Source organism: Pseudomonas sp. NFPP25, from assembly GCF_900116505.1.
Classification (GTDB): Bacteria; Pseudomonadota; Gammaproteobacteria; order Pseudomonadales; family Pseudomonadaceae; genus Aquipseudomonas; species Aquipseudomonas protegens.
Map to the genome: position 1 here is coordinate 100,790 of NZ_FPBG01000009.1, position 56,444 is coordinate 157,233.

General features: G+C 62.6%; 53 protein-coding genes and 1 pseudogene (1 of these 54 cut by a window edge). 24 read left to right on the forward strand and 30 right to left on the reverse strand.

Annotation, left to right across the window (positions count from 1 at the left end; translation table 11 throughout):
- Nucleotides 1-374 precede the first annotated feature (374 nt).
- The 11 genes from BM382_RS29445 to BM382_RS29495 all read right to left on the reverse strand — a co-directional run bounded on the left by BM382_RS29445 (nt 375) and on the right by BM382_RS29495 (nt 12,754).
- The gene (locus BM382_RS29445) at nt 375-764 is read right to left on the reverse strand and encodes a hypothetical protein (RefSeq protein ID WP_139187227.1); all 390 of its coding nucleotides are present in this window, start codon (nt 762-764) and stop codon (nt 375-377) included.
- A gap of 15 nt (nt 765-779) precedes the next feature.
- Nucleotides 780-1,307, reverse strand: a complete 528-nt coding sequence (gene ppa / locus BM382_RS29450) for an inorganic diphosphatase (RefSeq protein ID WP_011063696.1) — start codon at nt 1,305-1,307, stop codon at nt 780-782.
- A gap of 217 nt (nt 1,308-1,524) precedes the next feature.
- Complete coding sequence (locus BM382_RS29455; protein WP_011063695.1) at nt 1,525-2,337, reverse strand: M90 family metallopeptidase; 813 nt, start codon at nt 2,335-2,337, stop codon at nt 1,525-1,527.
- Between the two features lie 5 nt (nt 2,338-2,342).
- Nucleotides 2,343-2,999, reverse strand: a complete 657-nt coding sequence (locus BM382_RS29460) for a DedA family protein (protein WP_011063694.1) — start codon at nt 2,997-2,999, stop codon at nt 2,343-2,345.
- Nucleotides 3,000-3,241: 242 nt separating this feature from the next.
- Nucleotides 3,242-3,700: a GNAT family N-acetyltransferase gene (locus BM382_RS29465; protein WP_011063693.1), complete on the reverse strand. Its 459-nt coding sequence runs from the start codon at nt 3,698-3,700 to the stop codon at nt 3,242-3,244.
- Nucleotides 3,701-3,806: 106 nt separating this feature from the next.
- Entirely contained in the window at nt 3,807-4,631 is an 825-nt protein-coding gene (eutC, locus tag BM382_RS29470; RefSeq protein WP_011063692.1) for an ethanolamine ammonia-lyase subunit EutC, read from the reverse strand.
- Between the two features lie 11 nt (nt 4,632-4,642).
- Nucleotides 4,643-6,037 (reverse strand): ethanolamine ammonia-lyase subunit EutB, encoded by a 1,395-nt coding sequence (locus BM382_RS29475; protein ID WP_011063691.1) that lies wholly within the window; start codon nt 6,035-6,037, stop codon nt 4,643-4,645.
- A gap of 51 nt (nt 6,038-6,088) precedes the next feature.
- The gene (locus BM382_RS29480; protein ID WP_072444917.1) at nt 6,089-8,284 is read right to left on the reverse strand and encodes an ethanolamine ammonia-lyase; all 2,196 of its coding nucleotides are present in this window, start codon (nt 8,282-8,284) and stop codon (nt 6,089-6,091) included.
- A gap of 29 nt (nt 8,285-8,313) precedes the next feature.
- Nucleotides 8,314-9,750: an ethanolamine ammonia-lyase reactivating factor EutA gene (locus BM382_RS29485; protein WP_072444919.1), complete on the reverse strand. Its 1,437-nt coding sequence runs from the start codon at nt 9,748-9,750 to the stop codon at nt 8,314-8,316.
- Nucleotides 9,751-9,775: 25 nt separating this feature from the next.
- Nucleotides 9,776-11,056, reverse strand: a complete 1,281-nt coding sequence (eutH, locus tag BM382_RS29490; RefSeq protein WP_072444921.1) for an ethanolamine utilization protein EutH — start codon at nt 11,054-11,056, stop codon at nt 9,776-9,778.
- A 177-nt stretch (nt 11,057-11,233) separates the two neighbouring features.
- The gene (locus tag BM382_RS29495; RefSeq protein ID WP_011063687.1) at nt 11,234-12,754 is read right to left on the reverse strand and encodes an acetaldehyde dehydrogenase ExaC; all 1,521 of its coding nucleotides are present in this window, start codon (nt 12,752-12,754) and stop codon (nt 11,234-11,236) included.
- Nucleotides 12,755-13,129: 375 nt separating this feature from the next.
- Here BM382_RS29495 and BM382_RS29500 point away from each other — a divergent pair, with 375 nt between their 5' ends.
- The 4 genes from BM382_RS29500 to BM382_RS29515 all read left to right on the forward strand — a co-directional run bounded on the left by BM382_RS29500 (nt 13,130) and on the right by BM382_RS29515 (nt 17,442).
- Nucleotides 13,130-15,052 carry a sigma-54-dependent Fis family transcriptional regulator gene (locus tag BM382_RS29500; protein ID WP_072444923.1) on the forward strand — a complete coding sequence of 641 codons (1,923 nt, stop codon included), beginning with the start codon at nt 13,130-13,132 and terminating at the stop codon, nt 15,050-15,052.
- Nucleotides 15,053-15,183: 131 nt separating this feature from the next.
- Nucleotides 15,184-16,533 carry a UDP-N-acetylmuramate:L-alanyl-gamma-D-glutamyl-meso-diaminopimelate ligase gene (gene mpl / locus BM382_RS29505; RefSeq protein ID WP_011063685.1) on the forward strand — a complete coding sequence of 450 codons (1,350 nt, stop codon included), beginning with the start codon at nt 15,184-15,186 and terminating at the stop codon, nt 16,531-16,533.
- On the forward strand, nt 16,530-17,162 hold the full coding sequence (gene ubiX / locus BM382_RS29510) for a flavin prenyltransferase UbiX (protein ID WP_011063684.1): 633 nt from the start codon (nt 16,530-16,532) through the stop codon (nt 17,160-17,162). Before mpl ends, ubiX begins: the two co-directional genes overlap by 4 nt.
- Nucleotides 17,155-17,442 (forward strand): YceK/YidQ family lipoprotein, encoded by a 288-nt coding sequence (locus tag BM382_RS29515; protein WP_011063683.1) that lies wholly within the window; start codon nt 17,155-17,157, stop codon nt 17,440-17,442. The genes ubiX and BM382_RS29515 overlap by 8 nt, the downstream gene beginning before the upstream one ends.
- A 60-nt stretch (nt 17,443-17,502) precedes the next feature.
- Here BM382_RS29515 and BM382_RS29520 read toward each other — a convergent pair whose 3' ends face one another.
- From BM382_RS29520 to BM382_RS29530, 3 genes are all read right to left on the reverse strand, one after another.
- On the reverse strand, nt 17,503-18,144 hold the full coding sequence (locus tag BM382_RS29520) for an oxidoreductase (RefSeq protein ID WP_011063682.1): 642 nt from the start codon (nt 18,142-18,144) through the stop codon (nt 17,503-17,505).
- Between the two features lie 28 nt (nt 18,145-18,172).
- Nucleotides 18,173-19,891, reverse strand: a complete 1,719-nt coding sequence (locus tag BM382_RS29525) for a C13 family peptidase (protein ID WP_019094182.1) — start codon at nt 19,889-19,891, stop codon at nt 18,173-18,175.
- A 103-nt stretch (nt 19,892-19,994) separates the two neighbouring features.
- On the reverse strand, nt 19,995-20,450 hold the full coding sequence (locus tag BM382_RS29530) for a MaoC family dehydratase (RefSeq protein WP_011063680.1): 456 nt from the start codon (nt 20,448-20,450) through the stop codon (nt 19,995-19,997).
- A 178-nt stretch (nt 20,451-20,628) separates the two neighbouring features.
- Here BM382_RS29530 and BM382_RS29535 point away from each other — a divergent pair, with 178 nt between their 5' ends.
- The 3 genes from BM382_RS29535 to BM382_RS29545 are packed head-to-tail and all read left to right on the forward strand — an operon-like array spanning nt 20,629 to nt 22,305.
- Entirely contained in the window at nt 20,629-20,991 is a 363-nt protein-coding gene (locus BM382_RS29535) for a CidA/LrgA family protein (RefSeq protein WP_011063679.1), read from the forward strand.
- Complete coding sequence (locus BM382_RS29540; protein WP_072444925.1) at nt 20,988-21,704, forward strand: LrgB family protein; 717 nt, start codon at nt 20,988-20,990, stop codon at nt 21,702-21,704. The genes BM382_RS29535 and BM382_RS29540 overlap by 4 nt, the downstream gene beginning before the upstream one ends.
- Nucleotides 21,705-21,714: 10 nt before the next feature.
- Nucleotides 21,715-22,305, forward strand: a complete 591-nt coding sequence (locus tag BM382_RS29545; protein ID WP_015637174.1) for an LON peptidase substrate-binding domain-containing protein — start codon at nt 21,715-21,717, stop codon at nt 22,303-22,305.
- A gap of 40 nt (nt 22,306-22,345) precedes the next feature.
- Here the strand turns inward: BM382_RS29545 and BM382_RS29550 are convergent, their stop codons facing one another.
- Together BM382_RS29550 and BM382_RS29555 are read right to left on the reverse strand one after the other, a co-directional pair.
- A complete protein-coding gene (locus tag BM382_RS29550) occupies nt 22,346-23,662 on the reverse strand; it encodes a bifunctional DedA family/phosphatase PAP2 family protein (protein ID WP_019094180.1) in 1,317 nt (438 codons plus the stop codon).
- Nucleotides 23,663-23,707: 45 nt separating this feature from the next.
- Nucleotides 23,708-24,394, reverse strand: coding sequence for a DNA-3-methyladenine glycosylase (locus tag BM382_RS29555; RefSeq protein WP_072444927.1), 687 nt, complete (start codon nt 24,392-24,394; stop codon nt 23,708-23,710).
- Between the two features lie 176 nt (nt 24,395-24,570).
- On the opposite strand from BM382_RS29555, the gene BM382_RS29560 reads away from it, so the two are divergent.
- From BM382_RS29560 to BM382_RS29620, 13 genes and pseudogenes are all read left to right on the forward strand, one after another.
- The gene (locus tag BM382_RS29560; protein WP_011063674.1) at nt 24,571-25,836 is read left to right on the forward strand and encodes a glutamate-5-semialdehyde dehydrogenase; all 1,266 of its coding nucleotides are present in this window, start codon (nt 24,571-24,573) and stop codon (nt 25,834-25,836) included.
- Entirely contained in the window at nt 25,836-26,480 is a 645-nt protein-coding gene (nadD, locus tag BM382_RS29565; protein WP_011063673.1) for a nicotinate-nucleotide adenylyltransferase, read from the forward strand. Before BM382_RS29560 ends, nadD begins: the two co-directional genes overlap by 1 nt.
- Before the next feature lie 75 nt (nt 26,481-26,555).
- Nucleotides 26,556-26,963, forward strand: a pseudogene (gene rsfS / locus BM382_RS29570) (ribosome silencing factor); the annotation flags it as partial.
- 9 nt (nt 26,964-26,972) lie between these two features.
- Nucleotides 26,973-27,440: a 23S rRNA (pseudouridine(1915)-N(3))-methyltransferase RlmH gene (gene rlmH / locus BM382_RS29575; RefSeq protein ID WP_011063671.1), complete on the forward strand. Its 468-nt coding sequence runs from the start codon at nt 26,973-26,975 to the stop codon at nt 27,438-27,440.
- 12 nt (nt 27,441-27,452) lie between these two features.
- Nucleotides 27,453-29,348, forward strand: coding sequence for a penicillin-binding protein 2 (mrdA, locus tag BM382_RS29580; RefSeq protein WP_011063670.1), 1,896 nt, complete (start codon nt 27,453-27,455; stop codon nt 29,346-29,348).
- 31 nt (nt 29,349-29,379) lie between these two features.
- Nucleotides 29,380-30,483 (forward strand): rod shape-determining protein RodA, encoded by a 1,104-nt coding sequence (gene rodA / locus BM382_RS29585; RefSeq protein WP_015637169.1) that lies wholly within the window; start codon nt 29,380-29,382, stop codon nt 30,481-30,483.
- A 17-nt stretch (nt 30,484-30,500) separates the two neighbouring features.
- Nucleotides 30,501-31,511, forward strand: a complete 1,011-nt coding sequence (gene mltB / locus BM382_RS29590) for a lytic murein transglycosylase B (RefSeq protein WP_072444929.1) — start codon at nt 30,501-30,503, stop codon at nt 31,509-31,511.
- Nucleotides 31,511-32,509, forward strand: coding sequence for a septal ring lytic transglycosylase RlpA family protein (locus BM382_RS29595; RefSeq protein ID WP_011063667.1), 999 nt, complete (start codon nt 31,511-31,513; stop codon nt 32,507-32,509). The genes mltB and BM382_RS29595 overlap by 1 nt, the downstream gene beginning before the upstream one ends.
- 186 nt (nt 32,510-32,695) lie before the next feature.
- The gene (locus BM382_RS29600) at nt 32,696-33,853 is read left to right on the forward strand and encodes a D-alanyl-D-alanine carboxypeptidase family protein (RefSeq protein ID WP_011063666.1); all 1,158 of its coding nucleotides are present in this window, start codon (nt 32,696-32,698) and stop codon (nt 33,851-33,853) included.
- Nucleotides 33,854-33,934: 81 nt separating this feature from the next.
- Entirely contained in the window at nt 33,935-34,210 is a 276-nt protein-coding gene (locus tag BM382_RS29605; protein WP_011063665.1) for a DUF493 domain-containing protein, read from the forward strand.
- Nucleotides 34,210-34,857 carry a lipoyl(octanoyl) transferase LipB gene (gene lipB, locus BM382_RS29610; protein WP_011063664.1) on the forward strand — a complete coding sequence of 216 codons (648 nt, stop codon included), beginning with the start codon at nt 34,210-34,212 and terminating at the stop codon, nt 34,855-34,857. The genes BM382_RS29605 and lipB overlap by 1 nt, the downstream gene beginning before the upstream one ends.
- Before the next feature lies 1 nt (nt 34,858).
- Nucleotides 34,859-35,881: a lipoyl synthase gene (gene lipA, locus BM382_RS29615; protein ID WP_011063663.1), complete on the forward strand. Its 1,023-nt coding sequence runs from the start codon at nt 34,859-34,861 to the stop codon at nt 35,879-35,881.
- Nucleotides 35,882-36,032: 151 nt separating this feature from the next.
- Entirely contained in the window at nt 36,033-36,980 is a 948-nt protein-coding gene (locus BM382_RS29620) for a S66 peptidase family protein (RefSeq protein ID WP_011063662.1), read from the forward strand.
- A gap of 47 nt (nt 36,981-37,027) precedes the next feature.
- Here BM382_RS29620 and BM382_RS29625 read toward each other — a convergent pair whose 3' ends face one another.
- The 5 genes from BM382_RS29625 to leuS form a co-directional block, all read right to left on the reverse strand.
- On the reverse strand, nt 37,028-38,350 hold the full coding sequence (locus tag BM382_RS29625; protein WP_019096029.1) for a lytic murein transglycosylase: 1,323 nt from the start codon (nt 38,348-38,350) through the stop codon (nt 37,028-37,030).
- Nucleotides 38,351-38,413: 63 nt separating this feature from the next.
- On the reverse strand, nt 38,414-38,575 hold the full coding sequence (gene arfA / locus BM382_RS29630) for an alternative ribosome rescue factor ArfA (RefSeq protein ID WP_015637164.1): 162 nt from the start codon (nt 38,573-38,575) through the stop codon (nt 38,414-38,416).
- 112 nt (nt 38,576-38,687) lie between these two features.
- Nucleotides 38,688-39,725: a DNA polymerase III subunit delta gene (gene holA / locus BM382_RS29635; protein ID WP_011063659.1), complete on the reverse strand. Its 1,038-nt coding sequence runs from the start codon at nt 39,723-39,725 to the stop codon at nt 38,688-38,690.
- A 40-nt stretch (nt 39,726-39,765) separates the two neighbouring features.
- On the reverse strand, nt 39,766-40,371 hold the full coding sequence (lptE, locus tag BM382_RS29640; protein WP_011063658.1) for an LPS-assembly lipoprotein LptE: 606 nt from the start codon (nt 40,369-40,371) through the stop codon (nt 39,766-39,768).
- A gap of 89 nt (nt 40,372-40,460) precedes the next feature.
- Nucleotides 40,461-43,067, reverse strand: coding sequence for a leucine--tRNA ligase (leuS, locus tag BM382_RS29645; RefSeq protein ID WP_072444931.1), 2,607 nt, complete (start codon nt 43,065-43,067; stop codon nt 40,461-40,463).
- Nucleotides 43,068-43,327: 260 nt separating this feature from the next.
- Here leuS and BM382_RS29650 point away from each other — a divergent pair, with 260 nt between their 5' ends.
- Nucleotides 43,328-43,648 carry a hypothetical protein gene (locus BM382_RS29650; RefSeq protein WP_011063656.1) on the forward strand — a complete coding sequence of 107 codons (321 nt, stop codon included), beginning with the start codon at nt 43,328-43,330 and terminating at the stop codon, nt 43,646-43,648.
- Nucleotides 43,649-43,775: 127 nt separating this feature from the next.
- Entirely contained in the window at nt 43,776-44,537 is a 762-nt protein-coding gene (locus BM382_RS29655; protein ID WP_072444933.1) for a YdcF family protein, read from the forward strand.
- A gap of 44 nt (nt 44,538-44,581) precedes the next feature.
- Here the strand turns inward: BM382_RS29655 and lnt are convergent, their stop codons facing one another.
- The 5 genes from lnt to miaB form a co-directional block, all read right to left on the reverse strand.
- A complete protein-coding gene (gene lnt / locus BM382_RS29660) occupies nt 44,582-46,105 on the reverse strand; it encodes an apolipoprotein N-acyltransferase (RefSeq protein ID WP_026020052.1) in 1,524 nt (507 codons plus the stop codon).
- A gap of 190 nt (nt 46,106-46,295) precedes the next feature.
- A complete protein-coding gene (locus tag BM382_RS29665) occupies nt 46,296-47,135 on the reverse strand; it encodes an HlyC/CorC family transporter (protein WP_011063653.1) in 840 nt (279 codons plus the stop codon).
- A gap of 42 nt (nt 47,136-47,177) precedes the next feature.
- Nucleotides 47,178-47,636, reverse strand: a complete 459-nt coding sequence (gene ybeY, locus BM382_RS29670; RefSeq protein ID WP_011063652.1) for an rRNA maturation RNase YbeY — start codon at nt 47,634-47,636, stop codon at nt 47,178-47,180.
- Entirely contained in the window at nt 47,629-48,648 is a 1,020-nt protein-coding gene (locus BM382_RS29675) for a PhoH family protein (RefSeq protein ID WP_011063651.1), read from the reverse strand. Before BM382_RS29675 ends, ybeY begins: the two co-directional genes overlap by 8 nt.
- 113 nt (nt 48,649-48,761) lie before the next feature.
- A complete protein-coding gene (gene miaB / locus BM382_RS29680) occupies nt 48,762-50,090 on the reverse strand; it encodes a tRNA (N6-isopentenyl adenosine(37)-C2)-methylthiotransferase MiaB (RefSeq protein WP_011063650.1) in 1,329 nt (442 codons plus the stop codon).
- 134 nt (nt 50,091-50,224) lie between these two features.
- On the opposite strand from miaB, the gene BM382_RS29685 reads away from it, so the two are divergent.
- On the forward strand, nt 50,225-50,551 hold the full coding sequence (locus BM382_RS29685) for a DUF1820 family protein (RefSeq protein WP_007927079.1): 327 nt from the start codon (nt 50,225-50,227) through the stop codon (nt 50,549-50,551).
- Nucleotides 50,552-50,628: 77 nt separating this feature from the next.
- Here the strand turns inward: BM382_RS29685 and BM382_RS29690 are convergent, their stop codons facing one another.
- From BM382_RS29690 to BM382_RS29705, 4 genes are all read right to left on the reverse strand, one after another.
- A complete protein-coding gene (locus BM382_RS29690) occupies nt 50,629-51,183 on the reverse strand; it encodes a tetratricopeptide repeat protein (protein ID WP_011063648.1) in 555 nt (184 codons plus the stop codon).
- A gap of 218 nt (nt 51,184-51,401) precedes the next feature.
- Nucleotides 51,402-52,685, reverse strand: a complete 1,284-nt coding sequence (hemL, locus tag BM382_RS29695) for a glutamate-1-semialdehyde 2,1-aminomutase (protein WP_011063647.1) — start codon at nt 52,683-52,685, stop codon at nt 51,402-51,404.
- A gap of 17 nt (nt 52,686-52,702) precedes the next feature.
- Nucleotides 52,703-53,326 (reverse strand): thiamine phosphate synthase, encoded by a 624-nt coding sequence (gene thiE, locus BM382_RS29700; RefSeq protein ID WP_011063646.1) that lies wholly within the window; start codon nt 53,324-53,326, stop codon nt 52,703-52,705.
- 18 nt (nt 53,327-53,344) lie between these two features.
- Nucleotides 53,345-54,142: a hydroxymethylpyrimidine/phosphomethylpyrimidine kinase gene (locus BM382_RS29705; RefSeq protein ID WP_011063645.1), complete on the reverse strand. Its 798-nt coding sequence runs from the start codon at nt 54,140-54,142 to the stop codon at nt 53,345-53,347.
- A 289-nt stretch (nt 54,143-54,431) separates the two neighbouring features.
- Between BM382_RS29705 and BM382_RS29710 the strand changes: the two genes are divergently transcribed.
- Nucleotides 54,432-56,444: the 5' portion of a hybrid sensor histidine kinase/response regulator gene (locus BM382_RS29710; RefSeq protein WP_053160197.1), read on the forward strand. The gene runs 354 nt beyond the window's last position; 2,013 of the gene's 2,367 nt are visible here — the first part of the coding sequence; it begins with the start codon at nt 54,432-54,434; its stop codon lies beyond the right edge, outside the window.

The window sequence follows — 56,444 nt, forward strand, 5'->3', positions numbered from 1 at the left end:
TATTTCTGATTTCACGAATTGGATCTGTAGCTGCCGACATGCTCGGCAATGAAATGTAGCGAAGGGCCAGTAGTCGCTCATCGCTACTTTTTCTGGCTTCATCGGTAGTACAACAATCTCTGAGTAGTTGACTTGCTTAGAGGTAATCAAGCTTTGGCGGGCTTATGTGCATCAACACAGGACTTTCACGAAAAATCTGATTTGCAAAAAAATACAGTATCTGATCGGTTCCGTTCTCTCGGATTTACTAATCCTACATAGCAAGAGCGAGATCCTGTCAGGCTTTCTGCGCTGGGTTGCGTCAGAGGTGGCGCATGACAAGCTCGTACCTATAGGTGGTGAAGGTATCAATGATCAGGCTTTTATTTCAGGCATTAAAAAGCCGGCTTGTGGCCGGCTTCTCGGGGACTGGCTTGGTTCATTTTTGGTAAACCGCACCAGCCTTCAAAACGTACACCCAGCTCTTGCGGCTGGCTGTGGGACTGGGCGAGAAAGTCATCCGCTTCGTCAGGCGCTCTGACCGCTTCAAGGGTCGATGCGCAAATGTGGGGCGCAGCATACGCATATTCGCCGGGAATTCCCAGTGCGAAGCGCGTTCCAGAGGCCTTGAAGCAGTAAAAAGTGCGAAGAATATGTTGCTGGATGCGTGGTCGGCCGAGGAAGCGGTTCACCGGCAAGCGGGCGCCAGCAGGCAATTGGTGCTGCGTGCAGGCATAAAAAAGCCCCGGATGACCGGGGCTCTTTCTTGAAGCTTGTTGCTCCAAGCGTGCAGTTGCTTCTTAGCCTTTGTAGGCAGCAACCGACTTCAGGATCTCGGCGCGGGCTGCATCGGCATTGCCCCAACCGTCGATCTTCACCCACTTGCCTTTTTCGAGGTCTTTGTAGTTCTCGAAGAAGTGCTTGATCTGTTCCAGCAGCAGGGCTGGCAGGTCGGTGTATTCCTTCACGTCGACATACAGCTGGGACAGCTTGTCGTGTGGTACCGCGATCACTTTGGCATCGCCGCCGCCGTCGTCGGTCATGTTCAGGATGCCTACTGGACGGGCACGGATCACCGAGCCTGGCGCTACTGGATAAGGGGTCACGACCAGTACGTCGAGGGGGTCGCCGTCGTCAGCCAGGGTGTTGGGGATGAAGCCGTAGTTGGCCGGGTAGAACATCGGGGTGGCCATGAAGCGGTCAACGAACAGGCAGTCGCTGTCTTTGTCGATTTCGTACTTGATCGGCGCGTGGTTGGCCGGGATTTCGATAGCGACGTAGATGTCGTTCGGCAGGTCTTTGCCCGCCGGAATCTTGCTGTAGCTCATTGGGCGTTGCCCCCGTTAGTTGACCAAATGACTTGGCCGGATTGACCAAAAAGTGGCGGCGATTATAGACACACTCCGCTACCGATGCCACGTACCAAGGGTCGTAGAACCTTGGTTGTACTGTGTCGCGGGCGTGTTCGGGTTTACCGAGCGACCGGCGGCCTGGTTGTCAGGTAACCGGTCTTCAGATGAACAGCTTAAATAGCGCGACAGGACATTAGTGGTGCGTTTGATAGACCGGATCTTCTGCTTGAAGTTGCTGTAACCGGGCCAGTGGATTCTGCCGATAAAACAGCTGTAGTTGTGCATAGACTTTCGGATAGGCCGCCACCAGCAAGTCCGGGGCGCTGAAGAAGTATTCGCTGGTGACGGCGAAGAATTCCGCCGGGTTTTCCGCGGCGTAGGGGTCGATGGCGGTTTCTGCGTCCGGATTGCGGTCCAACTGGTGGTTGAGGTCGTCGTAGGCGCTTTGCATCACTTGCGCCCACTCGCTGACCCGCATGTCGCTGTGCAGCGGCGGCAGGCCGTTGGCGTCGCCGTTGAGCATGTCCAGCTTGTGGGCCAGTTCGTGGATCACCAGGTTGTAGGCTTCCCAGCCACCGCTGGCCAGGACTCCGGGCCAGGCGAGGATGATCGGCCCCTGCTGCCAGGCTTCGCCACTGTGCTCGCCATCCCATTCGTGCTCGATACCGCTGGCGTCGCGATGGCGTTGCGGGCTGAGGAAGTCGTCGGGGTAAAGGATGATTTCGTGGAAGCCCTGATACCAGTTCAGGTCCCCCAGGTGCAGCAGCGGCAGCTGTGCCTGGGCCGCCAGTAGCAGGCGCTGTTCCTGATGCAGCTCGACCCCGGGCAGGGCGGTGAGGTGCTTGTCGTCGAGAAACAGCACGCTGGCCTCGCGTAGCCACTGGTCCTCGACGGCGCTGATGCCGTCGAGGAAGGGCAGGTGCTGGCGTACCCGCTGCCAGGTTTCATCGCTGACCGGGTGCCTGGCCAGCCGGCGCTTGCGGCGCCAGGCGCTGAGGGACCACATGGTGCTTAGCGGGTTTCGGCTTTTTCGGTACTGCGGCCAAAACGGCTGCGCAGTACGCCAATGATCATCGGCACCAGGGACAGGAGGATGATGGCCACCACCAGCAGCGAGAGGTTTTTCTTGATGAAGGGCACGTTGCCGAAGAAGTAGCCCAGGGTCACCAGGCCGCCGACCCAGAGGATGGTGCCGGCCACGCTGAAGGCGAAGAACCGTGGGTAAGGCATGCGCGCCACGCCGGCGACGAAGGGCGCGAAGGTGCGGATGATCGGCAGGAAGCGCGCCAGGGTCACGGTCTTGCCGCCGTGCTTTTCATAGAAGTCGTGGGTTTTCTGCAGGTAGTCGCGGCGGAAGATCTTCGAGTTGGGGTTGCTGAACAGCCGTTCCCCTGCCGTTCGTCCAATCACATAGTTGGTGCTGTCGCCAAGGATAGCCGCCAGCATCAGCAGGCCGCCCAGCAGCACCGGGTCCATGCCGCCGCCTGCGGCCACCGCGCCGGCGATGAACAGCAAGGAGTCGCCGGGCAGGAAGGGGGTTACCACCAGGCCCGTCTCACAGAAAATCACCAGGAACAGGATAGCGTAGATCCAGGGCCCGTAGTTGGTCACCAGCATGTCGAGATAAACGTCGAGATGAAGGATTAGGTCGATCGGGTTGAAATCCATTGGGGCACCTGTGATGACAGCCTGGCTCGGCAGGCCTGTGCGATGACTCGGAGAAAGGGACTACAGGGGTGTGTAGCTTTTCTTACGATCCGAAAAGGTCGGCATTATAAGGGCTGACAAGTGAAATGCGTGTTCAGATTGTAGCGGGGCGTTTCGGCTTGGCCGGTGCTTGGTAGGTTGCCGGGAGGGCGTGCGTCAGGGGCGGAAATACCAAAGCGGCCCTGGGGCCGCTGTCTGCAGAGTCAGTCGTCGCTGAGGGGCAGGACGTAATTCTTGAACTCGGTATCTTCGCGAAAACCCATGGACTCGTAGGTTTTGCGTGCCACTTCGTTGTTGCTGCTGGTGGACACCCGTAGGCGCACGGCGTTGGTTTCCTTGGCCATCTTCTTCGCGGTGCGCATCAGGTTGTCCGCCACCAGCTGGCGTCGGGCGTCTTCGGCAACGTAGATATCGTTGAGAATCCACACACGCTTGAGGGAGAGGGAGGAAAAGCTCGGGTACAGCTGGCAGAAGCCCAGCAATTTGTTGCTGTCGTCGTCGGCCAGGGCCAGGTAGATCACCGATTCCTTGCGCCGCAGGCGTTTTTCCAGGAAGGCCCTGGACGAATCCGGGTAGGGCAGTGCGCCATAGAATTCGCGGTATTTGACGAATAAGGGGGTCAACAGATCCAGGTGCTCGAGGGTTGCTTGAGTAATCCGCATGGTGGCTCTCAACTTCAAGTGGATGTGACGGCACAGGTTGGATGACTCGGGCAGCCGTGTTGCGATGCTGCCCAAAGCGGCGAAAAAGCGCAATCGTCTTGCAAAATCACGCTTGGGGCGGGCCCAGGAGGAAGTTGCCCTTCATATCTGCCTGCTCGTCGCTGTCCAGGGTCTGCACTTGCGCCTCGTCTTTGAGGTTCACCCCCGACAGTTGGCGGCGGCAGGCTTCACGCATCAGGTAGAGCAGGCGGTGAGCGGCCATGCCGTAGCTCAGGCCCTCCAGGCGCACATTGGAGATGCAGTTGCGATAGGCGTCGGTGAGGCCGATTTTCGGCTGGTAGGTGAAGTAAAGCCCCAGGCTGTCGGGGGAACTGAGCCCCGGGCGTTCGCCGATCAGGATCACCGTCATCTTCGCCCCCAGCAGTTGCCCGACCTCGTCGGCCACCGCCACCCGGCCCTGTTCCACCAGCACCACGGGCGACAGCGACCAGCCTTCGGCGGCGGTCTGTTCCTCCATGCGTGCCAGAAATGGCAGGGTATGGCGATGCACCGCCAGGGCCGACAGGCCGTCGGCTACCACCACTGCCAGATCGAACCCGCCGGGATGGGCGCTGGCGTAGTCGCGCAGGGCCTGGGCCGAGTCGTCACTGAGCCGGCGTCCCAGGTCGGGGCGTTGCAGGTAGCTGTGGCGGTCGGTGGCGGCGCTGTGCAGCAGCAGGCTGTCACGTCCGCGCTCGGCCAATTGAGCGCTCAGGCCGGCGTGGTCGAAGGGCAGGTGCACGGCGTCCCGGGCCTGGGCGTGGGCGTATTGGAAGTCCAGTTGAGCATCGGTGGGCAGGCTGGTGCCGGTACGGCCCAGGGCAATGCGTGCCGGAGTCAGGCGGCGCAGTTCCAGCCAGGGGTTCTGCGAATCGGTCGGGTGTTTTTGCATGAGCCTGTTCCTTATCCCAACTGGGCCAGCGCCTGGCGGAAAGCCGGCGGCAGGTTGTTGCCGAAATGCACCTTGCCGTCGGCCTGGGTGAAGATGCCGGTCCTGGCCAGCCATTGCTCGAATTCGGGAGCGGGTTTCAGGCCAAGGGTCTGCCGGGCATAGAGCGCGTCGTGGAAGGACGTGGTCTGGTAGTTGAGCATGATGTCGTCGGACCCGGGGATGCCCATGATGAAGTTGATTCCTGCCACCCCCAGCAGGGTCAGCAGGTTATCCATGTCGTCCTGGTCGGCTTCGGCGTGGTTGGTGTAGCAGATGTCGCAACCCATGGGCACGCCCAGCAGCTTGCCGCAGAAGTGGTCTTCCAGGCCGGCGCGGATGATCTGCTTGCCGTTGTACAGGTACTCGGGGCCGATGAAGCCGACCACGGTATTGACCAGGAACGGCTTGAAGTGCCGGGCCACGGCGTAGGCGCGGGTTTCGCAGGTCTGCTGGTCGATGCCGAAGTGGGCGTTGGCCGACAGGGCGCTGCCCTGGCCGGTCTCGAAATACATCAGGTTCTGCCCCAGGGTACCGCGGTTCAGGCTCAGGCCCGCCTCGTAGCCTTCCTGGAGCACGTTGAGGTTGATGCCGAAGCTGGCATTGGCCGCTTCGGTGCCGGCAATCGACTGGAACACCAGATCCAGGGGCACGCCACGATTGATCGCCTCGATGGAGGTGGTGACGTGGGTCAGCACGCAGGCCTGGGTGGGGATCTCGTAGCGCTGGATGATGGCATCGAGCATTTCCAGCATGGCGCAGATCGAGGCGATGCTGTCGGTGGCCGGGTTGATGCCGATCATCGCGTCGCCGTTGCCGTACAGCAGGCCGTCGAGAATGCTTGCGGCGATGCCCGCCGGCTCGTCGGTGGGGTGGTTGGGCTGCAGGCGGGTGGACAGGCGTCCACGCAGCCCCAGGGTGCCGCGAAACTTGGTCACCACGCGGATCTTCTGCGCCACCAGGATCAGGTCCTGCACGCGCATGATCTTCGACACCGCGGCGGCCATTTCCGGGGTCAGGCCCGGCGCCAGGGCCCGCAGGCTCTGTTCGTCGGCGGCGTCACTGAGCAGCCAGTCGCGAAAGCCGCCCACGGTCAGGTGGCTGACCGTGGCGAAGGCCTCGCGGTCATGGGTGTCGATGATCAGCCGGGTGACTTCGTCGGACTCATAGGGAATCAGCACCTCTTCGAGAAAGTGCTTGAGGGGGATATCCGCCAGGGTCATCTGGGCGGCAACCCGCTCGCCGTCGTTGAGGGCGGCAACCCCGGCCAGAAAGTCGCCGGAACGGGCCGGGCTGGCCTTGGCCATGACGTCCTTGAGGCTGTCGAAGCGATAGGTCTGAGAACCTACGCTGTGGGAAAATTGGGCCATCTCAGTCTCCGTTTCAACGATGTAGGGGCGTTGCCGAGTGCTGGCGGATCATCAGGATGCCACCTTCTTCAGCAGGTTTTCCAGACGGTTGCCGGCAGCCCGGTGATGGAGGATGGCAAAGGCCTTTTCCGCCACCAGGCTGCCGCCTTCCAGCGGCGGCAGGCCACCGCTGTAGATGTTCGAGATCACGGTGTATTCATAGCGAATGTCGGCATTGCCGCTGAACTGGGCGGCGGCGCGGCGCGCCTGGTCGTCCGGCAGGCGGTAGCCCAGGTAGGCGGACATGCTCCGTGAGGCCAGGGCATCGCCGCCGGGCCGCTCGCCGATCAGCACGATGATCAGCTGGGGTTGCAGGGCCTCGCCCACCGACTCCGCCAGCTTGACCCGGCCATAGGGCGCGAGGATCGGCTGGCCGATGCGCAGCTCGCGGCTGTGCAAGCCGTCCAGCAGCACCGGCAGCAGCTCGGGAATGTTGTGGTGGATGGCCTCGGCACTGAGGCCGTCGGAAATCACGATCTGCACGTCGTTGTATTCCGGTTTAAGGCGCCGCAGCACTTCCTCGGTCAGCCGCGCGCCCAGCTCCGGGTCTTGCAGATGGGCCAGCTTGTCCGGGGCAGCGGTACGCAGCTCGCGCAGGGCAATGGCGCCGATTTCGCTGGGGCGCAAGTCGACGTAGATTGCCTCGCGGGCCACTGCCAGGTTGGCGCGCACAGTACGCGACACGCTGTTGGCCGGGCGCGGCCCGGCGTTGTCGAAGCCGTAGGTGGCCGGGGTGGATTCCAGCAGGCGCTGGAAGTCGATGTCCGACTGGCAGAAAATCCTCGGGTTGCCCCAGTTCGGCCCGCGTTCCACGTTGCCGTGGGCGTCTTCCTGGAAAATCCCCTTGCCCAGGGCCCAGCGCAGGTATTCCGGGGCCGGTGCCAGGTCGTGCACCTCGCGCAGGGTCTGGTTGTCGTGGGCGCTGGTGTCGAAGTAGGCGAGCATGCGGTCGGTGCTCAGGTACACGTCCATGAAGAAGTTGGCCCCGGCCGCGGTCAGCAACTCGGTGGCCATCTGCTGGCCTTCCAGGGTTACTTGCGAGTGCAGGGTGTAGCAGGGGGCCATGCCCATGGGCAGGCCCAGCAACTTGCCCATGAACTGGTCCTGCAGGCAGGAGTAGGTCATCTCGAAGTTGTCGAGGTGGGTTTCCGGGCCGATGAAGCCGGTGACGTTGTTCACCATGTACGGCCGGTAGCGCCGGGCAAGCCCGTAGCACAGGGCTTCGCAGGTGGTCATGTCGATGCCTTCGTGCTTGCCGTAGGTCAGCTCGCTGCCCTGGCCAGTCTCGAAGTACATGAAGTTTTCCGCCACGTCCCGCAGCGGGCCGCGCTCGGCCATGGTCTGCCAGGCCTGGTCCAGCAGTTGCACGGTAACGTCGAACTCGTCGGTCAGGGTACGTTCGGTGCCCGCCAGGCTCTGGAACATGATCTCTACTGGAGCGCCCTGGTCGAGGCAGGCCAGTTGGGTCTTGATATGGGACAGCACGCAGATTTGGGTGGGTGCTCCCGTTTCCCGGCGCAGCTTGTCCAGGTGGTGGAGCGTGGCGCTGATGTTGTCCACGGTGTCGATGGCCGGGTTGAGGCCGATCAACGCGTCCCCCGAGCCCATGCTCAGGCCGGTGTAGACCAGCAGGGTGATGCCGCTGAGGTTGTCGGTGGGATGGTTGGGCTGCAAGCGCGACGACAGGGTGCCGGGCAGGCCCACCAGGGTTCGGGCCTTGGCGGCCGCGCCACTCTTGAGCTTTTTCGACAGCAGGATCAGTTCATGCACATCCAGCAGCTTGGCCAGGGCGGCCACCATTACCCCGGTCAGGGCGCGGCCGATGCGGCGTATTTCGGTGCCGTGGCTGCGCAGCAGGCGATCTTTCAGGGCGCCCAGGGTAAGAGGGGCGATTTCCCCGAACACTTCGTGGTCGATGTCGTAGTTGACCTGCATGACACTGTCGATATGGCCGTGGCGGTCGGTCAGCGGGTGCTGGAAATAGTGATCCAGGGTCAGTTCCGAGAGCACCTTGCGCGCTGCTTCGCGAGTGATTTCATCCACGGCGGCCAGCCCCGCCACACGGTCCCCGGCCTTGCTGATGTCAGCGGCGCCGAGCACTGCCTTGAGGCTGTCGAAGGCGATCTGGCGATCCAGCACCCGGGTGCTGTAGCCACGTTCGGCCGGGACGACGGGAAGGCGGATGTGCTGCAGTTCGGTGAGTGACATGGCAAGACTCTCCTTGGCCGGCATCGGCATCAGTGCACACCGTAAAAGGCGACGGGCACTATGTGCTGATGGGGTGTTCCCAGATTGATGAAGTGCGCCGAGCGTTCACGTACTTCGTCGATGACGATCAGGTTGCAAGAACTGCGCCCCCAATCCGTGGCGTAGTTGCCCAGGACCTTGCCGACGTTGCTCTCCAACAGCAGCACCAGCGGCCATTGGGCAGCCGGGCGGGCAGTGCCCAGGGCCCGGCACAGCAGGGCGCCGAGGTGGCGTATTTCTTCCAGGCCCGGCGCCTGGCCGCCATCGAGCAATTGCAGGCAGGCACCGTCGCGGCTGCTCAGGGCCAGTTCCAGGGCCGCCTCCAGTTGCTGCCGGGAGGCGCGCACCGATAGACGGGCAACGATGGGCAGGTCCTTGAGCGGCAGTGCTTCGGGCCGGGGCAGGAACAAGGTGCTGCCGGAGATTTCGGTGTTGTGCAGGGTCAGCCCGTAGACCGTGGCCCGGCCACGGTTTTCCGGGACCAGGCGGCGGGCGTCACGCACCAGCCGCGGCTGGCGGGCAATGGCCAGGGCCAGGTCGATACCCAGGTCGCCGTAGTGGGTGGTGCCGGGCAGGGTTTCACCCTGCAAGTGCCGATACAGCAACTCGCCGACGCCACCGGAAAAGGTCAGCGCCACATCAGGTTCGTGAGCCGGAAGGTTCAGCGGCAGTTGCTCCGTCAACCGGCCCAGCGGGCTGGCGAAGAACGCTCGGTCCCCCGACACGAGCGCCAGCAGGGCGTCGATGTACCAATCCAGCACGGCCTGCAGTTGTGAGCTGTCGAGGAGTTGCCCGGATGTTTTGCCAATCGCCAGGTGATCGAGCAGGGCCCGGCCGAACTCCGACATTCCGCTGAGCCGATAGCTGCCCGGCTCGAATTGCAGGTGCCGGGCACCGATGAAATGGCAACCGCTGGCCAGCACATTGCCCTCCAGGCCCCAGGCGGCATTGGTGGTGCCACCGCCGATATCCAGGTTGAGCATGGGCTGCTGCGCGTGAAAGCGGCTCAGGGCCGAGCAACTGCCCATGAACGCCAGCCAGGACTCCAGGCCGCCATCGTCGGCACGGGTGATCAGTGCGTTACCGATCAGTTGCCCCGCCAGTTGCGCCAGGGCTTGGGCGTTGTGCCGCCGGGCCGCCAGCCCGGTGATGATCACCCCGCCGGAAAACAACTGCTGCGGGCGCACGTCCGCCTGTTCAAGCCAGGTTTCGATCAGGCCGCGGATCGCGGCTTCATCGATGACCTCATCCTTGAAGGGCGTGAACACCGGGTCGCCGCGAAACAGCACCCGGGGTTCGTTGAGGGCCATGCGCCCGGTGATGCAGTGGCTGCTGAGGCTGGCCTGGGCAATCAGCACGCTGCTGGTGGTGGACCCGAAGTCCAGCCCCAGCAGCAAGACCTGGGCGCCGCCGGTGAAGGCTTGCATGCAGGCGTTCCTCGCCGCGCCGGAGTCAGGCCGTGGCCTTCTGGCCTGCCGGTTCCGGGGTTTCCAGGGCCGTGCCGCCCAGGTACTCGCCTTCGCCGATGATTCCGGCAGCCCGGTCCTGGGCTTCCAGTTGCAGGGCCTTGGGCACCGACAGCCAATAGGCCAGTCCCACCGCGACGAAGCCGGCGCTGATCTTGCCGATCAATACCGGGAGGATGATGGTCGGCTGGAAGTTGGCGGTGAAGGACAGGTGGTCCCCCAGCAGGAAGGCGGCGCAGACACCGAAGGCGATGTTCACCACCTTGTCCTTGGGCGGCATGAAGCGCACCAGGCGGAACATGGCCAGGATGTTGGCGATGGTGGCCAGCATGCCGGCACTGCCTACCGCGCTGAGGCCGAACTTGCCGCCGAGGTTTTCCAGGGGCTTGCCCAGGTACTTGCGCAGCAGGTAGACCATGGGGAAGGCGCCGGCCAGCATGATGCCGATGTAGCCGGCGGTTTCCAGGGCGCGGGTCTGGTCCTCGGCGTCGGCGATGATCGGGTGGAAGCCCCAGCCGCCGAACACCGCGGAGAAGGCCCCGGTGAAATACTCGACGATGGAGAACACCAGTACCAGCTTGATCGCCGCGTCCATGGCCCGGCCGAAGATGATGAAACCCTTGATCATCATGTCCGGCAAAAAGCGCAGGCCCAGGGCCAGGGCCACGACGAAGATCAGGATCGGCAGCAGGTTGGCGAAGATGCTGCCCAGGCCCAGGGCCAGTTGGTAGCTGGCTTCGCCGCTGGTGCTGACCAGTTCGCGTACCTGCGGGTTGCTGAAGGCCAGGATCAGGCTGGCGATCATTACGCCCACGGGAATGGTGAGGATCCCGGACATGATCCCCAGGGCCATGTACTTGTGGTCGCGCTTGTCGAGCATCGCCAGGCCCATGGGGATCGAGAAGACGATGGTGGCGCCACCCATGAAGCCGGTGATCAGCGCCATTACCAGCGCTTCCTTGCTGGCGGCCAGGGCCGAGGCCAGCTGATAGCCGCCCATGTCCGAGGCAATGATCATGGTCGCCGCCAGGGCCGGATCGGCTCCCAGGGAATTGAAGAACGGTCCGAAGACGGTTTCGATGACCACAGTGAGATAGGGGATGGAGGCCATGATGCCCGCGGCCGGCACGAAGATGTAGCCGGTGGCGTGAATGCCTTCCATGAATTCCTTGCCCAGGCCTCGCTCGCTGTCATAAATGGCGGCGAAGGCGCCAAGTACGGCGCAGAGCATGATGAGGTAGAGCACGTAGTTGCCGATCTGATCCATTGCGTTTGTCCCTTGTTATTGTTTTTCAAGCAGGGTCTGTGCACGACTGGTTTGGCGCAGAACTTCCGACAGCAGTGTCCCGTCCGGCAAGCCGTCGGCACCGGATCAGAGCAGGTGAACCTGTGCGGCAAGGCCGCGAAAAGGCCTCCCGGCGGCCTGGGCCGCCGGGAGGATCGATCAGAAGAAGCCCAGCGGGTTGATGTCGTAGCTCACCAGCAGGTTCTTGGTCTGCTGGTAGTGGTCGAGCATCATCTTGTGGGTTTCACGGCCGACACCGGATTTCTTGTAGCCACCGAACGCGGCGTGGGCCGGGTACAGGTGGTAGCAGTTGGTCCAGACGCGGCCGGCCTTGATCCCGCGGCCCATGCGGTAGGCGCGGTTGATGTCGCGGGTCCAGACCCCGGCACCCAGGCCGAACTCGGTGTCGTTGGCGATCGCCAGGGCTTCGGCTTCGTCCTTGAAGGTGGTGACGCTGACCACCGGGCCGAAGATTTCCTCCTGGAACACGCGCATCTTGTTGGTGCCCTTGAGCAGGGTCGGCTGGATGTAGTAGCCGCTGGACAGGTCGCCCTCGAGTTTTTCCACCTTGCCGCCGGTGAGCAGCTGCGCACCTTCGTTCTTGGCGATGTCGAGGTAGGAGAGGATCTTGTCGAACTGCTGCTCGGAAGCCTGGGCGCCGACCATGGTGTCGGTGTCCAGTGGGTCGCCACGCTTGATCTGCTCGATCTTCTTCATCACCACTTGCATGAATTCGTCGTAGATCGATTCCTGCACCAGGGCGCGGGATGGGCAGGTGCAGACTTCACCCTGGTTGAAGAATGCCAGCACCAGGCCTTCGGCGGCCTTTTCGATGAACTTGGGCTCGGCCTGCATGATGTCTTCGAAGAAGATGTTCGGCGACTTGCCGCCCAGTTCCACGGTGGACGGAATGATGTTCTCGGCGGCGCACTTCATGATGTGCGAGCCCACCGGAGTCGAGCCGGTGAAGGCGATCTTGGCGATGCGCTTGCTGGTGGCCAGGGCTTCGCCGGCTTCGCGGCCAAAACCTTGCACTACGTTGAGTACGCCGGGTGGCAGCAGGTCGCCGATCACTTCCATGAGCACGGTGATGCCCAGCGGGGTCTGCTCGGCGGGCTTGAGTACCACGCAGTTGCCCGCTGCCAGGGCCGGGGCGAGTTTCCAGGCGGCCATCAGGATCGGGAAGTTCCACGGAATGATCTGCCCGACCACGCCCAGGGGTTCATGGATGTGATAGGCCACGGTGTTGCCGTCGATTTCCGCAGCGCTGCCTTCCTGGGCCCGCAGGCAACCGGCGAAGTAGCGGAAGTGGTCGGCGGCCAGGGGAATGTCGGCGTTCAGGGTTTCGCGCACGGCCTTGCCGTTGTCCCAGGTTTCGGTGATGGCCAGCAGTTCGAGGTTCTGTTCGATGCGGTCGGCAATCTTCAGCAGGATCAGCGAGCGCGCCTGCACCGAGGTCGCGCCCCAGGCGTCAGCGGCGGCATGGGCGGCGTCCAGGGCCTTGTCGATGTCTTCGGCAGTGGAGCGGGGGAATTCGGCAATCGGCTGGCCGTTGACCGGCGAGGTGTTGGTGAAGTACTGGCCTTTGACAGGCGCGACGAACTCGCCGCCGATGTAGTTACCGTATTTGCTCTTGAACGAAACGATAGCGCCTTCAGTACCGGGGTGTGCGTAACGCATGGTGGGTATCTCCTGGCTTTTATGCTTATGGGGGAGGACGCGCCGTAGCGCATATCAAGCGTAGAGCAAAGGTCGGGCCAGCGTGCTACAGGCCATATGCATCAAGGGTTTGCGGATGTTTCGAGGGGACCGCTACGGGGCGCTGTGACGGATCCGGTACAGGCTTGAGTGACAGTTTGTAACCTAAGTGGCACAACCTGTGACTCGGGAGTCAAGCCGGCATTGCAATGCAGCAGCGCCTGGAGGATGCTGGTTCGCGTGTCGAATCTTGTCGGACAAGTCTGATGAGCATTCCTCCTTCGTAGTCAATTGCAGCCCGGCAGTGGCGACAGTATTTCGTCTGAGCGTGACAGCGCAGCAGGAGAATAATAAGAAATGCACACTAGCAATTACTTGAGCCGGCATGCCCAGCAGGTGCTCACCGTGGCCCAGGGCAAGGCTCATTTGCAGGGCCCGGGCAGCGATCCTTCCATTGCCCGCTCCTGGCTGCGCTGCCTTGAGGACTATCATCTCGACCCGGCCCAGGTCATGGCCCCTACGGTGCTTGAGCATGGCCGCCTGTTGGAAAGCCGCGAGCGCCTGCAAGATGTCTTGCAGATTGCCGGCACCGAGATGGCCAACCTGCACCAACAACTGTCCGGCGCCGGGCATGCGGTGCTGCTGACCGATGCCCGGGGCGTGATCCTCAACTGCATTACCGCCCCCAGCGAACGCAAGATCTTCGAGCATGCCGGACTGTGGCTGGGCGCCGATTGGAGCGAGGCCCGGGAGGGCACCAACGGCATCGGCACCTGCCTGGTGGAGCGCCAGCCGCTGACCATTCACCAGGGCGAGCATTTCCGCGGCCGGCACACCGGCCTGACCTGCTCTGCGAGCCCGGTGTTCGACCCCCATGGCGAGTTGCTGGCGGTGCTGGATGTGTCGTCGGCGCGCCAGGACGTGTCCCGGCAGAGCCAGTTTCACACCATGGCCCTGGTCAATCTGTCGGCGAAGATGATCGAGAGCTGCTATTTCCTGCGTTATTTCGAGAACCAGTGGCTGCTGCGCTTTCATCTGCAGGCGGAGTCGGTGGGGCTGTTCAGCGAGGGCCTGCTGGCGTTCGATGGCGATGGCCGGATCTGTGCGGTGAACCAGAGCGCCCTGAACCTGCTGGGGCATATTCGCGGCGGGTTGCTGGGCAAGCCGGTGGAAAGCTTTTTCGACTGCTCCCTGGATGAACTGCTCGGCCGCGCCAGTATCAATGCCAGCGCCAGTTGGCCATTGCGCACCCGGGACGGGCGACGCCTGTTCGCCTTGTTGCGCGGCCAGCCACAGCCGGCCGCACAACCAGCGGTGCTGCGGGCACCGCAGGCCATTGCGCCGGCGCGGCCCTCGGGGATCTGCCTGGGGGATGACGGCCTGCAGAACGATTTTCGCCGCGCCTCGCGAGTGTTCGAGCGCGATGTGCCGTTGCTGATCAATGGCGAGACCGGCTCCGGCAAGGAGGCCTTCGCCAAGGCGGTGCACCAGGGCAGCGCGCGGGCGGACAAGGCCTTTGTCGCGCTCAACTGCGCGGCTATCCCGGAAAGCCTGATCGAGAGCGAGCTGTTTGGTTATCGCGGCGGCAGCTTTACCGGGGCGCGCAAGGAAGGCATGCGCGGCAAGTTGCAGCAGGCCGATGGCGGTACCCTGTTCCTCGATGAAATCGGCGATATGCCCCTGGCCCTGCAGACCCGTTTGCTGCGGGTACTGGAGGATCGGCTGGTGGTGCCGATCGGCGGCGAGCCGCAACCGGTCAACGTGCGCATCATCAGCGCGACCCACCGTGACCTGCTGGAGCGGGTGCGCGACGGTAGCTTCCGTGAGGACCTGTATTACCGGCTCAATGGCCTGGAGATCGCCTTGCCGGCCTTGCGCGATCGCAGCGACAAATCCCAGTTGCTGGATTTCCTCCTGGCCGAAGAGGCGGGCGGCCAGCCGGTGATGCTGGAGGACGCGGTGCGCCAGAGCCTGCTGAGTTATTCCTGGCCGGGTAACGTGCGGCAATTGCGCAACGTGCTGCGTACCCTGGCGGCCTTGTGTGAAAACGGCCGCATTGGCCTGGATGATCTGCCGCCGCTGATCCGCCACAGCCGCCCGGCGCCGCTGGGCGAAGCGGAAGCAGAGGTGCCGGAGCGGCCACTGGAGGATGCCGAGCGGGTGGCGTTGCTGGCGGCCCTGGAGCAGCAGCGCTGGCACATGACCCATACCGCCGAGCAGTTGGGCGTGAGCCGCAACACCCTCTATAGAAAGCTGCGCAAGCACGGCATCGCGCGCTAGTCCGAGCTGCTGGCCGCTGCTGGCCCGTCGGGCTTGCGCCAGCGCAGGCCAGCAGCAACCTCCCGGTCAGCTAATGGGTGCGATTTGCAGCCCTCTACGCTAACCTGCGCCGATGTTTTTCGAGGTCGACTATGCACATCCATATTCTCGGTATCTGCGGCACTTTCATGGGGTCGATGGCGGTTCTGGCCAAAGAGCTGGGCCATCACGTCACCGGTTCCGACGCTAACGTGTATCCACCGATGAGCACCCAGTTGCAGGCCCAGGGCATCGAGCTGACCCAGGGCTACGATCCTGCCCAGCTGGACCCGGCGCCGGACCTGGTGGTGATCGGCAATGCCATGTCCCGCGGCAACCCGGCGGTGGAGTACGTGCTGAACAAGGGCCTGCCCTATGTGTCCGGCCCGCAATGGCTGGCCGACCATGTGCTGCAGGGGCGTTGGGTACTGGCGGTGGCCGGGACCCACGGCAAGACCACCACCAGCAGCATGCTGGCCTGGGTCCTGGAGCATGCGGGCATGAGCCCGGGCTTCCTGATCGGCGGCGTGCCACAGAATTTCGCCGTCTCCGCGCGCTTGGGCGGTACGCCGTTCTTCGTGATCGAGGCTGATGAGTACGACAGCGCCTTCTTCGACAAGCGCTCGAAGTTCGTCCACTACCGCCCACGGACCGCGATCCTCAATAACCTGGAATTCGATCATGCGGACATCTTCCCTGATCTTCCGGCTATCGAGCGGCAGTTCCACCATCTGGTGCGGACCATTCCCAGCGAAGGCCTGGTGATCCATCCCACCACGGAGCCTGCCTTGCAGCGGGTGATCGAGATGGGCTGCTGGACCCCGGTGCAGACTACCGGCGCCGGTGGCCAGTGGCAGGTCAAGTTGCTGAGCGCCGACGGTTCGGCCTTCGAGGTGATGTTCGAAGGCGTGAGCCAGGGCGTGGTGGAGTGGGAGCTGACCGGCCAGCACAACGTCGCCAATGCCCTGGCCACCCTGGCTGCGGCACGCCATGTGGGCGTGGTGCCATCGATGGGCATTGCCGGTCTGAGCGCGTTCAAGAGCGTGAAGCGGCGCATGGAGAAAGTCGCCGAAGTGCATGGCGTGACCATCTACGATGACTTCGCCCATCACCCGACGGCCATCGCCACTACGCTGGATGGCTTGCGCAAGCGGGTTGGCGATGCCCCGGTGATCGCCATCATCGAGCCGCGCTCCAACTCCATGAAGCTTGGCGCGCACCGCGATGGCCTGCCGGAAAGCGTCAACCAGGCCGATCAGGTGATCTGGTATGCCCCGGCCAACCTGGGCTGGGACCTGGCCGCCACGGCGGCCTTGTGCACGGTGCCGTCGATTGTCAGCGACTCTCTGGAAGGCATCATCGAGCGGGTGAAGAGCCAGGCCAAGCCGGGCACCCAGGTGGTGATCATGAGCAACGGCGGCTTTGGCGGCCTGCACGGCAAACTGGCCGAGGCGCTGCGATGAACAACGGCCCGGAACGCATCACCCTGGCCATGACCGGTGCCTCGGGCGCCCAGTACGGCCTGCGCCTGCTGGACTGCCTGGTGCGTGAGGACCGGGAGGTGCATTTTCTGATCTCCAAGGCTGCGCAATTGGTCATGGCCACGGAAACCGATGTGACCCTGCCGCCCAAGCCGCAGACCATGCAGGCCTTCCTCACCGAATACACCGGTGCGTCGGCGGGGCAGATCCGCGTTTATGGCAAGGAGGACTGGATGTCGCCGGTGGCCTCGGGCTCCGGCTCGCCGGCGGCGATGGTAGTGGTGCCGTGCTCCACCGGTACCTTGTCGGCGATTGCCACCGGTGCCTGCAACAACCTGATCGAGCGCGCCGCGGACGTGACCCTCAAGGAGCGCCGGCAGTTGATTCTGGTGCCTCGCGAGGCGCCGTACTCCAGCATTCACCTGGAGCACATGCTCAAGTTGTCGAACATGGGCGTGACCATTCTGCCGGCCTCGCCGGGCTTCTATCACCAGCCGCAGACCATCGATGACCTGGTGGATTTTGTCGTGGCGCGGATTCTCAATCTGTTGAACATCCCGCAGGACATGTTGCCGCGCTGGGGCGAGCATCATCTGAGCAGCGATGAGTAAGTCCCTGCTGGTGCTGTTGGCCGCCCTGCAACTGGGCGGCTGTGCCACGGCCCGGACCTTGAATGCCGCCCAGCCCGGGGCGCCGGTGGTGTATTCGGGGACGCGCCTGGACTTGTATGCGATGCAGGGTGGGTGCTGCGCCATGGACCGCTTTGGCGCTGAGGCACCGAGCTATCCTGGCGTGGATCTGCCAGCCAGTGCCCTGCTCGATACCCTGTTGCTGCCGCTGTCGGTGCTGACGGTATTGGGGGTGGGGTTTCAGGCAACGGGCGGGTTGTAGTGCTTCGCCGGCAAGCCGGCTCCTACAGGCACGTGCAGGAGCGGCTCGCGGGCGAGCGATTCATTTGCCCAGCTTGCGTAGTTCGTCGGACTCGACGATCCGCGTGCCGGTCTGCTCTTCCAGGGCCAGGCGCCACATGGCCCGGGCCAGTTGGCAGGCTTCGATCCCGCGGTACTTGCCCGGTATCAGCCGCGATAGTGGTCCGGCCAGCTGTTCGCCCAGGCGCGGCTCGATGCGATCCCCCAGCAGCAGTGATGGCCGGCAGATGGTCAGTTGTGGCCAGCCCTGCAGTTTCAGCGCTTCTTCCATTTCACCTTTGACCCGGTTGTAGAAGATCGACGACTTGGGGTCGGCGCCCAGGGCGCTGATCACGATCAGGTGCCGTGCGCCCAGCTCCCGCGCGCGTTTGCCGAAGGCCACCACCATGTCCAGGTCCACCGCGCGAAAAGCGGCTTCGGAACCGGCCTGCTTGAGGGTGGTACCCAGGCAGCAGAAGGCGATTTCCACTTTGCCGCTGAGTTGCGGCAGGAATACGGCGGGGTCGCCGACCGGGTTTTCCAGGCGTGGGTGTTCGCTCAGTGGGCGTCTGCTGGGCGCGAGGACGCGGGTGATGGTGGGCTCGTTGAGCAGACGATCGAGCAGTTGCTCCCCGGTCAGGCCGGAGGCGCCGGCGAGCAGGATATGCTGAGGCGTCAAGTACATGGTCATTCCCCCTTGATACTGTTTCAGCTTAGTTGCTCTGTGCTTCCTTGCTGCTTATAGAGACACTCTGCAGGGCCTTTCGTGCCTGCTGTTTGCGCAATTGTTGCCAATGGGCAATGACGCCTCTGGGCGCCCAGATCTGCGGTTCCGACGCTTCGAAGCCGTCTGCCTGCTCACGCTCGGCAACGATGCCCCGGGCCAGCTTGAATGCATGTTCCAGGTCGTCGGTCTGGTTCAGCGCCTGGGCGAACAGGGCATCGCCAAAGTAGGTGAAGTCGGCCTCTTCCGAGCAGCCGAAGGACACCCGGTCTGCCTGGGATGCGGTCATGATCAGGGTTCGCTCATCCTTGAGGGCCGGAATGAAGCCGCCGGAGTAGCAGGAAGAGATGACGATGATCTTGTCGCGGTTCTTCAGCGGGGCCAGGGCGGTGGCCAGTTCATCGGCGGGCAGGTCTGCCAGCTCCAGGCGCGGCTGGTCCAGCACCAGTTCGTGGGCGCTGGTGCCGTGGCTGGTGAGGTAGATGAACACCAGGTCCTCCGGGCCGCTGCGTTCGGCCAGGGTCTGGGCGGCGCGGCGCAGGTTTTCCCGGGTGGCCATGGGCCGGTTCATCAGGTGGTCGCGGTGATTGACCAGGCGGATCTGGCCGTAGGCGCCGAAGCGACTGGCGAGCATGTTGCTGACATAGTCGGCCTCGCGCAGGAACACGCTCTGCTTGCCGTCGCCGGCCAGGGTCAGGCTGTAGAGTTCGATGGCCGAGGTGGAGGCCGGCACCGTATCGAGGGCTTCCTTGAGCAAGCGGCCCTGGACCAGCAGCGCAGTTTCCAGTGGGTCTGGCAGTAGCTTGCCATCGGCATCGCGAACCCGCAGGCCGTTGTTCCACACACCGCTTTGCACGCTGCCATCGCGCAGTACCAGTACGCCGTGGCCTTGGTAGTTGTCACTGTCGAAGCCGCCAACGTAGAAGCTGCCATCGCTGAGGTTGAGCCGCCCCTCGCCGCTGAAGCGCCAGTCGCTGAAGGTGCCGACATAGTGGCTGCCGTCGGCGCCGGTCAGTTCGCCCTTGCCACTCAGGGCGCCTTCCTTGAACTGGCCGATCCAGACGTCGCCGTCGGAGTTTTCGTAGCGCCCCTTGCCGTTGAGCTGGTTGTGCTTGAAGCCGCCGACGTAGATGTCGCCTTCGGCACTGTTGAAGGTGCCGTTGCCTTCCAGCTGGCCGTTGACGAAGTTGCCGGTGAACTGGTTGCCGCTGGCGTCGCTGCGCTGGCCTTCGCCATTGGGCTTGCCCTTGGCGAACTGGCCCTGGTACTGGCTGCCGTCGTCCAGTTCCAGGCGCCCGAGGCCCGAATACAGGTCGGCCTTGAATTCGCCGCGGTAGGTCATGCCGTCTTCTTTGAGGGTGCCTTCGCCATCCCGGCGGCCGAGCTTGAAGCCACCGCTGTAACTGCTGTCCTTGGTGGTCAGGGTGCCCTGACCATGGAACAGCCCTTGCTGGAACTGGCCGCGATAGACCTCGCCGTTGCTGCCGTGCCATTCCCCCTGGCCATGCCACTGGCCCTTGTCGAACTGGCCGGCGTACCAACTGCCGTTGGGGTAGTCGATGCGTCCTTGTCCCTGGAGCAGGCCATTGACCAGGTCGCCTCGATAGCGCCCGCCGTCCGGCAGGCGGGCATCGGGCGGCAACAGCGATTCGCCGTCGCCACAGGCACTGAGCAATAGGGTCAAAACCAGGGGTGCAAGTGGGCGCATAACGGGTTCCGGATAATTAGGGGACCGAGTATGCCGCAGCGGTGTGTCTTATATATAGAGAGGTTGAGCGAAACAGCGTGAGCTGTTTCGCATCGGAGGGATTTCAGACGAAGCAGAGCGACAGCGGTTCGGCGATATAGGCCGGTTTTTCCTGGCCGTCGATTTCCAGGGTGGCGGTCGCCTTGAGCAGCCACTGACCGGGTTTCTTTTCGGTGACGTCAGTCAGGTCGACCTTGAGCCGCACCTTGGAATTGACCGGCACCGGCTGGATGAAACGCACGCTGTCCAGGCCGTAGTTGACCACCATCTTCAGGCCCTGGGGCAGCACGAGGATGTCTTCCATCAGTTTGGGGATCAGCGACAGGGTCAGGAAACCGTGGGCAATGGTGCTGCCGAACGGGGTCTGTGCGGCCTTGACCGGATCCACGTGGATGAACTGGAAGTCACCGGTCGCCTCGGCGAAGAGGTTGATGCGCTCCTGGTCGATGGTGAGCCATGGGGAACGTCCGAGTTCCTTCCCGACATAATCTTTGAGCTCTGCAACAGGAACATGGGGCATTGAGACTCTCCTTGGATCAACGATTTATTAGTATTCGACGTTGTGTGGTGCGCTCTGAAACTTCCACTTTAGATCATCATGGCGATCCTTCCCGGTAAACATCCATGCTTTTGGCGAATGCCGGTTCATAGCACCTGCGTGCTTATAATGCGCGACGGGATCTGGCTGGAGAGGCGGTATGTTGTTACGCGGTTTGACATGGCTGGTGCTGTTCCAATTGCTCGGAACGGCGCTCAATCACCTGCTGTTGCCCGTGCTTCCCGGGCCCATCATCGGCCTGTTACTGCTGCTGGTTTTCCTGGTGGTGCGCGGTGAAGTGGGCGAGCCGCTGAATCTCGCGGCTGGCAGCCTGCTGCGTTACCTGCCGCTGCTGCTGGTGCCGCCTGCGGTGGGGGTCATGGTCTATGCCCGGGACATCGCCGCGGACTTCTGGGCCATTACCGGCGCGCTGGTGTTGTCCCTGGTGATCTCGATGGCCTTTGTCGGCGTGCTGATGCAGCGCCTGGTCAAGCGCCAGGGCCGGCAGGAGGACAGTCAATGATCTTCGATTGGCAGGGGGCCTGGGGCGCGGTGATCCATCACCCGCTGTTTGGCATCGGCATCACACTGGGTGCCTATCAACTGGTGCTGGCGGCGTTCGAGAAGACCCGCTGGATGTTCCTGCAGCCGGTGCTGGTGTCCATGCTACTGGTGATCGGCGTGCTGCTCGGCTGCGGCCTGAGCTATGCCGAGTACCGCAAGAGCACCGAAATCCTGAGCATTCTGCTGGGCCCGGCGACGGTAGCCCTGGCGGTGCCGCTGTACCTCAACCTGCGACGGATCCGCCAATTGTTCTGGCCGATATTGGCTACGCTGGTGGTGGGCGGCGTCGTGGCTACCAGTCTGGGCGTACTGCTGGGATGGTGGTTTGGTGCCGAGCACATGATCCTAATGACCATGGCGCCCAAATCGGTGACCTCGCCCATTGCCATGCTGGTGGCCGAGCAGATTGGTGGCGTGGCGGCGTTGGCGGCGGTCTTCGTGCTGATTACCGGAGTGATCGGAGCGATATTTGGCCCGGGGCTGCTCAACCGTTTGGGGGTGCATGGCCCGGAAGCGCGAGGCATGGCCCTGGGCATGACCGCCCACGCAGTGGGCACCTCGGTGGCCTTGCAGGAAAGTGAGGAGTGCGGCGCCTTTGCGGCGCTGGCGATGAGTCTGATGGGCGTGGCCACGGCAGTGTTGCTGCCGTTGGCGGTGTCGTTGCTGGTTTAAGGAAGGAAGTATGAACCTGGCGCTTTTTCCTCTGAATACCGTGCTGTTTCCCGATTGCATTCTCGATCTGCAGATTTTCGAGGCGCGTTATCTCGACATGATCGGGCGCTGCATGAAGCAGGGCAGCGGGTTTGGGGTGGTGTGCATCCTTGAAGGGGAGGAGGTCGGGACGGCCGCCCAGGGCTATGCGCAAATTGGCTGTGAAGCCTTGATCACCGACTTCCACCAGCAGGACAACGGGCTGCTGGGAATCAGGGTCAGGGGCGGTCGGCGTTTTCGCATTCTGCAAAGCGAAGTGCAGAAAGACCAACTGACGGTGGCCCGGGTGCAATGGCTGGAAGAGGCCCCCGAACAGCCGTTGCAGGATGAGGATGCGGACCTGATTGCGCTGCTCAAGGCCTTGGCCGAACATCCGATGGTCGAGGCCCTGGATATGGGGGTCGAGGCTACGGGGCAGCTGTCACTGGCCAATCAGTTGGCCTACCTGCTGCCTTTTTCCGAACAGGACAAGATCGACCTGCTGCAACTGGATGACCCGCAGCAGCGTCTGGATGCCATCCAGCAGTTGCTGGACGAGCTGCAAGGCGAACTCTTCGCCTGAGCCGCAGCCTGTAGTGGCGGCCAGCTTGCCTCTGGCGCTTTTAATAGGCGTACCGCAGCAGGGCGTGAGGCAAGTGCCGTGTCGCCATGTATCCGCACATCAACAGCATGACCGGCAGTAGCAGCCACCAGGCCCTGGCCGGCATCGGCTTGAGCGGGCCTTGCCATTGGCTCAGGGTCAGGCTGGCGGCGCAGACACAGGCCGCGAGCATGGCGCCGGCGAGAATGTCGGTTGGCCAATGGGCCCCCAGGTAGACCCGCGACAAGGCAATGGCAGCCGCCGGCAGGCAGCCCAGCAACAGCCAGGTCAGGCGCATGCGGGGTGGCTGGCCACGGCCGGCCAGAACTGCCAGGGTCAAGAACAGGGCGAAGGAGCCGGAAGAGTGACCGCTGGGCATGCTGAAACTGGTGAGAGGCTCGCTCAGCACTTCAGGGCGTACCCGTGCGAAGAACCATTTGCTGCCGGTGTTGGCCAGGGCAGTACACAGCAGGGTCGCTCCGGCGAACGCGGCCTGGCGCCATTGGCGCAGGGCCAGGAGCAGCAGGGTCAGCACTGCGCTGAGGATGAACATGGCGCGGAACTCGCCGATCTGGGTGACCATGACCATGATCTTGTCCAGAGCTGGGTCCCGGTGCTCCTGTACCAGGGCGATCAGGCCCTGGTCGAACTGCGTCAGGTACGGATAGCCGATGAACAGCCCTGCCAGAATCAGCAGGCTCAGGCCGGACATCAACAGGGTTGCCCGGCGATGGCGCCGCAGGCTGCTGTTGACGCTCAGGCCGACAAGCACCACCAGGCTGCCAATGACGATGCCCGCCTGGGGCCAGAAGCCTTCGGGCAGGGGCAGGCGAATCGCCGCGCCAGTGGCCCAGCCCGGCAGCAGATAGGCCAGCGACCAGCCCGCCGCCGCCAGCAGGCTGACGGCGAGGAAGCGTGGGAACGGCATGTCGAACATTCCGGCCACCATCGGCAGCATCGGTCGTAGCGGGCCGATGAAGCGGCCCACCAGCAGGCTGGCGATGCCATAGCGCTGGAAGTAGGTTTCCGCACCGCTGATCCATTCAGGGTGATGACGAAGGCCGGGCAAGCGGCGAATGCCTTGGTGGAAATGCCGTCCCAGCAGATAGGACATCACGTCCCCCAGCAATCCGCCGGCAGCACCCAGGAGCAGGGTTTCCCCCAGTGACAGGGCGCCATTGCCGGCCAGTACCGCAATCGCGAACAGCAGGACCGTGCCCGGCACGATCAGGCCCACGATCGCCAGGCATTCCATGCAGGCCACGATGAACACTGCGGCTGCCAGCCATTGGGGGTTGCTGGTTAGCCAGGCGGTCACGCTGTCGAGCCATGGGCCCATAAATTCAACTCCGTTGTTGTTTTTTGCTGAGGTGGGACGGTGGCGTCAGCCGAGCACCAGGTAGTCGCGCCCTTCGACCTGGCCGCGACGCAAAGGGTTGCGCGTGCAGTAGGGGGCGTAGGCGGCATCGACAAAGCGATACATCAGGTGTTCGTCACGCCCATGGGGGATGCCCAGGCGGGTGGCCTGGAGGATGTGTGGCACGGCGGCACCCACATCTTCGACGAAGAGAATCTCGTGATCGAAGCGTTTCGCATCCCAGACCGGAACCTTCAGGCCCAGGGCCTTGCACAGCAGGGTCTGGCCGGCGCAGAGCTTTTGCGCGGGGCGCGGCCGGCCACTGGCGTCCGGATTGTTCAGCAGCATCTGCGCCAGGCTGGCAGGGCCGGAGACTTCATCGACCCAGGGATAGGCGGACTTGATCAGTACGGCATTGCCAGGGCCCCGGGCGCTGAAGTTCAGGGAGTCGCCGCCGCGGGCGTAGTACATATAGATGTGGCCGCCGTCCAGAAACAAAGCCTTACGCTTTTCTGTGTAGCCGAGGGAGGCGTGGCTGCCTTTTTCCTCGCAGTAATAGGCTTCGGTTTCGATAATGCGCGCGGACAGCCACAGATCGCCGACTTTATGGCGGATGACTTTGCCCAACAGTTCGCGGGCCAAAAGCTCGGCATCACGGTCGAAAAAGCCGTCCGGCAGGGCTTTTGGCAGTTTTGCAGAGGTCAGAATGGACATGGTGGCGAAGGGTTATGGCGGAAAAGGTGACGCAATGGTAACAACTCCAGGCTTAATTCAGGCTGAACGCCGGGTATTTGCACTCCATTTCGACCATCCGCCCGTGACCGCTGTCCGTGGGCCGGCGCGACAGCTATAATCAGCCGCTTTCCTCTTTGCCAAGACCACACCAGACCATGACTGAGTCCGTTCTTGACTACATGACCCGCCTGGGTCGCGCTGCCCGCCAGGCTTCCCGGGTGATCGCCCGTGCCACCACCGCGCAAAAGAATCGTGCGCTGCTGGCGGCTGCCGATGCGTTGGACGCGGCACGACCGGAACTGACTGCGGCCAACGAGCAGGACCTGGCCAACGGCCGGGCCAATGGTCTGGAGCCGGCTCTGCTGGATCGCCTGGCGCTGACCCCGGCGCGTATCGACGAAATGATCGAAGGCCTGCGTCAGGTGGCCAAGCTGCCTGACCCCATCGGTGAAATCCGCGACATGCGCTACCTGCCGTCGGGCATCCAGGTGGGCAAGATGCGCGTGCCACTGGGGGTGATCGGCATCATCTACGAGTCGCGCCCGAACGTGACCATCGATGCGGCCAGCCTGTGCCTGAAGTCGGGCAACGCCACCATCCTGCGCGGCGGTTCCGAGGCGATCCATTCCAACCGCGCCATCGCCACCTGCATTCAGCAGGGCCTGGCGGCGGCCGACCTGCCGCCTCACGTGGTGCAGGTAGTGGAAACCACCGACCGCGCTGCGGTTGGAGCGCTGATCACCATGCCCGAGTTCGTCGATGTGATCGTGCCCCGTGGCGGCAAGAGCCTGATCGAGCGGGTCAGCCGTGACGCCAAGGTGCCGGTGATCAAGCACCTGGACGGCGTCTGCCACGTGTATATCGATGTCGCGGCGGACCTGGACAAGGCCATTCGCATTGCCGACAACGCCAAGACCCAGCGCTATGCACCGTGCAACACCATGGAAACCCTGCTGGTTCACTCCGCCATTGCCGAGCGCGTATTGCCGCCATTGGCCGCGATCTACCGCGACAAGGGCGTCGAGCTGCGTGGTTGTGCGCAAACCCGCGCACTCCTCGGTGCCGGTGTGTTGGAGGCAACCGAAGAAGACTGGCGCACCGAGTACACCGCGCCGATCCTCTCGATCCGCGTGCTGGACAACCTGGAGCAGGCCATCGAGCACATCAATACCTATGGCTCGCACCACACCGACTCGATCGTCACCGAAAACTTCAGTGACGCCCGGCGCTTCCTTAACGAAGTGGATTCCAGTTCGGTCATGGTCAATGCCTCGACGCGCTTTGCCGACGGCTTCGAGTACGGCCTGGGCGCGGAGATCGGCATTTCCACCGACAAGCTGCACGCCCGTGGCCCGGTTGGGCTGGAAGGGCTGACCAGCGAGAAGTACGTAGTCTTTGGCGACGGTCACGTGCGTACTTGATGGGCAAACGTATCGGTCTGCTGGGCGGCACCTTCGATCCAGTGCATATCGGCCACTTGCGTGGCGCGCTGGAGGTGGCGGAATCCATGCAACTCGATGAGCTGCGCCTGGTACCCAGTGCCAGGCCGCCCCATCGGGATACACCGCAGGTGTCGGCTCTCGATCGTCTGGCGATGGTCGAGTGTGCGGTGGCGGGCGTTTCACCCCTGGTGGTGGACGACCGTGAGCTGAAACGGGACAAGCCGTCCTACACCATCGACACCCTGGAACAGATGCGGGCCGAGCTGGCCGCAGATGACCAGTTGTTTCTGTTACTGGGCTGGGACGCGTTTTGCGGCCTGCCCACCTGGCATCGTTGGGAAGAGTTACTCCAGCATTGCCACATCCTGGTGCTGCAACGCCCGGATGCCGACAGCGAACCGCCGGATGCCTTGCGCAACCTGCTGGCAGCGCGTTCGGTGAGCGACCCTTTGGCCCTGCAAGGGCCTGGGGGACACATTGCATTCGTCTGGCAGACGCCGCTTGCGGTGTCCGCCACCCAGATCCGTCAACTGCTGGCCAGCGGTAAGTCGGTACGTTTCCTGGTGCCTGACGCGGTCCTGGCCTATATCGATGCACACGGGCTTTACCGTGCGCCGAACTGAAGGAGCGCTGCCGGCCTGTGCTGAGCGGCGTTCCAAACATACGAGCTAAACGAGTTTTATATGACTAACCAAGTAATGAAAGGCGAAGATCTGGTCAAGGTGGCTGTCGCCGCGCTGGAAGACGTCAAGGCCCAGGACGTCCTGGTGATCGATGTTCGCGACAAGCAGAGCATCACTGACTACATGATCATCGCTACCGGTACCTCCAACCGCCAGATCGGCGCGATGCTGGAAAAGGTCCGTGAAATGGTCAAGGCCCAGGGCGTGCGCCCATTGGGTGAAGAAGGCAAGGGCGACAGTGACTGGGTGCTGCTGGACCTGGACGACGTGATCGTGCACATGATGACCGCCTCGGCCCGCCAGTTCTACGACCTGGAGCGTCTGTGGCAGGGCGCCGAGCAGAGCCGCGCGGCCGATGGCAAGCACCACAGCCCGGAGCATGGCCACGAGCACTTCACCAAGCTCAACAAAGACCAGCAATAAGGGACGGCTGTGCGCCTGCGTCTGATCGCTGTCGGTTCACGCATGCCCAAGTGGGTGGAAGAGGGTTGGCACGAGTATGCCAAGCGTCTGCCATCCGAGCTGGCGTTGGAACTGGTGGAAATTCCGCTCAATACCCGGGGCAAGAACGCCGACGTGGCTCGCTTCATCCGTCAGGAGGGCGAGGCCATGCTGGCCAAGGTCGGGCATAACGAGCGCATCGTCACCCTCGAGGTGCATGGCAAACCCTGGAGCACCGAGCAACTGGCGGTGGAACTGGATCGCTGGCGTCTCGATTCGCGCACCGTGAATTTCATGGTCGGCGGCCCGGAAGGGCTGGCGCCGGAGGTCTGTGCGCGGGCGGATCAGCGCTGGTCGCTGTCGCCGCTGACCTTGCCGCACCCGCTGGTGCGGATTCTCATCGGTGAACAGCTGTATCGCGCCTGGACCGTGCTGTCCGGGCACCCTTACCACAAGTAGCCCGCGCCCCTCATGTCCCAGCCGATCCGCATCAAGGACCACGAAAAAGACGCCCGTCTGGTGCGTGGCCGTGTCGTGTTCGGCGCCATCATGGTGGTTTGCCTGATCGGTGTGCTGATTGCCCGGCTGTATTACCTGCAGGTGATCCAGTACGACTATCACTCCACCCTTTCGGAGAACAACCGGGTCCACGTGCAGCCGATTCCACCGACTCGCGGGTTGATTTTCGACCGCAATGGCGTGGTGGTGGCGGACAACCGGCCCAGCTTCAGCCTGAGCATGACCCGCGAGCGTTCCGGCGACTGGCAGCAGGTGCTCGACGTGATCGTCGAGGTGCTGGAGCTGACTCCGGAAGACCGGGTGCTGTTTGAAAAGCGCATGAAGCAGGGGCGTCGGCCTTTCGAGCCGGTGCCGATCCTGTTCGAGCTGACGGAAGAGCAGATCGCCCGGATCGCGGTGAACCAGTTCCGCCTGCCCGGTGTGGAAGTGGTGGCCCAGCTGGTCCGGCATTACCCCCAGGGCGCGCATTTTGCGCACTCCGTGGGCTATATGGGGCGGATCAACGAGAAAGAGCTCAAGTCCCTCGATCCGGTGAACTACAGCGGCACCCACCATATCGGCAAGACCGGCATCGAGCGCTTCTACGAGCCTGAGCTGCACGGCCAGGTGGGTTACGAAGAGGTCGAGACCAACGCCCGTGGCCGGGTGCTGCGGGTGCTCAAGCGCACCGACCCGATTCCCGGCAAGGACATTGTCCTGAGCCTGGACATCAAGTTGCAGGAAGCCGCGGAACTGGCCCTGGGCGGGCGCCGTGGCGCGGTGGTAGCCCTGGATCCGAGTACCGGTGAAGTGCTGGCGATGGTCAGCCAGCCGAGCTTCGACCCCAACCTGTTCGTCACCGGCATCAGCTTCAAGGCCTATGCCGAGCTGCGCGATTCCATCGACCGGCCGCTGTTCAACCGGGTGCTGCGGGGCCTCTATCCGCCGGGTTCGACCATCAAGCCGGCGGTGGCCATTGCCGGGCTGGATGCCGGCGTGGTCACGGCTTCGACCCGGGTCTACGACCCGGGCTACTACCAGTTGCCCAACTACGACCACAAGTACCGCAACTGGAACCGTACCGGTGACGGTTATGTCGACCTGGATACCGCGATCATGCGGTCCAACGACACCTATTTCTACGACCTGGCCCACAAGCTGGGGATCGACCGGCTGTCCGCCTACATGAGCAAGTTCGGTATCGGCCAGAAGGTCTCTTTGGACATGTTCGAGGAGTCGCCGGGCTTGATGCCGACCCGCGAATGGAAGCGCGCCACCCGGCGCCAGGCCTGGTTCCCGGGGGAGACCCTGATTCTCGGGATCGGCCAGGGCTACATGCAGTCCACGCCGTTGCAACTGGCCCAGGCCACCGCCCTGGTCGCCAGCAAGGGCAAGTGGAACCGGCCGCACCTGGCCAAAAGCATCGAGGGCGAGAAGCCGGTGGATCACAACCCGATGCCGGACATTGTCCTGCGTGACCCCTCGGACTGGACGAAGGTCAACCATGGCATGCAGCAGGTGATGCACGGTGCCCGGGGCACCGCGCGCAAGGCTGCGGCCGGTTCGCCGTACCGGATTGCCGGCAAGAGTGGTACCGCCCAGGTGGTGGCGATCAAGCAGGGCGAGAAGTACGACCGCTCCAAGGTCCAGGAACGGCATCGTGACCACGCCTTGTTCGTCGGCTTCGCGCCGGCGGAAAACCCCAAGATCGTGGTCTCGGTCATGGTCGAGAACGGTGAGTCGGGCTCCGGCGTCGCGGCACCGGTAGTGCGTCAGGTGATGGATGCCTGGCTTCTCGGCCAGGACGGCCAGCTCAAGCCCGAGTTCGCCAGCCCTATCAGCGCGGAGGCTACGGCCCGTGAAGAGTAATTTTGACCGCATCCTCTCCAGTGAGGATGTGATGCGTCGTCGCGCGACGCTGTTGCAGCGCCTGCATATCGATGGCCCGCTGCTGGTGCTGCTGCTGACCCTGGCTGCCGGTAGCCTGTTCGTGCTGTATTCCGCCAGCGGCAAGAGTTGGGACCTGCTGGCCAAGCAGGCCACTTCATTCGGTATCGGCCTGGTGTCGATGATCGTCATCGCCCAGTTCGAGCCGCGCTTCATGGCCCGCTGGGTGCCGCTGGGCTACGTGTTCGGCGTGGTGCTGCTGGTGGTGGTAGATGTCATGGGCCACAACGCCATGGGGGCGACCCGCTGGATCAACATCCCCGGGGTGATCCGCTTCCAGCCGTCGGAGTTCATGAAGATCATCATGCCGGCGACCATCGCCTGGTACCTGTCCAAGCGCACCCTGCCACCCCATCTCAAGCATGTGGGGATCAGCCTGGTGCTGATTGGCATTCCGTTCATCCTGATCGTGCGCCAGCCTGACCTGGGTACGGCCTTGCTGATCCTGGCCGGCGGCACCTTCGTGCTGTTCATGGGCGGCCTGCGCTGGCGCTGGATCCTCAGCGTGCTGGCGGCTGCGGTTCCCGTGGCCATCGCCATGTGGTTCTTCATCATGCACGACTACCAGAAGCAGCGGATCCTGACTTTCCTCGACCCGGAGAGCGATCCGCTGGGCACCGGCTGGAACATCATCCAGTCCAAGGCCGCCATCGGCTCCGGTGGGGTGTTCGGCAAGGGCTGGCTGCTGGGCACCCAGTCGCACCTGGACTTTTTGCCGGAGAGCCACACCGACTTCATTATCGCTGTCATGGGCGAGGAGTTCGGCCTGGTGGGCATCTGTGCGCTGCTGCTGATCTACCTGCTGCTGATCGGGCGCGGGCTGGTGATCACCGCCCAGGCCCAGACACTGTTTGGCAAATTGCTCGCGGGCAGCCTGACCATGACGTTTTTTGTTTACGTTTTCGTCAACATCGGTATGGTCAGTGGCTTGTTGCCGGTCGTAGGGGTGCCGTTGCCGTTCATTAGCTACGGAGGAACTTCGCTGGTGACGCTACTGTCAGCGTTTGGGGTTTTGATGTCGATCCATACCCATCGCAAGTGGATCGCGCAGGTTTGATTAAGGTGAAGAATTCAATGCAAGCAATGCGTGGCTGGGCCGCTCGGCAGGCGCCGTGGGTCGGTCTGGTAAGCATCCTTGGTGCAGCGCAGCCCGCGTTCGCCGGTGATTACGAAGGTTCGCCCCAGGTGGCCGAATTCGTGGGCGAAATGACTCGGGACTATGGTTTTGCCGGGGAACAGCTGATGGCTGTGTTCCGCGAGGCCGAGCGCAAGCAGTCGATTCTTGACGCCATTTCGCGGCCCGCCGAGCGGGTCAAGCAGTGGAAGGAATACCGGCCGATGTTCATCACCGACGCGCGCATTGCCCGCGGTGTGGATTTCTGGCGCCAGCATGAAGCGGTGCTGGCCCGCGCCGAGCAGGAATATGGCGTACCGGCCCAGGTAATTGTCTCGATCATCGGCGTTGAAACCTTTTTCGGTCGAAATACCGGGAATTACCGGGTGATCGACGCATTGTCCACCCTGGGGTTCGATTATCCGCCCCGTGCCGAGTTCTTCCGCAAGGAACTGCGCGAGTTCCTGTTGCTGGCGCGTGAGGAGCAGGTCGATCCATTGAGCCTCAAGGGTTCCTACGCCGGAGCCATGGGCCTACCACAGTTCATGCCCAGCAGCTTTCGGGCTTATGCGGTGGACTTCGACGGTGACGGCCACATCAATATCTGGACCAACCCCGATGATGCCATCGGCAGTGTGGCCAGCTATTTCAAACGCCACGGCTGGGTGGCCGGCGAACCGGTGGTCAGTCGCGCCGATGTGCGTGGCGATCGGGTAGATGAAGGCTTGACCACCGGGATCGAACCGACGAAAACCGTCGGGGAGTTGCGGGCCCTGGGCTGGTCGAGTCATGATGCGCTGCGCGATGATATGCCGGTCACCGCTTTCCGTCTGGAAGGTGACAATGGCCCGGAATACTGGATGGGCCTGAAGAATTTTTACGCGATCACTCGCTATAACCGCAGCGTGATGTACGCCATGGCCGTACATCAGTTGTCTGAACAGCTGATCCAAGCACGGGGCGTCAAGTAATGCTGGCAATGCCAATTCGCAAACCCCTGAAGCTGGTGGCTTTTGCCGCGTTGTCCTTGCTGGTGGTCAGTTGCTCGACGAGTCGCTCGCCGCAGCAGAAATCTTCCACCGCTGTGCGTTCCATGCCGGGCCTGGACGTCAACCGCGCCCACAAGGATGGCGCGCCGTGGTGGGATGTCGACGTTTCGCGCATCCCCGATGCGACCCCGACCCTGCATACCGGCCCCTACAAGGCCAACCCCTACACGGTACTGGGCAAGACCTATTTCCCCATCCAGGAATCGAAGAACTACGTGGCCTCCGGCACGGCGTCCTGGTATGGCACCAAGTTCCACGGCCAGAACACCGCCAATGGCGAGGTCTATGACCTGTACGGCATGAGTGCCGCGCACAAGACCCTGCCGTTGCCCAGTTACGTGAAGGTCACCAACCTGGACAACAATCGCAGCGTGATCCTGCGGGTCAACGACCGTGGGCCGTTCTATTCCGACCGGATCATCGACCTTTCCTACGCCGCGGCCAAGAAGCTCGGCTATGCCGAGACCGGCACCGCCCGGGTCAAGGTCGAGGGCATCGATCCGCAGCAATGGTGGGCTCAGCGTGGCCGTCCGGCGCCGCTGATGCTCAACGAGCCGCAAGTGGCGCAGAATAGCGCGCCGGTGGTTACGGCCTCGGCCGGCACTGTCGAACAATGGACCCCGCCGCCCCAGCAGCACGCGGCGGCTGTGGTTCCCGTACAAGTGAAAAACACGGCAGCAGCTTCTGGCCAGTATCTGCAGGTGGGCGCCTTCGCCAACCCTGACGCTGCCGAGCTGTTGAGGTCGAAATTGAGTGGCATGGTGAGCGCCCCGGTGTTCATCAGCTCGATCGTCCGCAATCAACAGACGCTGCATCGGGTCCGCCTGGGGCCATTCGGCACGCCGGGTGAGGCCCAGCAAGCGCAGAACAGCGTACGCCTGGCGAACCTTGGGCAGGCCAGCGTGGTCTCTGCCGAGTAAGAATACTGAAGATTGAAGATCCGCTTGCGGTATTGGGGGGTGGGTCCTGGTTGTTGGCTCGTCGAACAACAAAAGCCCGGCAAGGGTCAGTGAGTGAACAACTGCACACGCGACAGCCCTTTAGAAGGCTGTCTGAAATAGTTTTGCCCGCAAGGGCAAGTTTCCATTAGCAACTTCGAGAGACGGATGAACATCACCACCTTTGCCAAACGCCTGTGCCTGCTTGTCCCGCTGATCATCACGCCCGCCGCCTGGGCGGTCGAAGCGATGCCGTCGCCACCGCAACTGGCCGCCAAATCCTATGTGCTCATGGACGCCAGCAGCGGTAACGTGCTGGTGGAGAACAATGGTGACCAGCGCCTGCCGCCGGCCAGTCTGACCAAGCTGATGACCGCCTACATCGCGACCCTGGAAATCCGTCGCGGCCAGATCGGCGAGAACGATCCGGTGACCGTCAGCGAGAACGCCTGGCGTACCGGCGGCTCGCGGATGTTCATCAAGGTGGGTTCGCAAGTCACCGTCAGCGACCTGCTGCACGGCATCATCATCCAGTCGGGCAACGACGCCAGCGTCGCGGTTTCCGAGCATATCGCCGGTAGCGAAGACGCGTTCGCCGACATGATGAACAAGACGGCAACCGACCTGGGCATGAGCAACAGCCACTTCATGAACCCTACCGGCCTGCCGAACCCAGAGCATTACTCGTCGGCCCATGACATGGCGGTGCTGGCTCGCGCGATCATCCATGAAGACCCTGCGCACTACGCGATCTACTCGCAGAAGGAGTTCTTCTGGAACGGCATCAAGCAACCCAACCGCAACCTGCTGCTGTGGCGCGACAAGACCGTTGATGGCCTGAAGACCGGCCATACCGACGAAGCCGGCTACTGCATGGTGTCCTCGGCGGTGCGTGATGGCATGCGCCTGATCGCCGTGGTGTTCGGTACCAACAGCGAACAGGCTCGTGCTGCTGAAACCCAGAAGCTGCTGACTTACGGTTTCCGTTTCTTCGAAACCCAGACCTTCTACCAGAAGGGCACCGAGCTGGCCCAGGCCCAGGTCTGGAAGGGCACCACTCATCAGGTCAAAGCCGGTCTGGCCGAAGACCTGACCATGACTATGCCTAAAGGCCAGTTGAAAAAGCTCGCCGCCAGCATGACCATGAACCCGCAACTGATCGCGCCGATCGCCAAGGGCGACGTGATTGGTAAAGTCGAAGTGAAACTGGACGACAAGGTGGTGCACAGCGCTGATCTGATCGCCCTGGAAGCGGTCGACGAAGGTGGTATCTTCCGTCGCATGTGGGATAGCATCCGTCTATTCTTCTACGGCTTGTTCAACTGATATTGTCGACCTGCGTGGCCCTCGTTCCCCAGTGGAGCGGGGGCCATGTCCGTCGTCCGGCTATACGAGGCCGTTACTGCCATGACAGACACTGACGTTAAGTCGCACAAGATTGAGTTTCCCGTCGATGACTATCCGATCAAGGTGATCGGTGACACGGTTGTCGGCTTCAAGGACACCGTGATCGAGATCCTTGCCAAGTACGCCAAGCTGGACATCAAGTCCCTGGCCGAGCGTCAAAGCAGCAACGGCAAGTACACCACCGTACAACTGCACATCACCGCCACCGGTGAAGACCAATTGCGTGATATCAATAGTGCCCTGCGTGCTACCGGTGTCGTCCACATGGTGCTGTGATGCCACAGACGCTGGGCTTTCGTGAGCTTGGCCAGATGGCTTACGAGCCGGTCTGGCAAGCGATGCAGCGCTTTACCAATGAACGCGGTACCGATGCACCGGATGAAGTCTGGCTGGTGCAGCATCCACCGGTATTCACCCAGGGCCAGGCCGGCAAGGCCGAGCACCTGTTGCTCCCGGGGGATATCCCCGTGGTGCAGGTGGACCGCGGCGGCCAGGTGACCTATCACGGCCCTGGCCAGCTGGTGGCCTACCTGCTGCTGGATGTGCGCCGATTAGGTTTCGGTGTGCGGGACCTGGTCAACCGCATGGAGCACTGCCTGATCGAGCTGCTGGCCAGCTACGGCGTGCCGGCGGCGGCCAAGCCCGATGCACCGGGCGTCTACGTCAATGGGGCGAAAATCGCCTCCCTGGGCCTGCGTATCCGTCACGGATGCTCTTTTCACGGTCTGGCCTTGAACGTGGACATGGATTTGCAGCCGTTTCGACGGATTAACCCCTGTGGTTATGCCGGGTTGGCGATGACCCAGCTGAGCGACCATGCAGGGCCGATTGAATTTGCCGAGGTAAGTGCCCGGCTGCGTGCGCAGCTCGTCAAACACCTCGACTATGCTGAGCAGACGACCCTAACGGGCGGAATCGACTGATATGACTACTGCGCAAGACGCTGTTCAAACCCTGATCCCGACGCTGGATATCTCCGAGCGAGCGGCCCGTCCGAAAGTTGAAACCGGCGTCAAATTGCGCGGTGCGGAAAAGGTCGCGCGCATTCCGGTGAAGATCATTCCGACTACCGAACTGCCGAAGAAACCGGACTGGATTCGCGTACGCATCCCCGTCTCCCCGGAAGTCGATCGGATCAAGCAGCTGCTGCGCAAGCACAAGCTGCACAGCGTCTGCGAAGAGGCGTCCTGCCCGAACCTGGGCGAGTGCTTCTCCGGCGGCACCGCGACCTTCATGATCATGGGCGACATCTGCACCCGTCGCTGCCCCTTCTGTGACGTTGGTCATGGCCGTCCGAAGCCTCTGGATGTCGACGAGCCGATGAACCTGGCGGTGGCCATCGCCGATCTGCGCCTGAAATACGTGGTGATCACCTCGGTGGACCGCGATGACCTGCGTGACGGCGGTGCCCAGCACTTTGCCGACTGCATCCGTGAAATCCGCAAGTTGTCGCCGAACGTGCAGTTGGAAACCCTGGTTCCCGACTACCGTGGCCGCATGGATGTTGCTCTGGAAATCACCGCCGCCACGCCGCCGGACGTGTTCAACCACAACCTGGAAACCGTGCCGCGCCTGTACAAGGCCGCCCGTCCTGGCTCGGACTACCAGTGGTCGCTGACCCTGCTGCAGAAATTCAAGCAACTGGTGCCGCATGTGCCGACCAAGTCCGGGCTGATGCTGGGCCTGGGTGAAACCGATGACGAAGTCATCGAGGTCATGAAGCGCATGCGCGAGCACGACATCGACATGCTGACCCTTGGCCAGTACCTGCAACCGTCGCGCAACCACCTGCCGGTCCAGCGCTTCGTGCACCCTGACACCTTCGCCTGGTTCGCCGAGGAAGGTTATCGGATGGGGTTCAAGAACGTTGCTTCCGGCCCGCTGGTACGTTCTTCGTACCATGCCGACGAACAAGCGAAACTGGCCAAGGCAGGCCTGGTTTCCTGATCTGCCTGCCCGCAAGGCGCACGTCTTGCGGGCAGTTCCCCGGCTCTTTCGAGCACTTTCGCAGCGCCCGCCGCTTTTTAAATCCCGCCTCTTCTGTTTGACACCATTCATGGCTACTGTGCTTGAGTGAATTCACACAGGGAGAATCTGCATGCCTATCCAACCGACTGCTGCGCTGAACGCCCACCTGCCGGTGCCGGCGCTGGCCGCAGAAGGCGTTATCGGCCTTATTGCACCTGCCGGTCCCGCAGCGCTGGATACTGAAAAAGCCCACCAATGGATGCGCTCCAGGGGATACAGCCTACGGATCTTCCCGGGTGTCGGGTTGCAGGAGGGGTACCTGGCCGGTAGCGACGAAGCGCGCCTCAAGGACCTGCATGAGGCTTTCGCCGACACGGACATAGACGCCATTCTGTGCCTGCGTGGCGGCTACGGCAGCCCCCGCCTGCTGGACAAGATCGATTTCGATCTGTTGCGGCGCAATCCCAAGCCCTTTGTCGGCTACAGCGATATCACCGCCCTGCACCTGGCGATCAACCGTTATGCCGGCTTTGTGAGCTTTCACGGGCCGATGCTCAACGCCGACCTGCTGGGCGACAAGCAGGCGCCCACCGAGGCCTCCTTTTTCAATCTGCTTCGAGGCCAGGCCCGGGCTGGCAGCCTGCTGCCCCATCCCGTGGCCTTCCCCTTGACCACCATCGAGCCGGGCATTGCGCTGGGCTCCCTGCTGGGCGGGAACCTGTCGCTGATCGCCAGTACCCTGGGTACCCCGTATGAGATCAATACCGACGGCATCATCCTGTTTATCGAGGATGTCAATGAGCCGCTGTACCGCATAGATCGCCTGCTCAATCACCTGCGCCTGGCCGGCAAGCTGGAAAATCTGCGTGGGGTATTGGTGGGGGATGTGGCCGGTGTGGATTTTGCGGCGTTGTGCGCTTTGCTCAAGCAGACCTTCGAACCGCTGCGGATTCCGGTGCTGGCGGGATGGCGCAGTGGTCACTGCGACCCCAACCTGACCTTGCCCATGGGCGCGTTGGTCAGGCTGGATGCGGGAGCCAGGGAACTGACCCTGGCGCAGGATGTTGTCTTCAAGTAATCGCAGGGCCGGCGAGGGGGAGTGTTTCCCCTGCGCCGGACCGGCTCCTAACGATTGCGCAGGCTTTCCAGCAGCTTGTGGGTCGGATAGCCATCCGCGGGCCAGCCCAGTGCCTGTTGGGCATTGCGAATGGCCTTGCGGGTGTTGGCGCCGATGATGCCATCGGGATTGCCGGCGTCATAGCTGTTGGCACTGAGCAGTGTCTGTAGCTCGATGCGCTCGGAGCGGCTCAGGGGCAGGTCGTCCTTGGGCCAGCTGCCGCTGATCTGGCCGGCTCCGCCGAAGCGTTCGGAGAGCAGGTTCACCGCCAGGGCATAGGACGAGGAGTTGTTGTATTTGAGCACTGCCCGGAAGTTGTCCAGGATCAGGAACGCCGGGCCGCGGTAACCCGCTGGCAAGAGCAGTGAGGCTGACAGATGTTCCGAGCCGTAAGGCAGGGCCTTGCCATTGGCAGGAGTCATGCCCAGGCGCATCCATTCGCCCACACTCTTGCGGGTGGAGGCGTCGGCCAGGGCGTAGTCGAAACCACTGTTGAGCTGTACTTCAAGACCCCAGGGCTGTCCCTGCTGCCAGCCGGAACTCTGCAGATAGTGCGCGGTGGAGGCCAGTGCATCGGCCGGGCTGTTCCAGATATCCCGGCGGCCATCGCCGTCGAAGTCCACGGCGTGGGTGTTGTAGGTGGTGGGAATGAACTGGGTCTGGCCCATGGCTCCGGCCCAGGAGCCGAGCATTTTCTCGGGCTGTATATCGCCATGCTGGATGATCTGCAGCGCAGCGATCAATTGGCTGTTGGCAAACGCCGGGCGCCGACCTTCATAGGCCAGGGTGGCCAGGGAGCGAATGACCGATTTGTTGCCCTGGAAGTCGCCGAAATTGCTTTCCATGCCCCACACCGCCACCAATGCCTGGCGGTCGACGCCGTAGCGCTGTTCGATCCGTTGCAGGATGTCGCTGTACTGCACCAGCAGTGCCTGGCCCTTGCGTACCCGTACCGGGGACAGCGCCCCCTCCAGGTATTCCCATACTGGGCGGCTGAACTCGGGCTGGCTGCGGTCGGCCTTGATCACGCTCATGTCCGGGGTCACGCCGGCAAAGGCGCGATCAAATACTTCGGCACGGATACCGGCGCCCAAGGCTTCGGCACGGAAGGCGTTCAACCATTGGTCAAAGGTCTGGGTGGGCTGGATATCCAGGTTGTCGACGGTCAGGGGCGCGACAGTGGCAGGTGCGGCAAGAGGGGCTGGCTGGAGGCTGGGCAGTGGCTGGGCGTCGGCGGCGGTGGGTTTTTCCGCGCAGGCGACTAGCAGAATAAGGCTGGAGGCAGCGATCAGTTGGCGCATGTGCCAACGACGGGAAAGACAAAAGGGCATGCACGGGTCCAGAGAGAATAACAATCAGGTGCAGACCTTATCATGCCGGCGGGGTTCTGGGCTTCAGGCAGCCAGAAAGTAAGAAGCCTCCCAGCTTTTAGACTGGAAGGCTTCGCGGCGGTAGCTGCCTTTGCCCTTGGCCGGGCGTTCCTGACGGCTGCGGAACAGTGGCTGGGCGACGATGGATTTGGCCTTGTTGGGGCCATGCTTGGATGGCTTGCTCATGCTCAATACTCACTTTGGGAGGGAGGTGTTGCGGCGCAGATCATCGGCCAGAGTCGGGCCGCTGTCCAGCATCATGGATGCAGAAAATTGTAAGCGTGACGGGGTGGCAGCTTTACTCGGCCGCAAGCGCCAGGCGCTGGCCGGCCATCAGCAGCGATAAGCGGCTCAGGCTGCTCCAGGGCGAGCCACTGGCCTGTCCCTTGATCTGCGCATCAATGCGCTGGGCATCGAGCAGCAGTTGGCCCCAGCGTTGTGCGGAGTAGCGCTGCAGGGCTTTGCTCATCAGGGGTTTGCGTTTGTCCCAGACGGGCGGGCGAGCCTGGCTGAAGACCTTGTCCAATGGCACGCCCTGGCTGAACTGCAGGGCCAGGTTGGCCAGCAGGCGCAGTTCCCGGGACAGTGCCCAGAGAATCACCGGTGGTTCCACGCCTTCGCCGCGCAAGCCTTCCAGCATGCGCAGGGCATGGGCCGCTTCACCATTGAGGATGGCGTCCACCAGGCCGAATACGTCGAAGCGGGCACTGTCGGCCACCGCCGCCTGGACCGTTTCGACGGTGATCTGGCCGCCCTCGGCCATCAGCTTGAGCTTCTCGATTTCCTGGGCGGCAGCCAGCAGGTTGCCTTCGACCCGGGCGGCGATCAATTCGACGGCATCCTGGCTGGCGGACAAGCCGGCCTGGGACAGGCGCTGGCGAATCCACTGCGGCAGCTGGTTGGCATCCACCGGCCAGATCTGTACGAACTGAGTCTGGGCACCCTCGACCAGCGCCTTGCCCCATTTGGTTTTCTGCGCGCTGCCATCGAGTTTGGGCAGGCTGATCAACAGCACCGTGTCTTCGGCAGGCCGCGAACAGTATTCGATCAGCGCTGCTGCGCCCTTGTCACCGGGCTTGCCCGAGGGCAGGCGCAATTCCAGCAGGCGTTTTTCGGCGAACAGCGACATGCTGGCGCCTGCTTGCAGCAGGGTGCCCCAGTCGAAGCTGGCGTCGGCGCTGAATACCTGGCGCTCATCGAACCCCTGCTGGCGTACGGCAGAGCGAATGGCGTCGGCGGCTTCCTGGCAAAGCAGGGGATCATCGCCGCTTATCACGTAGATCGGCGCGAGAGTGCCTTGCAGGTGTTTGCCGAGTTGGGCAGGGGCGAGTTTCATAGGCGGGTGCCAGGGGGGGCGCCGGAACGCCCCGCGTGGCTTACTGGTTCGGCAGTTCCATAGGGGACTGTTGCGGTGTTTCCGCCTCAGCCTTGCGTGCGGCTTCCAGGGCGTCGGCTTCTGCCTTGGCCTTGGCTTCGGCGGTCGCCTGCAGTTGGGCAAGCTGTTCCGGGGTCAGCAATTGCAGGCGGATCAGCATGCGCTGGATCAGGTCGCGACGCATTTCCTTGCGGGTCTCGGAAGACTCCTGGTCGGAACCGGTGATGTTGTTGCCGTCGTGCAGGAAGACTTTCTGCACTTCCAGTTTGTCGTCCAGCAGGTGCAGGTTGTCGTGAGTCAGGATCTCATACCTGAGGGTGGTGCCGATCTCGTACTCGGCCGAGTTGCCACCGCCGGTGTAGCTGAGGGTACGCTGGGAGTTCTCCTCGCTCAGCAGCACCAGCTTGTAAGGTGCGCCGGCATGGACTCGCACACCGCTGCTTTCCAGCTGTTGCTTGAGCATCTTGATGGTGGTGCCATAGGCGTCCCGGGCGCTCAGGTCCAGTTCCTTGATGGACAGCTCCTGGGTTCCAGTGCCGCGCAGCTGGAAGCCACAGGCGCTCAGCAGCACGGCCAGGCCCATCACCAGCAGATTACGTTTGATCATGTATTGCTCCCCTTGAAACCAGATGGGCCAACCTTGTGGCCCTGGAGGTTTTATTCGGCGCCCGATCCCGGACCGGGCGCCTGATCCAATTAGCTGGCGACGATGTTGACCAGTTTGCCCGGCACCACGATGACCTTGCGAATCGTAAGACCTTCGGTGAAGCGCAGTACGTTCTCGTTGCTGCGAGCGGCCGCTTCGACTTCTTCACGGCTGGCGCTGGCTGGCATCTCGATCTGGCCACGCAGTTTGCCGTTGACCTGGATCACCAGTTGCAGGCTGTCCTGCACCAGCGCGCTTTCGTCCAATGCTGGCCAGCCGGCATCGATGATCGCGCCGCTTTGACCCAGTTGGCCCCACAGCTCATGGCTGATGTGTGGAGTGATCGGGGCGAGCAACAGGGCTACGGTCTGCAAGCCTTCCTGCAGCAGTGCACGGTCCTGTTCGCTGCCTTGCGGCGCTTTTTCCAGGACGTTCATCAGAGTCATCACCTGGGCGATGGCGGTGTTGAATTTGTGATGCTGGCCTACGTCCTGGCTGGCCTGCTTGATGGCCAGGTGGATTGCACGGCGAATGGCTTTCTGTTCGTCGCTCAGGGTCGCTATATCCAGAGCCCCCGGCAGCCCCTGGCTGACGTGGGCCTGGGCCAGGCGCCAGACGCGCTTGAGGAAGCGGTGCGCACCTTCAACGCCAGAGTCGGACCATTCCAGGCTCATGTCGGGCGGCGAGGCGAACATCATGAACAGGCGGCAAGTATCGGCGCCATATTGTTCGATCATCGATTGCGGGTCGACGCCATTGTTCTTCGACTTGGCCATCTTCTCGGTGCCACCGATCTCCACCGGCAGGCCGTCGGAGATGAGTTTGGCGCCAATGATCTTGGCCTTGCTGTCACGCTCCAGCTCGACATCCGCCGGGTTGTACCAGGTGTAGCTGCCATTGGCTTCGCGACGGTAGTAGGTCTCGGCAATCACCATGCCCTGGGTGAGCAGGTTCTTGAACGGCTCGTTGGAACTCACCAGGCCTTCGTCACGCATCAGCTTGTGGAAGAAACGCGCGTAGAGCAGGTGCAGGATGGCGTGTTCGATACCGCCGATGTACTGATCCACCGGCAACCAGTGGTTGGCCGCGGCCGGATCTACCAGGCCGCCTTCATAGTGCGGCGAGGCGTAACGGGCGTAGTACCACGAGGACTCGACGAAGGTGTCCATGGTGTCGGTTTCACGCTTGGCAGGTGCTCCACATTTCGGGCAGCTGCACTCGTAGAACTCGGGCATGCGCGCCAGTGGCGAACCGGCGCCATCGGGAACCACGTCTTCCGGCAATACCACCGGCAACTGCTCTTGCGGGACGGGTACATCGCCGCAGCTGTCGCAGTGGATGATCGGGATCGGGCAGCCCCAGTAGCGCTGGCGGCTGATGCCCCAGTCCCGCAGGCGGAACTGGGTGCGCGATTGGCCGAGGTTCTTCTTCAGCAGCGCCACTTCGATGGCATCGAACGCGCCAGGGAAGTCCAGGCCGTTGAACTCGCCGGAGTTGATCAGCTCGCCATGCTCGCCGTAAGCGTCCTGCCAGGGCGCCGGAGTTTCATCGCCAGCGCTGGTGCGTACCACGGCCTTGATCGGCAGGTTGTACTTGGTGGCGAACTCGAAGTCGCGCTCATCGTGGGCCGGTACCGCCATGACTGCGCCGTCGCCGTAGTGCATGAGCACGTAGTTGGCGACCCAGACCGGGAGTTTTTCACCGGTCAACGGGTGCTCGACGAACAGCGAAGTCGGCAGGCCTTTCTTTTCCTGGGTCGCCATGTCGGCTTCGGCGACGCTGCCACCCTTGCATTCGGCGATGAAGGCCTGCAGTTCGGGGTTGTCCTTTGCTGCCAGGGTGGCCAGCGGGTGCTCGGCTGCCACGGCAACGTAGGTCGCGCCCATCAGGGTGTCTGGACGGGTGGTGAAGACTTTCAGGGTCCCGGCTTCGCCGATGGAGGCCTGGTCGTAGGGAAATTGCACTTCCATGCCACGGGACTTGCCGATCCAGTTGCGTTGCATGGTCTTGACCTGCTCGGGCCAGCCCGGCAGTTCGTCGAGGCTCTCCAGCAGTTCATCCGCGTAGGCGGTGATCTTGAAGTAGTACATCGGAATTTCGCGCTTTTCGATCAGCGCGCCGGAACGCCAGCCGCGGCCGTCGATCACCTGTTCGTTGGCCAGCACGGTCTGGTCGATGGGGTCCCAGTTCACGGTGCCGTTCTTGCGGTAGATCACGCCTTTTTCGAACAGACGGGTGAACAGCCACTGTTCCCAGCGGTAGTAGTCCGGCTTGCAGGTGGTGACCTCGCGGGACCAGTCCACCGCCAGGCCCAGGCTGCGCAGCTGGGTCTTCATGTAGGCGATGTTTTCGTAGGTCCACTTGGCGGGAGCCACGTTGTTTTTCATCGCGGCGTTTTCCGCCGGCATGCCGAAGGCGTCCCAACCCATGGGTTGCAGAACGTTCTTGCCTTGCATGCGCTGGTAGCGGGAGATCACGTCGCCGATGGTGTAGTTGCGCACGTGCCCCATGTGTAGCTTGCCGCTGGGGTAAGGGAACATCGATAGGCAGTAGTAAGTTTCCTTGCCTGGCTGTTCACTGACTTCAAAGGACTTTTGCTCGTCCCAGAACGACTGGGCGGCGGCTTCGATTTCACGGGGCTGATAGTGTTCGTGCATGGCTACTTTTGTACTGAATAGGGGTGGCCTAATCCTCTTCAACGCAACTTCGGGTGGCGATGACGCCAAATGCGGCGTTTTTCAGTGCCCGATGGAGCTGGAAGTGGAGTTACAGGAAGCGCCGTAGCATACATGACCGCACTCTGCCGAGGGAAACCCTGATTGCTCGGGCGGGCCGTTGGTCGCGGCGGCGCGTCGCTTTCGGCTGTCCGACTAAGCTCAAAAAGGGGAGTGAGTCTTATCTTCGATGAGGTGAACGGATGCTTGAATCGCAGCGAAAAGCAACAGAACCGGAGGTGTATGAAAGGCTCCTCAATCGACTGGCTCTGGCCCTGGATGCGGCAAAAACGGCGGATCGACTGCGCAATGAGCGGCCTATCGAGCTGGAGCTGCGGGGTTTGAGCCGGGCGGAGTTTGAATTGATCAGGGCCTATCTGGCCCGCCATCAACGTGAAATGCAGATCAATCCAATGGGCAGTCTGCAACACCAGGAGGTGCCTCGTTCGGCCAAGATCATTTGGCTGAAGGATCAGGCGCCCGTCAAGGCATCGGTGAAAGTCCGATCTCAGCAGTTCAAGTAGGTCCCAGGGCCCCTTGTCGGGTCGAGCGAGGTCGCGGCCGAGGACCTCGGGAGCAAAAATACCAGGCATTGGTTGTTGCCGGACAGGTATCCCCTTTAGGCTTCGGGCATCTTGTTGGAGATGCTCGATGCCTTTTCGCTATTTCATCAAACAGTTGCTGCTGCCGCCCGGCATTCTATTGCTGTTGCTGCTGCTTGCCTGGGGCTTGCGCCGTTCCCGGCCACGGCTGGCAGGTTGGTGTTTTGCCTTGGGGCTGGGTGGTTTCTGGTTGATGAGCCTGCCGGTCATGGTGGAGTGGGGCGCGCGCGGTCTGGAGCGCTTGCCGCCCTTGCCGCAAAGCCAATGGGCGAGCCTGGCCGAGCAGGCGGATGTGATTGTGGTGCTGGGTTCGGGGCGGGAGCGGGGAGATCCGGCGTGGGGCTCCGATCAGCCCACCGGCGTGGGCCTGGAGCGCGAACGCTATGCCGCGCGCCTGGCCAAGGCCTCCGGGCTGCCGGTGCTGACCAGCGGCGGCTTGCATTACGGTACGCCGCCCACCGAGGCTGCGTTGATGGCGCAATCCCTGCTCGATGACTTTGGCGTGACGGTGCGCTGGCAGGAAGGCCGCAGCCGCACTACCTGGGAAAACGCGCAGTTCAGCGCCGAAGTCCTGCTGCCATTGGGGATCAAGCGTGTGGTGGTGGTGACCCAGGCCTGGCACATGCCCCGCTCGGTGTGGAGTTTCGAGCACGTCGGGTTTGAAGTGGTGCCTGCGCCAGTGGGGTTCCTGGGAATGGATAACGCCCGTCCGCTGGGAGGCTGGATGCCTGAGTTCAAGTCGATCTGGCAGAGCGGGCAGTTGCTCAATGAGGCAGTGGGCCAATTGGGCTACCGGTTGTTCTATCGCTGATGGCAATCCGGCACCCTCGGGAGCCGGATTGCCAGCGAGGGCCCTCAAACGGTCTTGGCAATACGGCTGGCCAGCAAGGCCCAGCCAAACAGCAGGGTGCAGAGCACCACCAGCGGCCAGGAGCGCCATTGCAGATACGGCGTCAGGTTGTGCATGGGCACGACCTCGCCGTACAGAATGCCGCGTTCGAACTGGGGAATCTGTACCGTGATCCTGCCGAACGGATCGATCAGCCCGGTGACGCCGTTGTTGGTCGCGCGAATCATCCAGCGCCCGGCTTCCAGGGCGCGCATCTGCGCCATCTGCAAGTGTTGCAGGGGGCCGATGGAAGTGCCGAACCAGGTGTCATTGCTGATGGTCAGCAGCAGGTCGCTACGGGCCGAAAGGCTGGCGGCGAATTCGGGGTAGACCACTTCGTAGCAGATGAACGGCGCTATCTGATAGCCCTTGGCCTGCAGCAGCGGCTGGTCGGCCGGGCCGCGGGCGAAGTCCGACATCGGCAGGTTGAAGAAGTCGATCAGGCCGCGCAGCACTTCCTGCAGGGGCACGTACTCGCCAAAAGGCACCAGCTTCTGCTTGAGGTAGGTGCCGTCCCCTTCGCCGGTCACGGTGATGCCGTTGAAGTAGCGTTTTTCATGGCGTACCAGTTGGCGCACCGGAACGCCGGTAATCAGCGCGGAATGACGGTCGGCGGCAAAGTTGCCCATCATCGTCAGGTAGCCTTCGGCCGACTCCTTGAGCACTGGTACTGCGGTTTCCGGCCAGACCAGCAGGTCTACGCGCTTGCTGCGAAAACTCATGTCGCGATACAGCGCCAACTGGGCGTTGAGCTCGGCCGGGTCCCACTTCATGCTCTGTTCGATATTGCCCTGGATGGCGGCGACCGATAGCGGCTCTCCGGCGGGGCTGGTCCAGGCATGGCCTTTCAGGGCCAGGCCCACGATCCAGGGGGCTGCCAACAGAAGCAGGCCCGCAACGATGAAGGCTTTGCGCCCGGCCTTGATCAGTCGCGGCAGGTTGTAGAGCAGCGCCGCGGTGAGGGCCAGTGAGAAGGAGATCAGCCAGATGCCACCCAGCGGCGCGAGCCCGGCCAGTGGGCCGTCAAGCTGGCTGTAGCCGGAATACAGCCAGGGAAAACCGGTGAGGAACCAGCCACGAAAGGCTTCCTGGCCCAGCCACAGGGCCGCGAATGCCAGGGCGTCCGCCAGCGGCGCTTCATTGCGTCGTAACCAGCGGGCCCAGAGCCAGGCAGGCAGTGCGAAAAACCAGGCGATGGCGGCGATGAAGGCCAGCATAAGCAGGCCGGCAAGCAGGGCCGAGGCGCCGCCATAGGTGTGAATGCTGACGTAGATCCAACTGGTGCCAGCCCCGAACAGGCCGAAGCCGAAGCACCAGCCGCGGCCCAGGGCCTGGCGCGGTGTCAGCTCGCGCAGCCCGGCGTAGAACAGGCCGACTGCCAGCAGCGCCAGAGGCCAGATGTTGTAGGGGGCCAGGGCCAGGGTGGTGATGGCGCCGGCGATCACGGCCAGCAGGTTGCCGGGCCAGCCGGGGCGGGTTGAGCGCTGCAAGAGGCGTTTCATCAGCTCTTTCCTGTGTCGTACCGGGCGAGGCACGAGGAGAATGGTTGGGTTGTTTCAGATGAGCGTCGAGTCACGCAGCGCTGCTCGGCCGATGCGTCCCCGCACTGTATCGCCTGAGGCCAGGCAAGTGGCCTCAAGACGATATCGCGGTGCGGGGGAGGGCAGATGACCCGTTTCCTCAGCGGGAAATGGGGGTCAGGCGCAGCAGATGAATCCGCCGGCTGTCGGCGTTGAGCACGCGGAAGCGATAGGCGCCGATTTCAGTGATTTCGTTGCGTTTTGGCAAGTGGCCGAACGCACTCATGACCAGGCCGCCTACGGTGTCGAATTCGTCGTCGGAAAAGTCGCTGTCGAAAAACTCGTTGAAGTTCTCGATGGGCGTCAGCGCCTTGATCAGGAAGTCGCCGCTGGGCAGTGGCTTGATGTAGCTGTCTTCCTCGACGTCATGCTCGTCCTCGATGTCGCCGACGATCTGTTCCAGCACGTCTTCGATGGTCACCAGGCCTGCCACGCCGCCGTACTCGTCGATGACGATGGCCATGTGGTTGTGGTTGGCGCGGAACTCGCGCAGCAGCACGTTCAGGCGCTTGGACTCGGGGACGAAGGTCGCCGGGCGCAGCAGGTCCTTGATGTTGAAGCTGTCACCGTTCTCCTTGAGGATCAGCGGCAGCAGGTCCTTGGCCAGCAGGACGCCCATCACGTCGTCATGGCTTTCGCCGATCACCGGGTAGCGCGAGTGCGCCGAATCGATGACTGCGGGCAGGAACTCCCGAGGGGTCTGGGTCGCCTTGATGCTGATCATTTGCGAGCGCGGAACCATGATGTCCCGGACTTGCAGGTCAGCGACCTGGATGGCGCCTTCGACGATGGCCAGCGCTTCGCTGTCCAGCAACTTGTTCTGATGGGCTTCGCGCAGCAGCTCCAGCAGCTCCTGGCGGTTTTTCGGCTCATGGGCAAAAGCCTGGGTCAGTTTGCCCAGCCAGGACTTTTGCCCGTTGCTCGATCGATCTTCGCTCATAGCGATTGCTCTGAATCCTTGGTTGTTACAGGGGGTTGTTGATCAGCTTTCGTCATCTGCATAAGGGTCCGGATGACCCAGTTCTGCAAGCAACGTTCGTTCCAGCGCTTCCATTTCTTCGGCTTCGTCGTCATCTATATGGTCGTAGCCCAACAGATGCAAGCAGCCGTGAATCACCAGATGGGCCCAGTGGGCCTGAAGTTCCTTGCCTTGTTCAGCCGCTTCGCGTTCGACCACCGCAATGCAGATCACCAGGTCCCCCAGCAATGGGATATCCAGCAGCTCATCCGGTACATCGGCAGGAAATGACAGCACATTGGTGGCGTAATCCTTATGACGCCAGGTGTGGTTCAGCTCACGCCCTTCTGCTTCGTCCACCAGGCGGATGGTCAGTTCCGAATCGGCGGTGCGCTGGCGCAGGGCCAGCTCGCACCACTGGCGGAACTGTTCATCGCTGGGGGCCGGCTGTTGGCTGGCGCGCTGCAGGTCAAGCTCAAGCATCGTGGCGGTTGCCTCGGTCTGCGGCAGCCTTGGCGGCCTCGTCGGCAGCGTGCAGTTCGAAGCGCTCGTAGGCTTCGACGATGCGTTGCACCAGCGGATGGCGCACCACGTCCTTGGGCATGAAGTGAGTGAAGCTGATACCAGGCACATCCTTGAGTACGTTGATCACATGGGCCAGGCCGGACTTGGTGCCCTTGGGCAGGTCGACCTGGGTGATGTCGCCGGTGATCACCGCAGTGGAGCCGAAACCGATCCGTGTCAGGAACATCTTCATCTGTTCCACGGTGGTGTTCTGGCTTTCATCGAGGATGATGAAGCTGTTGTTCAAGGTACGGCCGCGCATGTAGGCCAGGGGCGCGATCTCGATGACCTGGCGTTCGATGAGCTTGGCCACGTGTTCGAAGCCGAGCATTTCATACAGGGCGTCGTACAGCGGGCGCAGGTAGGGGTCGATCTTCTGGGCCAGGTCGCCGGGCAGGAAACCGAGCTTTTCGCCGGCTTCTACCGCCGGGCGCACCAGCAGGATGCGTCGCACCTGCTCGCGTTCCAGGGCGTCCACGGCGCAGGCCACGGCCAGGTAGGTCTTGCCGGTACCGGCCGGGCCAATGCCGAAGTTGATGTCGTTGCCGAGGATCTCTTTGACGTAGCGCTGCTGATTCAGGCCGCGGGGGCGAATCATGCCTTTCTTGGTGCGCAGGGCCACGGCGGCATCGGCTACCGAAGGGTTGTCCAGCTCTTGCACGGCAGACTCCTGCAAGAACAGGTGGACCAGGTCCGGCGACAGCTCGGTGCCCTTGGTTTCCCGGTAGAGACGGCGCAGAAGGTTTTCCGCGGAGGTGGTTTGCTTGGGTTCGCCGATCAGTTCGAACTGATTGCCGCGGTTGCGGATCTCGATCGTCAGGCGCTGTTCGATCAAGCGCAGATGCTCGTCGAATTGCCCGCACAGATTGGCGAAGCGGCGAGCCTCGAAGGGCTCGAGGATGAAACGATGAGGTTCTATGGGTGCGTTCAAGGTCGTTTTTAGCCGCCCAACGGCAATTAAGATGAATTCAAGGATAACGCCAGCAGCCTGGGTGCGAAAGCTCTTATGCGGAGCAAGGGCTGCTGGGGCTTTTCCCTGCCAGGTTATTGCAGCAGGGAGCCGCGCAGCGAGTGAGGCTGCGCCGAGTCGATGTACACGTCGGCGAACTGGCCGATCAGCGTGGGATTGTCACAGCGGAAGTTGACGATGCGGTTGTTCTCGGTCCGTCCCTGCAGTTCGCCCGGGTCTTTCTTCGAGTAGTCGGTCACCAGGATGCGCTGGGTAGAGCCGACCATTTGTCGGCTGATTTCAAAACCTTGCTGGTTGAGGCGGTGCTGCAAGGCGTTGAGCCGTTCCTTTTTCACCGCCTCCGGTGTTTCGTCGGCCAGGTCGGCGGCCGGTGTTCCCGGCCGTTGGCTGTAGACGAAGGAGTAGGAGAAGTCGAAACCGACGTCTTCGATCAGTTTCATGGTCTGCTGGAAATCCTTCTCCGTCTCGCCTGGGAAGCCGACGATAAAGTCCGAACTGATGCAGATTCCCGGAACAGCCGCCCTGAGCTTGCGCAGCTTGGACTTGTACTCCAGGGCGGTGTGATTGCGCTTCATGGCCGCGAGGATCCGGTCCGAGCCGGATTGCACCGGCAGGTGCAGGTGCTTCACCAGTTCTGGTACTTCGGCATGCGCCTGGATCAGGCTGTCGGAGAACTCCAGCGGATGTGAGGTGGTGTAGCGGATTCGCTCGATGCCATCGATCGCGGCAACCACACGAATCAATTCGGCCAGGTCGGCCATGCGCCCGTCGTGGGTTTGGCCGCGATAGCCGTTGACGTTCTGGCCCAGCAGGGTCACCTCGCGGACGCCGTTTTCCGCCAGGTGGATGATCTCGGCGATCACATCGTCGAAGGGCCGGCTGACTTCTTCGCCGCGGGTGTAGGGCACGACGCAGAAGGTGCAGTACTTGCTGCAGCCTTCCATCACCGAGACATAGGCGCTGGGGCCATCGATCCGGGGCTCGGGCAGGTGGTCGAACTTTTCGATTTCCGGGAACGAGACGTCGACCTGCGGCAATTTGGTGATGCGCGCGACGTCGATCATTTCCGGCAGGCGGTGCAGGGTCTGCGGGCCGAAGACCACGTCCACATAGGGTGCGCGGTCGCGGATGGCCGCGCCCTCCTGGCTGGCCACGCAGCCGCCTACGGCGATCACCATGTCCGGATTGGCCAGCTTGAGCTCACGCCAGCGCCCGAGCTGGGAGTACACCCGGTCCTGGGCGCGTTCGCGAATGGAGCAGGTGTTGAGCAGGATGACGTCCGCATCTTCGGCGCGTGCGGTGACTTCCAGGGCCTGATGTTCGCCCAGCAGGTCCACCATGCGCGAGCTGTCGTACTCGTTCATCTGGCAACCGTGGGTTTCGATGTAAAGCTTCTTGGCCATGGACGGGATCATCACGTGATTCAAAGAACCGCGCATTATAGGGGCCATGCCCACAGGTTCCTAGGGTTGTGCATCGGGTAGCTATGCTATAGTTCGCGCCCTATTTTTGTCCCCCGATGTGTTACCCGCCCGCCATGACCAAACGTGAAGCTCCAATCTACAAGGTGATTTTCCTCAACCAGGGCCAGGTGTTCGAAATGTACGCCAAGCAGATCTATCAGAGTGATCTGTGGGGTTTCCTGGAAGTGGAAGAGTTCGTCTTTGGCGAGCGCACGCAAGTGGTCGTTGACCCGAGCGAGGAGAAGCTCAAGGCCCAGTTCGAAGGTGTAGTGCGCAGCTTTGTGCCGATGCATTCGATCGTGCGCATCGATGAAGTCGAGCGCCTGGGTACGCCGAAAATCAGCGAGGCCCGCGGGGTGAGCAATGTCATGCCGTTCCCGATGCCGATGCCGGAAAAGTAAGCCTGGCCGATTCCGTCTTTCCGGGAGGGCGGTTGTCTGTGTGGAAGCCGGCTCACCGGCGACTGAGGCGCAAATGCCTACGGCAGGGGCGAGAAGGGTGAACGCCCATCGGCGCTCTGCAGTTCCATCAGGTATTTGCGGAAAATCTGTCCCAGTACCTGGGTCGCAACTTCCAGTTCGTCGCGCTGCATGTGCTCGGCGACTTCGTCGGCAGTGTCCAGGGCGTCTTCGGCGCCATTGACCGCAGCCATCTTCAGCACGATGTAAGCCTGCACGTTATTGGCCGGCACGCCTTCACCGTGGAAGAACATGGTGCCCAGCTTGAATTGCGCCTGGGCATGGCCTTGCAAGGAGGCCTTTTCGAAGTAGCTCAGGGCTTGATTGAAATCTTGCGGCGCACCTTTGCCCTCGTAGTAGAACTCGCCCAGCTCGTATTGCGCCTCGGCATCCCCCTCGTCGGCGGCCTTCTGGCAGGCGGTGAGGGCCTCGGCCTGGTCCTGAGCCTGGGGATCGAGGGTGCAGCGACCCAGCGCCGGGATCAACAACGAGTTGCCACCTGCTTGTGCATGCGCGAGCAGGGGCTGAAGGAGCAACAGGCAGCCCAGTGTCAGGGCGCGGCCGGTGCGGTTCATGGGAATCGACTTACCTCTGAGGGGCGCGGGGCCCAGCGTGGGGCCCAATAAGCGCGCATTATGAAATAAGCAGGGCCCACCTTACAAAGTCTTTACTCGTTTTTCTGCTGCGTGGGCGCTATATCCCAAGGATTCATCAGCATTTCCAGGTTTCACTGGAGAAAATTCAAGTAAAGACTACAACGGGCGTGATGTTTCACACGCCCGCCGTCCAGCGCTTACTTCAGGGCGGCGAATGCCCGCTCTGCCGCATCCAGCGTCAGCTGCAACTCGGCCTCGCCGTGGGCGATGGAGGTGAAGCCCGCTTCGAAGGCACTCGGCGCCAGGTACACGCCGCCTTCCAGCATCAGGTGGAAGAAGCGCTTGAACAGGTTGGCGTCGCTGGCCATCACATCGTCGAAGGTGACGATGTCATCGGCACCGCTGAAGTACAGGCCGAACATGCCGCCAGCCTGGGTGGTGACGAACGGAATGCCTGCTGCATCGGCGCGTTGTTGCAGGCCTTCGAGCAGACGGCTGGTGTAGTCGCTCAGTTCGGCGTGGAAGCCCGGGCGGCTGATCAGGCGCAGAGTGGTCAGGCCAGCGGCCATGGCCAGCGGGTTGCCGGACAGGGTGCCGGCCTGGTAGACCGGGCCCAGGGGCGCGATGTGCTCCATGATCTTGCGCTTGCCGCCGAAGCAGCCTACCGGCATGCCGCCGCCGATGATCTTGCCGAAGGTCGACAGGTCGGGTGTCACGCCGTAATGGGCCTGAGCGCCACCGAGGGCAACACGGAAACCGGTCATCACTTCGTCGAAGATCAGCACTACGCCGTGCTGATCGCAGAGGCGACGCAGGCCTTCGAGGAAACCTGGTGCCGGGGGTACGCAGTTCATGTTGCCGGCCACTGGCTCAACGATGATGCAGGCCACTTCCTGGCCTACTTCGGCGAGCATTTTTTCCACCGCCGCAATGTCGTTGAAGGGCAGGGTCAGGGTGTGCTTGGCGAAAGCCGCGGGCACACCGGCGGAGCTCGGCACGCCTTGGGTCAGGGCGCCGGAGCCCGCCTTTACCAGCAGGCTGTCGGAGTGGCCGTGGTAGCAGCCTTCGAACTTGATGATGCTGTCCCGGCCGGTGAAGCCACGGGCCAGGCGAATGGCACTCATGGTGGCTTCGGTGCCCGAACTGACCATGCGCACCATTTCCATGGACGGCACGATGGAGCACACCAGGTCGGCCATTTCGGTTTCCATGGCGGTCGGTGCGCCGTAGGACAGGCCGTGTTCCAGTTGCTTGCGCACGGCGTCCAGGACATCAGGGTGGCTGTGGCCAAGAATCATCGGGCCCCAGGAGCCAACGTAGTCGACATAGCGCTTGTCGTCTTCGTCGGTGACGTAGGCACCTTCTGCGTGTTTGAAGAACAGCGGGGTGCCGCCCACGCTCTTGAAGGCGCGGACAGGCGAATTGACGCCACCCGGGATGTGTTTCTGGGCGTTGGCAAACAGGGTTTCGGAACGAGACATGATCGGGCTCTCAAAAATCAGCTGTTGAATAGGGCGTTGAAGGCGCGGGCGCGGCGGGTCACTTCTTCGGCGCTCTCGGCGCCGAACAGGCCGTGGACCACCGCCAGCAGGTCGGCGCCGTGGTTCACCAGTGGCGCGGCGTTGTCCAGGGTGATGCCGCCGATCACGCAGATCGGCAGGTGCAGGCTGGCCCGGGCCTGGTCCAGCAGCTCCAGGCTGGCCGCAGGCGCGCCGGGTTTGGTGGTGGAATTGAAGAAACGGCCGAAGGCGACATAGCTGGCGCCTTCCTTGGCGGCTTGCTCGGCCAGTGGCAACTGGCTGTGGCAGGTGGCACCGATGATCGCCTGGCGGCCCAGCAAGGCTCGGGCCGGGGTCAATGGGCCATCAGTCTGGCCCAGGTGCACGCCGGCACCGATACGCGCCGCCAGCTCGGCATCATCGTTGATGATCAAACGGGTCTTGTAGCGCTCGCACAAGGCCAGCAGGGTTTCGGCTTCCCGCAGTCGGCGGGCCTGGTCGTCGCTTTTGTCGCGGTACTGCAACAGCGTGACACCGCCTTCCAGCGCCGCCTCCACGTACTTCAGAAACTTGCCGGCCAACAGTTGGCTGTCGGTGATGGCGTACAGACCACGTAGTTTCATTGAGCAGGCCTCATGACATTACGAGCAGAAATCCAGCGGCAAGCGGCGCGGAACGAACTGGCCACGGCCAAGCTGTTCGGCATCGCGCAGGGTGCGCCAGGTGTAATCCAGGGCGGACTTCACCGCACTGGCCAGGTGTTCACCTTGGGCCAGGCGGCCGGCCAGTGCGCTGGCCAGGGTGCAGCCGGAGCCGTGGTAGCTGCCCGGCAAGCGCTGGCAGGTATAGGTTTCGCGCAGGCCGTCACGGCTGTACAGGCGATTGTGGACTTCGTGTTCATCGCCGTGGCCGCCGGTGATCAGCAAATGCTTGACGAAGGGCAGGAGTTTTTCGGCGCATTGGTCGGCGCTGCCTTCAGGCAGTTCCGCGAGAATTCGGGCTTCGGGAAGGTTGGGGGTGGCAATGGTTGCCAGGGGCAGGAGGCGCTCGCGCATGGCGTAGCCGACTTCATCCTTGCCCAGCCGGCCACCGCCGCCGGCGCGCAACACCGGATCGCAGACCACTGGCAGGTGCGGGTGGGCCTGGAGCAGCTCGACCACGGTGTCGACCATTTCCAGGGAACCGAGCATGCCCAGCTTGACCGCCGCTACCGTGGAGTCGTTGAGCACCGCATTGGCCTGGGCCAATACCCACTCGCGATCCAGGACGCGGAAGTCGCTGACATTGACCGTGTCCTGCACGGTCAACGCGGTGACAGCCGGAGCTGCATGACAACCCTGAGCCAGCAGGGCTTCGATATCTGCCTGCAGGCCGGCGCCACCACTGGGGTCGTGGCCGGAGAGACAGAGGACAACGGGGCGAGAGCTGTAGATATTCATGGGCGGCGAGCTTACCACCAAACGTTTTTTTTCGCGGCGCTCGACATATAAGAGAGGGGCGATCTGGCGCCTGCCAGCCCACTTGACCGAAGCAACAGCTCTAGCCCGCTGGATTGCGCTGAAAGCCCCGTTCTAGAGCCTTTAGACTAAAACTTACAATGGTGTTCAATGGCCATCAGCGGCTATGCTAGAGTGGATTCAAATCAATAACAGGTCATGCCGGTTCTACGTCTGCTCAAGGGAAATGGGGGACTTCCTGACACCACCGGACAAGCCACGCTGGGGCTTTATGCACTATTTGCTGATGTTGCTGTTGAGCTTGCCGATGCTGGCTGGCGCCGCCGAGTTCGACGAGTTCACTCAACGCCTGCCCTTGGGCCGAGTGATGCAAGTACTCGAAGACGCGGGGGGTGAGGCGACCATTGCCGATGTCAGCTCGGGGCCTCTGGCTGAACAATTCAGACCCCACGACAAAGACACCCTCAACGCCGGTTATTCGCGCTCGGCGTTCTGGCTGAAGATCGACCTCGACTATCGCCCCGCCAACCCGAGCGCACAACGCAGCTGGTTGCTGGAGTTGGCCTATCCGCCTCTGGACCACCTTGAACTGTACGTCCCTGACGAGTCTGGTGGTTATCGCCTGGCGGGTCGTACCGGGGATGCCTTGCCCTTCGACAGTCGAGAGATTCGCCAGAACAACTACCTGTTCAACCTGAATTTTTCTCCCCACGAGCACAAGACCGTCTACCTGCGGCTGGCCAGTGAAGGCTCGATCCAGGCGCCGGTGAGCCTGTGGTCCAGCAGTGCTTACCTGGAAGCCCAGCCGGTGCGGTTGTATGTGCTCGGGCTGATTTACGGCGTGCTGCTGGGGATGCTGGTGTACAACCTGTTCATCTACCTCAGCGTGCGGGACACCAGCTACCTCTACTACATCGTCTATATCGCTTCCTTCGGTCTCTATCAGCTGTCGGTCAACGGCGCCGCAGTGGAGTACTTCTGGCCCGACAGCCCCTGGTGGGCCAATGCCGCGACACCGTTCTTCATCGGTTCGGCAGGTTTGTTCGGCAGCCAGTTCGCCCGCAGCTTCCTGCAGACTTCCCGCCACAGCCCCTGGGTCGACCGTGTGCTACTGGCCTTGATGGCCTTTGGCGCGTTGGTCATGGCGCTTTCACTGATGACCAGTTATGCCCTGGCATTGCGCCTGGCCACCACCCTGGCCCTGGTGTTCACCGTGGTGATCTACGTGGCCGGGATTGTCGCCTGGTGTCGAGGCCTGCGCGTGGCACGCTATTTCATCATCGCCTGGTCGGCCTTTTTGTTTGGAGGGGTGATCAACACCTTGATGGTGCTGGGTTACCTGCCGAATGTGTTCCTGACCATGTACGCCAGCCAGATCGGCTCGGCGATCGAAGTGGCGTTGCTGTCCCTGGCCCTGGCCGATCGCATCAATGCCATGCGTGAGCAACAGGCCCAGACACTGCTCGAAGCCGGGCAGAAGCTTGAAGTGTTGAACCAGCAACTGGCCCACAGCAACCGGCTCAAGGACGAATTCCTGGCCACCCTGACCCATGAGCTGCGGACCCCGATGAATGGCGTCATCGGCTCCCTGGAACTGATGCAGACCCTGGAACTGGATCCGGAGCTGGAGCAATACCAGCAGACAGCGGCCGGCTCGGCGCGGGACATGATGCGCATGGTCAACGGCATTCTGACCCTGACCGAGCTGCAGGCCGGCAAGCTCAGCGCCCAGCGTCAGCCGTTCAGCCTGCGCTCCCTGCTGACGACACTGCAGACCCAATACGGCGCCAGTGCCGCCGCCAAGTCGCTGGCTTTCCAGATTGACTTGAGCGCCGGGCTGCCCGATCGCTTGCAGGGCGACCGCTGCAAACTCAGCCATTGTCTGGAGTGCCTGCTGGACAATGCCATCAAGTTCACCCCTTCGGGCAGCGTGGTGCTGCGGGTGCTCACGCGTTCCGTGTCGGCGCAGCGGGTCAGCCTGAGTTTCGAGGTGATCGACAGCGGTATTGGCTTCGTCAACCTGGATGAAGCGACCCTGTATCAGCGTTTCTTCCAGCTCGATGGTTCCATGACCCGTGAATATGGCGGGCTGGGTATCGGCCTGGCGATCTGTCGGCAGTTGGTGGAGTTGCTGGGCGGGCAATTGACCCACGAATCCACGCCAGGCCGGGGCAGTTGTTTCCGCCTGCTGGTGGAGTTCGACGCCCAGGAACCCGCCCCGCGCTCGCCGGCGGCAGTGGCGCGACGCTTGCCCCGGGACTGCACCGTGCTGCTGGTGGACGAC

Coding starts and splice junctions, on each gene's coding strand:
- ppa (WP_011063696.1), bottom strand. CDS start 1,307: ATGAGCTACAGCAAGATTCCGGCGGGCAAAGACCTGCCGAACGACATC.
- BM382_RS29455 (WP_011063695.1), bottom strand. CDS start 2,337: ATGTGGTCCCTCAGCGCCTGGCGCCGCAAGCGCCGGCTGGCCAGGCAC.
- BM382_RS29460 (WP_011063694.1), bottom strand. CDS start 2,999: ATGGATTTCAACCCGATCGACCTAATCCTTCATCTCGACGTTTATCTC.
- BM382_RS29465 (WP_011063693.1), bottom strand. CDS start 3,700: ATGCGGATTACTCAAGCAACCCTCGAGCACCTGGATCTGTTGACCCCC.
- eutC (WP_011063692.1), bottom strand. CDS start 4,631: ATGCAAAAACACCCGACCGATTCGCAGAACCCCTGGCTGGAACTGCGC.
- BM382_RS29475 (WP_011063691.1), bottom strand. CDS start 6,037: ATGGCCCAATTTTCCCACAGCGTAGGTTCTCAGACCTATCGCTTCGAC.
- BM382_RS29480 (WP_072444917.1), bottom strand. CDS start 8,284: ATGTCACTCACCGAACTGCAGCACATCCGCCTTCCCGTCGTCCCGGCC.
- BM382_RS29485 (WP_072444919.1), bottom strand. CDS start 9,750: ATGCAAGCCTTCACCGGCGGCGCCCAGGTCTTGCTGCTGGGGCTGGAC.
- eutH (WP_072444921.1), bottom strand. CDS start 11,056: ATGGATCAGATCGGCAACTACGTGCTCTACCTCATCATGCTCTGCGCC.
- BM382_RS29495 (WP_011063687.1), bottom strand. CDS start 12,754: ATGCGTTACGCACACCCCGGTACTGAAGGCGCTATCGTTTCGTTCAAG.
- BM382_RS29500 (WP_072444923.1), top strand. CDS start 13,130: ATGCACACTAGCAATTACTTGAGCCGGCATGCCCAGCAGGTGCTCACC.
- mpl (WP_011063685.1), top strand. CDS start 15,184: ATGCACATCCATATTCTCGGTATCTGCGGCACTTTCATGGGGTCGATG.
- ubiX (WP_011063684.1), top strand. CDS start 16,530: ATGAACAACGGCCCGGAACGCATCACCCTGGCCATGACCGGTGCCTCG.
- BM382_RS29515 (WP_011063683.1), top strand. CDS start 17,155: ATGAGTAAGTCCCTGCTGGTGCTGTTGGCCGCCCTGCAACTGGGCGGC.
- BM382_RS29520 (WP_011063682.1), bottom strand. CDS start 18,144: ATGTACTTGACGCCTCAGCATATCCTGCTCGCCGGCGCCTCCGGCCTG.
- BM382_RS29525 (WP_019094182.1), bottom strand. CDS start 19,891: ATGCGCCCACTTGCACCCCTGGTTTTGACCCTATTGCTCAGTGCCTGT.
- BM382_RS29530 (WP_011063680.1), bottom strand. CDS start 20,450: ATGCCCCATGTTCCTGTTGCAGAGCTCAAAGATTATGTCGGGAAGGAA.
- BM382_RS29535 (WP_011063679.1), top strand. CDS start 20,629: ATGTTGTTACGCGGTTTGACATGGCTGGTGCTGTTCCAATTGCTCGGA.
- BM382_RS29540 (WP_072444925.1), top strand. CDS start 20,988: ATGATCTTCGATTGGCAGGGGGCCTGGGGCGCGGTGATCCATCACCCG.
- BM382_RS29545 (WP_015637174.1), top strand. CDS start 21,715: ATGAACCTGGCGCTTTTTCCTCTGAATACCGTGCTGTTTCCCGATTGC.
- BM382_RS29550 (WP_019094180.1), bottom strand. CDS start 23,662: ATGGGCCCATGGCTCGACAGCGTGACCGCCTGGCTAACCAGCAACCCC.
- BM382_RS29555 (WP_072444927.1), bottom strand. CDS start 24,394: ATGTCCATTCTGACCTCTGCAAAACTGCCAAAAGCCCTGCCGGACGGC.
- BM382_RS29560 (WP_011063674.1), top strand. CDS start 24,571: ATGACTGAGTCCGTTCTTGACTACATGACCCGCCTGGGTCGCGCTGCC.
- nadD (WP_011063673.1), top strand. CDS start 25,836: ATGGGCAAACGTATCGGTCTGCTGGGCGGCACCTTCGATCCAGTGCAT.
- mrdA (WP_011063670.1), top strand. CDS start 27,453: ATGTCCCAGCCGATCCGCATCAAGGACCACGAAAAAGACGCCCGTCTG.
- rodA (WP_015637169.1), top strand. CDS start 29,380: ATGCGTCGTCGCGCGACGCTGTTGCAGCGCCTGCATATCGATGGCCCG.
- mltB (WP_072444929.1), top strand. CDS start 30,501: ATGCAAGCAATGCGTGGCTGGGCCGCTCGGCAGGCGCCGTGGGTCGGT.
- BM382_RS29595 (WP_011063667.1), top strand. CDS start 31,511: ATGCTGGCAATGCCAATTCGCAAACCCCTGAAGCTGGTGGCTTTTGCC.
- BM382_RS29600 (WP_011063666.1), top strand. CDS start 32,696: ATGAACATCACCACCTTTGCCAAACGCCTGTGCCTGCTTGTCCCGCTG.
- BM382_RS29605 (WP_011063665.1), top strand. CDS start 33,935: ATGACAGACACTGACGTTAAGTCGCACAAGATTGAGTTTCCCGTCGAT.
- lipB (WP_011063664.1), top strand. CDS start 34,210: ATGCCACAGACGCTGGGCTTTCGTGAGCTTGGCCAGATGGCTTACGAG.
- lipA (WP_011063663.1), top strand. CDS start 34,859: ATGACTACTGCGCAAGACGCTGTTCAAACCCTGATCCCGACGCTGGAT.
- BM382_RS29620 (WP_011063662.1), top strand. CDS start 36,033: ATGCCTATCCAACCGACTGCTGCGCTGAACGCCCACCTGCCGGTGCCG.
- BM382_RS29625 (WP_019096029.1), bottom strand. CDS start 38,350: ATGCCCTTTTGTCTTTCCCGTCGTTGGCACATGCGCCAACTGATCGCT.
- arfA (WP_015637164.1), bottom strand. CDS start 38,575: ATGAGCAAGCCATCCAAGCATGGCCCCAACAAGGCCAAATCCATCGTC.
- holA (WP_011063659.1), bottom strand. CDS start 39,725: ATGAAACTCGCCCCTGCCCAACTCGGCAAACACCTGCAAGGCACTCTC.
- lptE (WP_011063658.1), bottom strand. CDS start 40,371: ATGATCAAACGTAATCTGCTGGTGATGGGCCTGGCCGTGCTGCTGAGC.
- leuS (WP_072444931.1), bottom strand. CDS start 43,067: ATGCACGAACACTATCAGCCCCGTGAAATCGAAGCCGCCGCCCAGTCG.
- BM382_RS29650 (WP_011063656.1), top strand. CDS start 43,328: ATGCTTGAATCGCAGCGAAAAGCAACAGAACCGGAGGTGTATGAAAGG.
- BM382_RS29655 (WP_072444933.1), top strand. CDS start 43,776: ATGCCTTTTCGCTATTTCATCAAACAGTTGCTGCTGCCGCCCGGCATT.
- BM382_RS29665 (WP_011063653.1), bottom strand. CDS start 47,135: ATGAGCGAAGATCGATCGAGCAACGGGCAAAAGTCCTGGCTGGGCAAA.
- ybeY (WP_011063652.1), bottom strand. CDS start 47,636: ATGCTTGAGCTTGACCTGCAGCGCGCCAGCCAACAGCCGGCCCCCAGC.
- miaB (WP_011063650.1), bottom strand. CDS start 50,090: ATGGCCAAGAAGCTTTACATCGAAACCCACGGTTGCCAGATGAACGAG.
- BM382_RS29685 (WP_007927079.1), top strand. CDS start 50,225: ATGACCAAACGTGAAGCTCCAATCTACAAGGTGATTTTCCTCAACCAG.
- BM382_RS29690 (WP_011063648.1), bottom strand. CDS start 51,183: ATGAACCGCACCGGCCGCGCCCTGACACTGGGCTGCCTGTTGCTCCTT.
- hemL (WP_011063647.1), bottom strand. CDS start 52,685: ATGTCTCGTTCCGAAACCCTGTTTGCCAACGCCCAGAAACACATCCCG.
- thiE (WP_011063646.1), bottom strand. CDS start 53,326: ATGAAACTACGTGGTCTGTACGCCATCACCGACAGCCAACTGTTGGCC.
- BM382_RS29705 (WP_011063645.1), bottom strand. CDS start 54,142: ATGAATATCTACAGCTCTCGCCCCGTTGTCCTCTGTCTCTCCGGCCAC.